The sequence below is a fragment of the Sulfitobacter sp. 1A12157 genome (assembly GCF_043557345.1).
Taxonomy (GTDB): Bacteria; Pseudomonadota; Alphaproteobacteria; order Rhodobacterales; family Rhodobacteraceae; genus Sulfitobacter.
In genome coordinates this window covers 1-57,671 of sequence record NZ_JBIFFV010000012.1, presented here as the reverse complement: position 1 = coordinate 57,671, position 57,671 = coordinate 1, and the positions used below count along the sequence as shown (strand labels likewise).

At 56.7% G+C, this 57,671-nt stretch carries 48 protein-coding genes, 1 tRNA gene and 6 pseudogenes; 27 read left to right on the top strand and 28 right to left on the bottom strand.

What is annotated here, in order from left to right; genetic code table 11:
- Positions 1-94: 94 nt before the first annotated feature.
- Together ACGYLC_RS17170 and ACGYLC_RS17165 are read right to left on the bottom strand one after the other, a co-directional pair.
- Positions 95-1,183 carry a ParB/RepB/Spo0J family partition protein gene (locus tag ACGYLC_RS17170; protein WP_394424143.1) on the bottom strand — a complete coding sequence of 363 codons (1,089 nt, stop codon included), beginning with the start codon at positions 1,181-1,183 and terminating at the stop codon, positions 95-97.
- The gene (locus ACGYLC_RS17165; protein ID WP_394424142.1) at positions 1,180-2,550 is read right to left on the bottom strand and encodes an AAA family ATPase; all 1,371 of its coding nucleotides are present in this window, start codon (positions 2,548-2,550) and stop codon (positions 1,180-1,182) included. The genes ACGYLC_RS17170 and ACGYLC_RS17165 overlap by 4 nt, the downstream gene beginning before the upstream one ends.
- Before the next feature lie 599 nt (positions 2,551-3,149).
- Here ACGYLC_RS17165 and ACGYLC_RS17160 point away from each other — a divergent pair.
- The 4 genes from ACGYLC_RS17160 to ACGYLC_RS17145 all read left to right on the top strand — a co-directional run bounded on the left by ACGYLC_RS17160 (position 3,150) and on the right by ACGYLC_RS17145 (position 7,577).
- Positions 3,150-4,397: a replication initiation protein gene (locus ACGYLC_RS17160; RefSeq protein ID WP_394424140.1), complete on the top strand. Its 1,248-nt coding sequence runs from the start codon at positions 3,150-3,152 to the stop codon at positions 4,395-4,397.
- A gap of 591 nt (positions 4,398-4,988) precedes the next feature.
- Positions 4,989-5,699 (top strand): IS6 family transposase, encoded by a 711-nt coding sequence (locus ACGYLC_RS17155; RefSeq protein ID WP_394424138.1) that lies wholly within the window; start codon positions 4,989-4,991, stop codon positions 5,697-5,699.
- Between the two features lie 922 nt (positions 5,700-6,621).
- The gene (locus tag ACGYLC_RS17150; protein WP_394424136.1) at positions 6,622-7,008 is read left to right on the top strand and encodes a transposase; all 387 of its coding nucleotides are present in this window, start codon (positions 6,622-6,624) and stop codon (positions 7,006-7,008) included.
- The gene (locus ACGYLC_RS17145) at positions 6,978-7,577 is read left to right on the top strand and encodes an IS630 family transposase (RefSeq protein WP_394424134.1); all 600 of its coding nucleotides are present in this window, start codon (positions 6,978-6,980) and stop codon (positions 7,575-7,577) included. Before ACGYLC_RS17150 ends, ACGYLC_RS17145 begins: the two co-directional genes overlap by 31 nt.
- Before the next feature lie 17 nt (positions 7,578-7,594).
- On the opposite strand, the gene dmdD is transcribed toward ACGYLC_RS17145, so the two are convergent.
- Complete coding sequence (dmdD, locus tag ACGYLC_RS17140) at positions 7,595-8,404, bottom strand: methylthioacryloyl-CoA hydratase (RefSeq protein ID WP_276155124.1); 810 nt, start codon at positions 8,402-8,404, stop codon at positions 7,595-7,597.
- 21 nt (positions 8,405-8,425) lie between these two features.
- Positions 8,426-10,189: an acyl-CoA dehydrogenase gene (locus ACGYLC_RS17135; RefSeq protein WP_394424133.1), complete on the bottom strand. Its 1,764-nt coding sequence runs from the start codon at positions 10,187-10,189 to the stop codon at positions 8,426-8,428.
- 113 nt (positions 10,190-10,302) lie between these two features.
- On the opposite strand from ACGYLC_RS17135, the gene ACGYLC_RS17130 reads away from it, so the two are divergent.
- Positions 10,303-11,358, top strand: coding sequence for an AraC family transcriptional regulator ligand-binding domain-containing protein (locus tag ACGYLC_RS17130; protein ID WP_394424131.1), 1,056 nt, complete (start codon positions 10,303-10,305; stop codon positions 11,356-11,358).
- A 609-nt stretch (positions 11,359-11,967) separates the two neighbouring features.
- Complete coding sequence (locus ACGYLC_RS17125; RefSeq protein ID WP_394424154.1) at positions 11,968-12,252, top strand: DDE-type integrase/transposase/recombinase; 285 nt, start codon at positions 11,968-11,970, stop codon at positions 12,250-12,252.
- Positions 12,253-12,623: 371 nt separating this feature from the next.
- On the opposite strand, the gene ACGYLC_RS17120 is transcribed toward ACGYLC_RS17125, so the two are convergent.
- Together ACGYLC_RS17120 and ACGYLC_RS17115 are read right to left on the bottom strand one after the other, a co-directional pair.
- On the bottom strand, positions 12,624-12,989 hold the full coding sequence (locus ACGYLC_RS17120) for a DUF983 domain-containing protein (RefSeq protein WP_394424130.1): 366 nt from the start codon (positions 12,987-12,989) through the stop codon (positions 12,624-12,626).
- A 614-nt stretch (positions 12,990-13,603) separates the two neighbouring features.
- Complete coding sequence (locus ACGYLC_RS17115; RefSeq protein WP_394424128.1) at positions 13,604-14,995, bottom strand: DNA methyltransferase; 1,392 nt, start codon at positions 14,993-14,995, stop codon at positions 13,604-13,606.
- A gap of 677 nt (positions 14,996-15,672) precedes the next feature.
- Here ACGYLC_RS17115 and ACGYLC_RS17110 point away from each other — a divergent pair.
- Both ACGYLC_RS17110 and ACGYLC_RS17105 read left to right on the top strand, forming a co-directional pair.
- Positions 15,673-16,008, top strand: a complete 336-nt coding sequence (locus ACGYLC_RS17110) for a hypothetical protein (RefSeq protein ID WP_394424127.1) — start codon at positions 15,673-15,675, stop codon at positions 16,006-16,008.
- A 470-nt stretch (positions 16,009-16,478) separates the two neighbouring features.
- Positions 16,479-17,704 (top strand): annotated as a pseudogene (locus ACGYLC_RS17105) (IS256 family transposase).
- 214 nt (positions 17,705-17,918) lie between these two features.
- Here the strand turns inward: ACGYLC_RS17105 and ACGYLC_RS17100 are convergent.
- The 6 genes from ACGYLC_RS17100 to ACGYLC_RS17075 form a co-directional block, all read right to left on the bottom strand.
- Positions 17,919-18,446 carry an alpha/beta fold hydrolase gene (locus ACGYLC_RS17100; RefSeq protein ID WP_394424125.1) on the bottom strand — a complete coding sequence of 176 codons (528 nt, stop codon included), beginning with the start codon at positions 18,444-18,446 and terminating at the stop codon, positions 17,919-17,921.
- A complete protein-coding gene (locus ACGYLC_RS17095) occupies positions 18,412-18,678 on the bottom strand; it encodes an alpha/beta fold hydrolase (RefSeq protein ID WP_394424124.1) in 267 nt (88 codons plus the stop codon). Before ACGYLC_RS17095 ends, ACGYLC_RS17100 begins: the two co-directional genes overlap by 35 nt.
- A gap of 94 nt (positions 18,679-18,772) precedes the next feature.
- Positions 18,773-19,153, bottom strand: coding sequence for a hypothetical protein (locus ACGYLC_RS17090; protein ID WP_394424122.1), 381 nt, complete (start codon positions 19,151-19,153; stop codon positions 18,773-18,775).
- Between the two features lie 291 nt (positions 19,154-19,444).
- Positions 19,445-20,071, bottom strand: a complete 627-nt coding sequence (locus ACGYLC_RS17085) for a hypothetical protein (RefSeq protein WP_394424120.1) — start codon at positions 20,069-20,071, stop codon at positions 19,445-19,447.
- Positions 20,072-20,219: 148 nt separating this feature from the next.
- A complete protein-coding gene (locus tag ACGYLC_RS17080) occupies positions 20,220-20,612 on the bottom strand; it encodes a hypothetical protein (protein WP_394424119.1) in 393 nt (130 codons plus the stop codon).
- A 332-nt stretch (positions 20,613-20,944) separates the two neighbouring features.
- A complete protein-coding gene (locus tag ACGYLC_RS17075; RefSeq protein ID WP_394424117.1) occupies positions 20,945-22,102 on the bottom strand; it encodes an AAA family ATPase in 1,158 nt (385 codons plus the stop codon).
- A gap of 638 nt (positions 22,103-22,740) precedes the next feature.
- On the opposite strand from ACGYLC_RS17075, the gene ACGYLC_RS17070 reads away from it, so the two are divergent.
- The gene (locus tag ACGYLC_RS17070) at positions 22,741-23,100 is read left to right on the top strand and encodes a hypothetical protein (RefSeq protein WP_394424116.1); all 360 of its coding nucleotides are present in this window, start codon (positions 22,741-22,743) and stop codon (positions 23,098-23,100) included.
- Positions 23,097-25,757 carry a DUF927 domain-containing protein gene (locus tag ACGYLC_RS17065; RefSeq protein WP_394424115.1) on the top strand — a complete coding sequence of 887 codons (2,661 nt, stop codon included), beginning with the start codon at positions 23,097-23,099 and terminating at the stop codon, positions 25,755-25,757. Before ACGYLC_RS17070 ends, ACGYLC_RS17065 begins: the two co-directional genes overlap by 4 nt.
- 107 nt (positions 25,758-25,864) lie before the next feature.
- On the opposite strand, the gene ACGYLC_RS17060 is transcribed toward ACGYLC_RS17065, so the two are convergent.
- A complete protein-coding gene (locus ACGYLC_RS17060; RefSeq protein WP_394424113.1) occupies positions 25,865-27,187 on the bottom strand; it encodes a Mob protein in 1,323 nt (440 codons plus the stop codon).
- Positions 27,188-27,668: 481 nt separating this feature from the next.
- Entirely contained in the window at positions 27,669-28,601 is a 933-nt protein-coding gene (locus ACGYLC_RS17055) for an IS5 family transposase (protein WP_394424112.1), read from the bottom strand.
- A 290-nt stretch (positions 28,602-28,891) separates the two neighbouring features.
- On the opposite strand from ACGYLC_RS17055, the pseudogene ACGYLC_RS17050 reads away from it, so the two are divergent.
- The 4 genes and pseudogenes from ACGYLC_RS17050 to ACGYLC_RS17035 form a co-directional block, all read left to right on the top strand.
- Positions 28,892-29,240 (top strand): annotated as a pseudogene (locus ACGYLC_RS17050) (transposase); the annotation flags it as partial.
- Positions 29,241-29,298: 58 nt separating this feature from the next.
- Positions 29,299-30,399, top strand: a complete 1,101-nt coding sequence (locus ACGYLC_RS17045; RefSeq protein WP_394424111.1) for a glutathione-independent formaldehyde dehydrogenase — start codon at positions 29,299-29,301, stop codon at positions 30,397-30,399.
- Positions 30,400-30,430: 31 nt separating this feature from the next.
- The gene (locus ACGYLC_RS17040) at positions 30,431-31,000 is read left to right on the top strand and encodes a type 1 glutamine amidotransferase domain-containing protein (RefSeq protein ID WP_394424110.1); all 570 of its coding nucleotides are present in this window, start codon (positions 30,431-30,433) and stop codon (positions 30,998-31,000) included.
- A 266-nt stretch (positions 31,001-31,266) separates the two neighbouring features.
- Positions 31,267-31,693, top strand: a pseudogene (locus tag ACGYLC_RS17035) (transposase); the annotation flags it as partial.
- Between the two features lie 284 nt (positions 31,694-31,977).
- Here ACGYLC_RS17035 and ACGYLC_RS17030 read toward each other — a convergent pair.
- A complete protein-coding gene (locus tag ACGYLC_RS17030) occupies positions 31,978-32,526 on the bottom strand; it encodes a DUF2478 domain-containing protein (protein WP_394424109.1) in 549 nt (182 codons plus the stop codon).
- 225 nt (positions 32,527-32,751) lie between these two features.
- The gene (locus ACGYLC_RS17025; protein WP_394424108.1) at positions 32,752-33,234 is read right to left on the bottom strand and encodes a hypothetical protein; all 483 of its coding nucleotides are present in this window, start codon (positions 33,232-33,234) and stop codon (positions 32,752-32,754) included.
- Between the two features lie 203 nt (positions 33,235-33,437).
- Between ACGYLC_RS17025 and ACGYLC_RS17020 the strand changes: the two genes are divergently transcribed.
- Complete coding sequence (locus ACGYLC_RS17020) at positions 33,438-36,125, top strand: molybdopterin-dependent oxidoreductase (protein ID WP_394424106.1); 2,688 nt, start codon at positions 33,438-33,440, stop codon at positions 36,123-36,125.
- Positions 36,126-36,344: 219 nt separating this feature from the next.
- Here the strand turns inward: ACGYLC_RS17020 and ACGYLC_RS17015 are convergent, their stop codons facing one another.
- Together ACGYLC_RS17015 and ACGYLC_RS17010 are read right to left on the bottom strand one after the other, a co-directional pair.
- A complete protein-coding gene (locus ACGYLC_RS17015) occupies positions 36,345-36,782 on the bottom strand; it encodes a pseudoazurin (RefSeq protein WP_379144439.1) in 438 nt (145 codons plus the stop codon).
- Between the two features lie 153 nt (positions 36,783-36,935).
- Positions 36,936-37,412: pseudogene (locus ACGYLC_RS17010) on the bottom strand (transposase); the annotation flags it as partial.
- Positions 37,413-37,778: 366 nt separating this feature from the next.
- Here ACGYLC_RS17010 and ACGYLC_RS17005 point away from each other — a divergent pair.
- Positions 37,779-38,042: a zf-TFIIB domain-containing protein gene (locus ACGYLC_RS17005; RefSeq protein ID WP_394424104.1), complete on the top strand. Its 264-nt coding sequence runs from the start codon at positions 37,779-37,781 to the stop codon at positions 38,040-38,042.
- Positions 38,043-38,199: 157 nt separating this feature from the next.
- Here ACGYLC_RS17005 and ACGYLC_RS17000 read toward each other — a convergent pair whose 3' ends face one another.
- From ACGYLC_RS17000 to ACGYLC_RS16975, 6 genes and pseudogenes are all read right to left on the bottom strand, one after another.
- Positions 38,200-38,688, bottom strand: coding sequence for an MgtC/SapB family protein (locus ACGYLC_RS17000; RefSeq protein ID WP_394424102.1), 489 nt, complete (start codon positions 38,686-38,688; stop codon positions 38,200-38,202).
- A 225-nt stretch (positions 38,689-38,913) separates the two neighbouring features.
- Positions 38,914-39,240 carry an NAD(P)H-dependent oxidoreductase gene (locus tag ACGYLC_RS16995; RefSeq protein ID WP_394424100.1) on the bottom strand — a complete coding sequence of 109 codons (327 nt, stop codon included), beginning with the start codon at positions 39,238-39,240 and terminating at the stop codon, positions 38,914-38,916.
- Positions 39,212-39,334 carry a hypothetical protein gene (locus tag ACGYLC_RS16990; protein WP_394424098.1) on the bottom strand — a complete coding sequence of 41 codons (123 nt, stop codon included), beginning with the start codon at positions 39,332-39,334 and terminating at the stop codon, positions 39,212-39,214. The genes ACGYLC_RS16995 and ACGYLC_RS16990 overlap by 29 nt, the downstream gene beginning before the upstream one ends.
- A 618-nt stretch (positions 39,335-39,952) precedes the next feature.
- A pseudogene (locus ACGYLC_RS16985) lies at positions 39,953-40,597 on the bottom strand (IS6 family transposase); the annotation flags it as partial.
- Positions 40,598-40,637: 40 nt separating this feature from the next.
- On the bottom strand, positions 40,638-41,330 hold the full coding sequence (locus tag ACGYLC_RS16980; protein ID WP_237273977.1) for an IS6 family transposase: 693 nt from the start codon (positions 41,328-41,330) through the stop codon (positions 40,638-40,640).
- Between the two features lie 503 nt (positions 41,331-41,833).
- A complete protein-coding gene (locus ACGYLC_RS16975; protein ID WP_394424096.1) occupies positions 41,834-42,751 on the bottom strand; it encodes a metallophosphoesterase in 918 nt (305 codons plus the stop codon).
- A 97-nt stretch (positions 42,752-42,848) separates the two neighbouring features.
- Here ACGYLC_RS16975 and ACGYLC_RS16970 point away from each other — a divergent pair, with 97 nt between their 5' ends.
- The 7 genes from ACGYLC_RS16970 to ACGYLC_RS16940 are packed head-to-tail and all read left to right on the top strand — an operon-like array spanning position 42,849 to position 49,650.
- Complete coding sequence (locus tag ACGYLC_RS16970; protein ID WP_394424094.1) at positions 42,849-44,366, top strand: MmgE/PrpD family protein; 1,518 nt, start codon at positions 42,849-42,851, stop codon at positions 44,364-44,366.
- A 3-nt stretch (positions 44,367-44,369) separates the two neighbouring features.
- A complete protein-coding gene (locus ACGYLC_RS16965; protein WP_394424093.1) occupies positions 44,370-44,873 on the top strand; it encodes a MaoC family dehydratase in 504 nt (167 codons plus the stop codon).
- Between the two features lie 2 nt (positions 44,874-44,875).
- Positions 44,876-46,147, top strand: coding sequence for an acyl-CoA dehydrogenase family protein (locus ACGYLC_RS16960; protein WP_394424091.1), 1,272 nt, complete (start codon positions 44,876-44,878; stop codon positions 46,145-46,147).
- Complete coding sequence (locus ACGYLC_RS16955) at positions 46,144-46,653, top strand: MaoC family dehydratase (protein ID WP_394424089.1); 510 nt, start codon at positions 46,144-46,146, stop codon at positions 46,651-46,653. Before ACGYLC_RS16960 ends, ACGYLC_RS16955 begins: the two co-directional genes overlap by 4 nt.
- Complete coding sequence (locus ACGYLC_RS16950) at positions 46,650-47,918, top strand: CaiB/BaiF CoA transferase family protein (RefSeq protein ID WP_394424088.1); 1,269 nt, start codon at positions 46,650-46,652, stop codon at positions 47,916-47,918. The genes ACGYLC_RS16955 and ACGYLC_RS16950 overlap by 4 nt, the downstream gene beginning before the upstream one ends.
- A gap of 15 nt (positions 47,919-47,933) precedes the next feature.
- Positions 47,934-48,848 (top strand): HpcH/HpaI aldolase/citrate lyase family protein, encoded by a 915-nt coding sequence (locus ACGYLC_RS16945; RefSeq protein ID WP_394424086.1) that lies wholly within the window; start codon positions 47,934-47,936, stop codon positions 48,846-48,848.
- 1 nt (position 48,849) lies between these two features.
- Positions 48,850-49,650, top strand: a complete 801-nt coding sequence (locus ACGYLC_RS16940) for an SDR family NAD(P)-dependent oxidoreductase (protein WP_394424085.1) — start codon at positions 48,850-48,852, stop codon at positions 49,648-49,650.
- Here the strand turns inward: ACGYLC_RS16940 and ACGYLC_RS16935 are convergent.
- Positions 49,640-50,452: an IclR family transcriptional regulator gene (locus tag ACGYLC_RS16935; protein WP_394424083.1), complete on the bottom strand. Its 813-nt coding sequence runs from the start codon at positions 50,450-50,452 to the stop codon at positions 49,640-49,642. The two genes, ACGYLC_RS16940 and ACGYLC_RS16935, sit on opposite strands and share 11 nt — an antisense overlap.
- Positions 50,453-50,593: 141 nt before the next feature.
- Here ACGYLC_RS16935 and dctP point away from each other — a divergent pair, with 141 nt between their 5' ends.
- The 3 genes from dctP (at position 50,594) to ACGYLC_RS16920 (ending at position 53,941) form a co-directional block, all read left to right on the top strand.
- Entirely contained in the window at positions 50,594-51,643 is a 1,050-nt protein-coding gene (dctP, locus tag ACGYLC_RS16930) for a TRAP transporter substrate-binding protein DctP (protein WP_394424082.1), read from the top strand.
- Positions 51,644-51,759: 116 nt separating this feature from the next.
- On the top strand, positions 51,760-52,563 hold the full coding sequence (locus tag ACGYLC_RS16925) for a TRAP transporter small permease (protein ID WP_394424080.1): 804 nt from the start codon (positions 51,760-51,762) through the stop codon (positions 52,561-52,563).
- Positions 52,553-53,941 (top strand): TRAP transporter large permease, encoded by a 1,389-nt coding sequence (locus ACGYLC_RS16920; protein WP_394424078.1) that lies wholly within the window; start codon positions 52,553-52,555, stop codon positions 53,939-53,941. The genes ACGYLC_RS16925 and ACGYLC_RS16920 overlap by 11 nt, the downstream gene beginning before the upstream one ends.
- 57 nt (positions 53,942-53,998) lie before the next feature.
- On the opposite strand, the gene ACGYLC_RS16915 is transcribed toward ACGYLC_RS16920, so the two are convergent.
- Both ACGYLC_RS16915 and ACGYLC_RS16910 read right to left on the bottom strand, forming a co-directional pair.
- Positions 53,999-55,504, bottom strand: a complete 1,506-nt coding sequence (locus ACGYLC_RS16915) for an exonuclease domain-containing protein (protein ID WP_394424076.1) — start codon at positions 55,502-55,504, stop codon at positions 53,999-54,001.
- The gene (locus tag ACGYLC_RS16910) at positions 55,501-56,457 is read right to left on the bottom strand and encodes a hypothetical protein (RefSeq protein ID WP_394424075.1); all 957 of its coding nucleotides are present in this window, start codon (positions 56,455-56,457) and stop codon (positions 55,501-55,503) included. Before ACGYLC_RS16910 ends, ACGYLC_RS16915 begins: the two co-directional genes overlap by 4 nt.
- A 508-nt stretch (positions 56,458-56,965) precedes the next feature.
- Here ACGYLC_RS16910 and ACGYLC_RS16905 point away from each other — a divergent pair.
- Positions 56,966-57,055 (top strand) — tRNA-OTHER (locus ACGYLC_RS16905).
- A gap of 182 nt (positions 57,056-57,237) precedes the next feature.
- Here the strand turns inward: ACGYLC_RS16905 and ACGYLC_RS16900 are convergent.
- Positions 57,238-57,597: pseudogene (locus ACGYLC_RS16900) on the bottom strand (transposase domain-containing protein); the annotation flags it as partial.
- Positions 57,598-57,671: the final 74 nt, after the last annotated feature.

Below are 57,671 nucleotides of genomic sequence, written 5' to 3'. Positions count from 1 at the left end.
CTGTGCGCGCAAAAAGAACGCTGGGTCGCGACCACCAACCACTTGGCGAATGGCTGCCAAAACGGCGTCTCGCGCGCGAGACGCCAGACTTTGCCTATGTCTCCGCCGCGGCACCAATCCGGATGAGAAGCTCTCCAAGCTCCGCTTCATCCCTGATCTCCAGCCCAGATAGCTCCAGAGTGACCCGCCCTCCGCGGGCTTTGGCTTTCAACAGGAGACCACTCTTCCCCTGCCAATCGACCGTCAGCGCTTCTGGTTTTTGCAACTGCCGATTCTCCGAAAACACGCCTTTGCGTTCAACAAATGCGTCCAGAAGCTCTGTCTCTTCAGATGCATCAGAGAATTTCTCGCCCCGGTCGACCAGTACCGCAGTCAGCTCGTCGCCCCTGCCCTCTTTAAGTGCCTGAGCCAGCCGCGCCCCCAACCGCTCACCAATGGCTTCCGGATAGTCGAGATAGGGAGCGAGGTGTTGATGAATGAGCGTGAAGTTGCGGATCTTGTACCGCCGGTTGCGGCTGGAATTGGCGAATAGCGTCTGAATGGCATCGTCGACGGTTTCCACCACGCCATGTTCGACCGCAAGACAGCAGATCCGCCCACGTTCATAGAAGCTTACATCCTTGCGGATTTCGTTTTCCTCGACCATGGCCACCATGGCATCGACCGTCTCGGGCCGCTCGGAGACCAGCGCCTTGATGGTGGCAAAGCGGTCTTCGCCGGTCTCTGCCCGCAACTCGCGCAAGGCACTCAATCGCCGAAATCCGCTTACCAGGCGATAGGTCTCAGGGTCCAGGTCCGACACCGTGACCTCAATTGGGGTCTGCTGCCCGCGGGCGCGCAGGCTGTCCATTAACTCCTGCCAGGCCTCGCCGTCGCGATCGAGATGCCGACGGTCACGTGCGTAGGCATGATCGTCGATCCGGTCGAGCTCGATCTGGACGATTACAAGCCCGGCCGAATGCGCCGTACGCCAGGCATCGGCATCACCCTTAAGTGTGTTGCGGTCCTTGCGCAGCCGCAGGATCTCATCTTCGAGCGAGCGCGCAGCGCCGCCTGCCACCTGCGCAATCGGCGGCGCCTTGCTGGCACTGCCGCTCCGCCGCTCGGACGCGGTTTTTTCAGCGACGGCGCGGAGCGTTGAAACCGCGTCCTTGTCGATGGCGCCCAGTCTCTTGCGTGTCACTCTGCTGCCTCCTTGCGCTCTGCCTCGATCCGATCGCGTTCCCAGCACCCGATCAGTAGTCTTTTGAATTCGTGATAACACCGGTCGAATGTCTCGCGGCCGCGACGATAGGTGTCGCGGTTGAAGTCTGTATGGCTGGCCTCGTAAATCCCGGATACCCGTTCGCCGGCCTGCCCGACAAGGGCGGTAAACTCCTGCCGGTAGTTGGCGACAAAATCGTCGAGGTAGACCTGGATGACATTGGCCAGCTCCGATTGCTGCACGTCGTCGTAGCGCGTCAACAGGACCTGCACCGCATCCCAAGAAAACTTCGGCGCATCTTCGTGAAGACGCGCCATGCTGTCCTCGATGCTGACGAAGGTGGTGTAGAGCATGTCGAAAAAGCGGCCGGTGGAGTCAAACTCGATGAAGCTCGCCCCGACCGGGATCAGCAGGATATCCGCCGCGGAAAGCGCATTGATCGTCAGGTAGCCAAGCGCCGGCGGGGTGTCGATGATGATGATGTCGTAATCCGACAGCAGGCTCTGCGCCTCTAGGAAGGCACGCAGCGCATCCCAGAACTGCCAGCTTCGATGGCTTTGCATCCAGACCGGCACCTGGAACTCTGCCCAGTAGAGATTGAGTTGCGCCGGAAGGATGTCGATCGTCGGCCAGTGCGTTCCAAAGATGACGTCATCCGCCGTCACCGCGGCGGCCTCGCGGATTTCCTCATCGAGTTCTTTGGAAGTCAGGTCGTCGATGCCCAGCGTCATGGCCGCGTGACGGGCGCGGTGCCAGGCGAGGATGGAGTAGGCGGTCTGACCTTCGTCCTCGGCCATCGACCCGAACATTGTGCTCATCGAGGCCTGACTGTCGAGGTCGATGACAAGCACGCGGTAGCCATCCAGCGCCGAGGCCATCGCCAAATGTGCGCCGGTGGTTGTCTTGGCGACCCCGCCCTTGAAGTTGCAGACCGAGACGACCTTGGCAGGCCGGTCCTTAGGTCGGTAGGGGCGATAACCCTTACCTTGTTGGCCCTCGGACTCCAAGAAGGCCCGGATTTGGTTGACCTCGTCCAGAGTGAAGGTTTTGGCGCCACCGGCCTTCTCGGCCTCCCCCTGTGGAAGCTCTGGATTAGCCTTGAGCACTCGCCGCAGATGCTGCGCGGACACTGGCAGCATGAATGTGGTAATTTCCCAAATGCCGAAGCGTCGGAGATTCTTCTCCCCATCGGGTTTGTAGCCGCGCCTGGCGAGGTCGTCCCTGGCCCGCATGCAGATCTCGGCGGCTACCGTGAACCTTTCCGTTGTGACTCGGGCTGGCACATCGTTTAGGGCATCGCTTGGATCGATGGGCTGCAGTGAGATAGAAGGGGGTGGGGTACTCATTAATTAATGCCTCGAATGTTCCTGCTTTCCCTGCTTACGCGTATTTTCGCGAACACCAGAGTTTACGGCTACCATAAGCTATGGATTCTCGGGTGTCACGCGCGCGAGACAGGCTTCGAAGATAAAGAATCCAAAGAAAGCCGACAGCAAAATCTTTGATTCCTTTAGGAGTCTTTAAGATTCTTTCTTGTCGGAACTGACCATGCTTTTCAAGCACTTGGCGCCGCCTGCCTCCCCATACCCGGTATGGTATCGACCCGTTTTCAGGGCGGGTTCGACCCGGACACAGGCCCAAACCGACCCATTTCCGTGCTGAAGCCGACCCGCCTGCGTGCAGGGTTTTTTCCGACGGGTCGTGTCGAATTTAGAGTCAGAAAGCGTCAAAAATCGCTCCTCTTAGGGAGATTTCTCCTGACTGAGCAGCGACCTGTCTCCCAAAAATACCCATTTACGTGAAGTGCATCTTGGGAAACCGACCCGTTCTGCGGACTTTATACCAACTGCCGCGCAAAGCCGGCAGAACAAAATCGACCCGTGGTGATTGACAGTCGGGTCGGTTTTCCGGTCGAATGACAAAAAACAAGAACGCGAGTCGAGTAGTGACCCAATTCCGCACCGTCACCGAGCGGGAAAGCCTTCGTAAGCACGTGGCCGCGATTCATGTCGGCGGCAAGCTTACCTTGTTGCAGCGCAAGCTCAGCAATTGCCTGCTGTTGCATGCCTATGATGATCTGTTGACCAAAAGCTCGCACCGGATAGACGCTGAAACGCTCTGCGCGCTTTCGGGTTATACGTCACGCGATCGTGACACGCTCAAGGCTGCGCTTCGGGCGCTGGCCGAGACCACGGCGGAATGGAACATGCTGGGCGACAATGGCGAGGAGGAATGGGGCATTTCCTCCTTGATCTCCTATGCGAAGTTGACGGGCGGTGTCTGCGAGTACGCCTATTCCGCGCCGCTCGCGGCCAAGCTCTATGATCCGTCCGTCTTTTCGATGATAAACATGCGTATTCAGCGTAACTTTACTTCTGGCCATGCGCTCACACTCTATGAGAACTGTTTCCGCTTCATACGGACGGGGAGCACCGGCTGGTGGGAACTCGACGTCTTTCGCCGCCTTATGGGGGTGCATGACATGGCGTATTACGACGATTACTCGAAGCTTAACGCCAAGATCATCAAGCCGTCGGTCAAGGAAGTGAACGCCGTCTCCGATATCTCGCTGGTGGCCGAGGTGCGCCGCGAGAACCGCCGGGCAAAATACATCCGGTTCCTCATTTCGCGCAATGGCCAAGAAACGCTTTTCGATCTCGGTGACGACGATGCGGTTCGCAAGTCGGACGCCTTTCGACGGCTCGTCCAGAACGGTATCGCAGAGCGGCTGGCGCAGCGCTGGATCTCCGAGCATGGCGAGGACTATGTGGTCGAGAAACTTGATTTTGTCGAATCAGAGCGACGGAAGGGCAGGGTGCGCAAGACCCCGGCAGGCTATCTTGCGGCTGCGATCAAGGGCGACTTCAAACAGGCGGCTCCGGCTCCGGTGAAATCCGTTCCGGCGCCCACGGCGTCGAGTGAGGAAGATATGGCCGAAGTCGAGCGCAGCGCCGAGAAGGAGCGCTTTGCCGCCTGGCGGCAGGCCTGTCTCGAGGTGATAGACGCCAATCTTGAGAAGCGGTCTCCGGCCAGCCGAAAAGCGGTGCGGGATCGCTTCGAGCGCCTGCTGGAGGACGACTTCGAGCGCGGCCAGTTCCGCCGCTACGGCTGGCAGGCGCGGGCGGTCTTTACGAAGGTGCGCGAGTTCTGGTCCGACCTGATTCCGGAAGGTTTGCCAGAACAATCAGATTGACGCGTCTCGCGCACGAGACGAAGCAGCAGAAATGCGGCATCTCGAGAGAGCGCTCCACAGCATCTTTGTCTGGCGAATTCGAGGGCTGGAGCGGGGGAGGGGACATTGCATCTGAATGGGAAGAAGAAGTGAGCGTACCGGCCAACATACCGGACGGTGCGGCACCTGGCTGAGTAGCCATGGCAGGGCCAGTGTGACATGGTGTCGGCTCTGAAAGCGACCATGGCTCAGGCCAATTCGCTTAAAGGCAATCCTAGCGGGCCGCGCATCTGGGATTGCCGCCTGCAGAACCGAGGTGAAGGCTGCGAAGGTCGCTTGCAAAAAGAAGATCAGGAAGTAGACTCGCATGGTATCCGTCACGAAGGGCGGCGGATGTGCCATTTTCGTCCGATAATGTAAACTTCAAAATCTGCTCTGCGAAGCATCATCTTTTCGGTCCTCTCGTAGCTTTGAAATATCGCGAACGCAGCGTCCCCGCTTTCCGGGGCCGATGCATTGTGCGTCTCACGCGAAAACGTTGATCAGGCGTGTTGATGCTTGAGAGGGCATTGCCAACTTGTCATCGGCTGCGGTGGGGTTTAGCCGGTTGTCATGAGAACACCAGCTGAAATGCCGCGCCTGAAAGGCTTCCGCTTCCCGCGCGAAATCATCGCCTACGCCGTTTGGGCCTACCATCGGTTTGCACTAAGCACGGCGGATGTGGAGGATCTACTCGCCGAGCGGGGCGTAATCGTTAGCCGGGAAACCGTTCGCAAATGGGTGAACCGGTTTGGTCCGCATTTCGCACGTTGCATCAAGCGCGACCGGCCCGCGGCTTCTGACAAATGGCATCTGGACGAAGTGGTTGTTCCGATCAACGGCGCGAAGCAGTGGTTGTGGCGAGCGGTTGATGCAAACGGGGACGTGCTCGATATCCTTGTGCAGCCGCGCCGAAATGCCAAAGCTGCCAAGCGCTTCTTTAAGCGACTGATCGCCCGCTTTGGCAAACCGCGTGTCGTCGTGACGGACAAATTGCGCAGTTACATCACACCGATCCGGGCTCTTGCGCATCAAGCTGATCATCGGGCGCACAAAGGACTCAACAACCGCATCGAAGGATCCCATCGACCGACCCGCAAACGAGAGAAGCTGATGGGGCGGTTCAAATCGCCCCGGCAGGCACAGCGATTTCTGGCCACCCATGATCAGATCAACGTCGTCTTTCGTGCCCGCCGCTATCGACTCTCTGCCATCTCATATCGCCACGCCAGGGCCGAAGCATTTGACCTCTGGAAAGGCTACGCTGCCGAAATGACCGCCTGACAGGCACTGCTCTCACGCGCCTCAATCAGACGAAAGCAAGTTGGCAATGCCCCTACACCACATCCCGGGACACTACCGCGTCATTTCTACAGTCAAAGTAGAATGCCTAGAGCACAAGGGCGCCTCCGTCAGGGGCGGATAATCTTATGGGGCACGTTCTGGAACTGGTCGGCTCAGGGGCTGCAATACCCCGCCGACTGCTCCTCTCACAAATTTTCAGGCTTTCCCAGACTACTGAATGTTTGCTTTCCACCGTGGCATACCTATCTATCAATAGTGGGCAAAAAAGCTGCCCAACCGTCCCGTGACCTCCTCCCCGTCACTAGACGCTACTGTGGCGGCCTGCATCATTTGCAGGTCGCCGTAAATTTTGTGCTATTTCCAGTTTATCCACTATAAGTGGGGATCAAACTGTTAGTAACCTTGGTCCAGCGTTGTTTTTAAAGCCAAATACGGGACGCCTGAAATTTAGGCATAAGTTGTAGCGCTAGCTGGTGCTTGCTTGAAAATCTGGGCCCTCAAACTCTTTATTAAGGGTATGCAAGCCGATGTCTTCACACGCGAGACCGACGTCGTTCTAATGCTAAACTTGCATGGAAGAATTCGACGCGCTTTGCGATAGGTTGTTCCGGGATCAGAGCAATGTTGCCAGTTTTTTCACGATGATGGTGATCCGCACTGCGAAAGAAGAAACCGCTGTTCGGATTTGACTGCGCCCGCCTATTGTTGTCACCGCGGCCTGACCATTCGGCACCGAGCAGGAAAGACGGCCGCCAAAAGGGAAGAGAGTTGGCCCTCGTCTTTTTCGGTCACCTGAGATGGTGGCGCAGCAGGGTCCGCCTAAAGCGGTTCGGTGAAAACCTGAATCGGGTAGTTCCCTTGGTCTTCGGTTTGTGTTTCATCCTGTTCAGGAGGATGGTTCATGTCAGCACCTTTGCCGAGGGCGCTTCGTGCGCGATTTCAGAAATACATCGAGGAAGGCTTGAGCGGACGGGCGGCGGCCTTGCAGCTGAAGCTTTCACCTGCCACAGGTGCGAGATGGGCGCGCAAGATCCGGACGCGCGGCCATGCTGATCCCGCCCCGCAAGGACGCCCCCGCGGAAGAGGCAAGCTGGCTCCTTACCGGGCGTTTTTTGAGGAACTTGTTGCTCAGGATTCGGATATCACGCTCTTTGAATTGCGCGATGCGCTGATGGCGGCAGAAGGCGTCGAAGTACACCATTCCTCGATTGCCGCCCTCCTGTCGCGCCTCGGCTTCACCTATAAAAAAAATCGCTGGTGGCCACCGAGCGCCGCCGCGCAAGGGTAAAGAGCGCGCGGCACGATTGGCTGGCACGCCGTATGCCCGCCATGCGGTTGCAGCCAGAACGCGTGTTCATTGACGAAACATCGGTCAAAACCAACCTGACCCGGATGCGGGGCCGCGCTCTGTGCGGACAGCGTCTCGAGATGGACGCGCCCTTCGGAAGTTGGGGAACACAGACGTTTATTGCCGGCCTTACCCGCGAGGCGCTGATCGCACCCTGGGTCATCAAGGGCGCAATGGACGGTCCGGCCTTCGCCGCGTATGTCCGAGAGGTGCTTGTGCCGGAACTGTCGCCCGGCACCGTCGTCATTCTCGACAATCTGGCCACGCACCGAAACGCCGAAGCGGCAGAGGCGCTCCGGCAAGCAGGATGCTGGTTTCTATACCTGCCGCCATACTCACCGGACTTGAATCCCATCGAGCAGGCCTTTTCCAAGCTGAAATCCCACCTGTGCAAGATCGGTGCCCGGACCTTTACCGATCTTTTTCACGCGCTTGGCGATATTTGCCGGATGTTCACCCCGGACGAGTGCTGGAACTTCTTTCAGGCTGCAGGATATGTATCAGGTTAAAACAGAACGGCTTTAGCTTAGCTGTTGGGCCGCACGCGGTCAGCGGTTTTGTTGGCGAAAGCCTCAAGCCGTTCACGCGCCGCGGGCTGGGTGTTAACGATGCCCCCTACAAAAGCCTCTGCATAGGCGGCGTCCATGCCGGACATATTGTTCATGTGGCTAACGGCTGAACAAATGGCAAAGTTCGTTAGCGGCAGATTCTGCGCAACCTTATCCGCCAGTTCCATCGCCTTGGCAAAGCTACAGCCCTCTTCGGTGATGTATTGTGCAAGGCCCAGATCGACGGCCTCTTGGCCCTGATAGACACGGCCCGTCAGGATCATGTCGATCATGCGATACTTGCCGATCATGTCAGACACCCGGATCGTCGCACCGCCGCCGGTAAAAATCCCGCGCTGGCCTTCGGGCAGCGCGAAATAGGTTCCGGGATCGATCACCCGGACATGCGCAGCACTCGCCAGTTCGAGACCGCCGCCGACAACCGCGCCCTTGAGCGCGGCAATGATCGGAACGCCACCATATTCCATTTTGTTGAAGGCCTCGTGCCAGCGTAGGCAGACGTGCATGAAGTCATCGGGGCTGCGGTCCGCCTTCCAATGTTCGACCAGATCCAAGCCTGCGCAGAAGTGATCGCCAGCGCCTTCCAACAACACCGCCCTGACGCCGGCCATGCGCGCGCCACTAAAGAAGCGGATCAGCTCTTCGATGGTAACAACGTCCAGCGCGTTGCGCTTCTCAGGGCGGTTCAACGTCACCACATAAAGGCCATTGTCACGCGCTGAAATCGCGAGTCTTTCGTAAGTGCCGGGGTTCACGACGTCATTCATGGGTCAGGTCCTTTCGAGGGATCAATCAGAGAAGGCCGCGTCCAGCGCGCATTGTGCGCCGTGCAGGATGCGGGTTTGTTCGGTGGTGCATTCGGGCAGGATGTGCCGGGCATAGAACTGCGCGGTGGCGATCTTCTGCGCCAGGAACACATTGTCCTGTCCTGCGTCGCGCGCGGTTTGCGCCGCCAGCGCGCCCTTGGCCAGCGCCCAGCCTGCCGCTAACGTGCCGGATAGCATCAAGAATGGGACAGAGCCCGCAAAAGTCGCGTCGATATCCTTGCGGCTATTTTCTAGCATCCAGTTCAGAGCGGTTTCGAAAGCATCGCGAGCCTGTGCAAGGCTTGCTCCGATGGCCTGTGCCGCAGCGTCGCCGCTTACAAGCTTTGCTTCGGTTTCCGCGATTTGAGTAGCAAACAAGCGGGCGGTTGCACCCCCGTCCCGCATTACCTTCCGCCCAAGTAGATCATTTGCCTGAATGGCTGTGGTGCCTTCGTAGATCGGCAGGATCCGGGCGTCGCGGTAGTGCTGTGCGGCGCCGGTTTCTTCAATAAAGCCCATTCCTCCATGGACTTGCACACCCAGAGAAGTAACCTCGACCGCGCGTTCGGTGCAGAAACCCTTAACCAAGGGGACCATGAATTCGGCCAGCGCGGCCAACTCCGGATTCTCCCGGTGGTGCGCGATATCCAGCAGCCCTGCGGTCGACGCCGCCATGGCCCGCCCGCCTTCTGTGAGACTGCGCATCCGCAAAAGCATACGGCGGATATCCGGGTGTTCGATGATCGGTACGGCACCCTTGCGTTGACCGTTCACCGGGCGGCTCTGAACGCGGTCGCGTGCATAGGCCAGAGCACGCTGATAGGCTCGTTCAGCGATCGCAACCCCTTGCACACCTACCGAGAAACGCGCCGCGTTCATCATGATGAACATGTTTTCCAGCCCGCTATTTTCTGCGCCGATCAGGAACCCGGTGGCGTCATCGTATTCCAGCACAGCCGTCGGGCTGGCGCGCACACCCAGTTTGTGTTCGATGCTTACGCAGTTGACCGCGTTCGCGGCCCCCGGCTTCCCGTCCGGCCCCACCAGTTTCTGTGGCACGATGAAGAGGCTCAAACCCTTTGGCCCGGCTGGCGCATCAGCTGTGCGCGCCAGCACGAGGTGAATGATATTCTCGGTCATATCATGGGCGCCATAGGTGATGAAAATCTTCGTACCCGAGATGCCATAGGTGCCGTCCGCGCGCTGAACCGCCTTTGTCGCGACCCGGCCCAGATCACTCCCCGCCTGCGGTTCGGTCAGGTTCATCGTGCCGGACCAGCGCCCTTCGATCAACGGCGCGAGGTAGGTGACCTTCTGTTCGTCCGAACCGGTCAGCAGCAGCGCCTCGATCGCCCCGTCTGTCAGCAGCGGACAAAGGCCGAAGCTCATGTCGGCTGCATTCAGCATCTCTACCGCCGCCGCGCCAACGGCACGCGGCAGTCCGATGCCGCCATATTGCACGGGATGAGGCAACGCCTGCCAGCCCATTTCGACAAACTGGTCATAGGCCTGCACATAACCTTCAGGCATGGTCACATGGCCATTATAGAACCGAGCGCTCTGTGTGTCCCCGACCTGAGACAATGGCGCGATTTGTTCGGCGCAAAACCGGGCATAGCTCTCCAGCGCTGCGCGCATGTCGGACAGCTGGCATTCGGAATGCACCTCCAGCGCGGACACCGTTTCCCAATGGGACAAGTGTTCGATGCAGAACATTAAATCCTGCACAGGCGGCTGATAGGACATACCTGACTCTCCGACGGAAACTATGACTCCCCGTCATTTAGCCGCTACATTGCTCGCCAATAAGCTCATTTCTTGCCAATTCATTATCCGATCACGCCACGAAAGGCCTTCTCATGACCAGTCATGACCCCATCACTCTGACGACGGTTTCAGCGGGCTTTATAGGTGACTGGCTTGATGCGCTCAAAACCCGATGCACGCCAGATGCACTTGCCTCGCTGTTGGAGCGTTCCGGTTTGCAAACCGGCCCAATGGCGCCCACGCAGCGCGTCACCCTCGAAGAGATCGCCCGGCTGTATCAGCTTGCCGCGCCCGAGATCGGCGATGAGATGATGGGGCTCTGGAGCCGCCCGATCCGGCCTCGCACGCTGCAACATCTCGTCACCGTGCAGCGTGAGGCGAAAAGCCTGGTCTCGGCGCTGTATCGGTTTTCGACGTTTTGGAACCTGCTCTTGGATGATTTCCATCTGGACCTGCGCAACGGCTCGGAGGAGGTGGAACTTTCCTTGGTGCCATATTCGCCGGAAACACCACCGCAGCGATTTGGCCACATGCTTATATTGAAGTTGGCGCATGGGCTACTGTCCTGGCTCGACGGGTCAGAAACGGCCGTGAAAGCGGTTCGCTTTGCTTTCGCCCGCCCTGATTTCGCCGCAGATTACGCGGTCGTTTTTCCTTGCTCGGTGGAATTCGACGCTCCGCACACCAGCATTCTTTTCGATCCAAGCCAATTCAACAGTCCGGTAGCCCGCAGCCGAGCGGAGGCATCCGAGTTTCTTGAGCGTGCGCCGATCGATTGGATCTTCACCGGCTCGCGCGCGCATACCTCCAGCCTGCGAGTCCGCGCTTTTCTTTACGGCGAAACCTGGCAGAACTGCCAACTTCCCGATGCCGCCCGCGCGCTGAAAATCACGCCCCGTACGCTAAACCGAAGGTTGCGAGCGGAGGGGACATCTTTTCAAGAAATAAAGAACGCTCTGCGCCGTGACATCGCCATCCGCGCGCTCCAGCAAAGTACGGACAGCATCGAACAGATCGCCTTTGACACCGGCTTTTCTGCACCGTCGAACTTCCACCGAGCCTTTTACAAATGGACCAACCGGACGCCCGGCTCATACCGATTGTGGGGTCAGGGGACGAACATCGAATTTTGTTCACCGCGTATCTGATCCAGTACCTTCGACGCGGCTTCAATATGCCGGAACAAGCGCTGGCCTTCGTGCCGCACAGTGCGTTTCCAAGTTGCCTTTCGTTTTCAGATGGTCGCGTTCGCTGAAATAGACAATCTCAATCGGTCGCTTCAGCGTAAGGCAGACATCTTTGCCGATTCTGCTCCCTTTTGGCACGTTGCGAAGTCATGCTCGGGGGAATCGAGCAGCACTGCTTCGATTGTGGCAATGTCGACCTTCTTGATCTCCATCATGACAGCCTGCGCACGTGCGGAGGCCGCTCGCTGTAATGTCAGGAGAGCGTTTGTCGCCCTGTGTCGATCGCAAAGGGGTGTCAAGGGTGCCCTTGGCCAATCCTAAACCCGATCCGTAGCAGTTTGGCCTCAACTGACAGTTTGTCAAATGACCTGTTATGCGGCTTCCGAGGTCCAAGATGTAGTCGAACTATTGGAAGAGCGCGGCGTAATAGTCGACCGATCGACCGTTTATCGATGGGCCCAGAAGTTTGGCCCCGAACTGACCAAGCGAACCGAGAAAAATCTGCGCCGGGCTAGCGTCGACTGGCATGTCGATGAGACCTACATCCGCGTCGGCGGCTAATGGCGCTATCTGTGGAGGGCTGTCGATGCAAACGGTCAGATGATCGACTTCCGCCTGACTGCGCGGCGAGATGCCAAGGCGGCTAGGGCCTTACTTAACAAAGTGATTGAGCGTGTAAGGCTCCATCGCCCGGTCACCATCATCACCGATAAAGCTCCGACCTATCGACGTGTCATCCGCGAGATCAATTGTCGCTTTGACCCACATTTTGACAGCATCCGGCATATCGACAAAAAGTGGCGCAACAACCTCATCGAAAGCGATCACGCGGCCATGAAACGGATCCTTGGATAACGTCAGAGCTTTCGATCCTTGTGATCGGCCAAGGCGACCCTAAGCGGGCTCGAGACGATACGAACGATCAAACGCGGTCACATCCATCACAAACAACCAGGGGTCACAGCAGAGATCGCATTCATCGACGGGCTGTTCGACACCAACGCTGTATAAACCCGCCTAAAACACTGTTATCCACATGGCCATCGTCAATTAATGCGACAGTCCCATACCAACGGATGGATGCGTTAGCCTCGCCATTAATTTGGGCCACGGTGAAGGCTTGCCACTCGCGAGGATAGAAGAAATCAGTCTTCAGGGGGTCGAGAAGCCTTCATATGCGGCATTGTCCTGCAACAGATACCCCAGCCTTGAATGCTCCGCCAGCTTTAGAAGCCATGAAGCTGCTTCGACCATTGGAGACCGATAAACATACCTTTGACGCGGGGAAGGAGAAGCAATGCCAAACCCGTAGCCAGCACCATCATAGAAAGTGCGACCGCAAGCGGTTCGGGATCGGAAAAGGAATAAATCACAGCGAACATTGGAAAGATGATCGCAACCACGACCATCAGGGTAAAATACGCGGGCCCATCATCGACGCTCGCGTGGTGAAGTTCCTGCCCGCAACAGCCGCATTGGTCTCTAACCTTAAGATACCCGAAGAGTAATTTTCCCTCACCACAGGATGGGCACCTTAGCCGAAGGCCTCTGAAAATTGCTTTCCGCGTGTCGCGTTCTTTGTCTATTTTCATGACACTATCCGGCCCATTTTTTATCTAGTGCAGGCTCGCAGAGTTCATAGTGACACACAAGCTGAACGCTATCAAAGCACCCGCAGAATGGATATTTGAGATCTCTATCATCGCGCAGCCGCAATGGAAGTCTGGTCTGGTGGAGTTGCCGAGCAGCGATTGACGTCATCTGCAAGCTCCGACTTGGTAAAGGTTTTCTGATGCGGGTCGCGGCCTACTCTCGGTAGCCGGAATGACAACCGCCGACATCGATTCTGATGGTGGCAAACTGCAGCCATTCAGCTGGTCGGAATCTTATGATGCGCCGAGCAATGGTCAGCTCGACGCGGTGATGTGACTGTCGCTCTGGTCGCACCCGACGGTGCTGCAGTACGAAACGGTTCGCCCGCTATGCGCCCTGTCGTTCGATGCGGTGGTGCTGGAGAAATTCGTGGCCGGTCACGCTACCCGCGGGGCTGTTCGGCGGCCAGGAAGAGCTCGCCCGGGCGCTGATCCTCGGGCGCACAAGTACATGAACAACTGGATCGAAGGGTCGCACAGACCGACGCGAAAGTGAGAGCCACCCCTCCGTGGAACTATGTTCAGGCGTTCACACGGAGGGCAGTTTTCCAAATTCACATCCGCTGCAAGAGGACAATCCTGTTGGTATTGGTGCCACGCTGACCATTGGTGACGTTATAAATGTGGGATGATTTGGTGAACTTGGCGTCATGGACGATGACCCCGAGCCTGCGACAGGGCAGGCCCTCCGCTGCGTGCCAAACCAGACGCTCGAGCTTGACGGCGCCGCGCCTGATTTCGCCAACCTCCATGGCGATGTATCCGCCGGGTTTGACGACCCGGATCTGCTCGATAAGCGTTTCACGGATCATTGCGGTCCAATCCGCGAGTGATGCGATATGTGAGAATGCAATGCTATCCCTTTCGATCCCGGCGAACTTCAACCGAAGCCAATGTTCGGCGCCGTAGTTGACGACCGTGCTGAAGGGCGGCGATGTCACGACCAGAGAGACGCTTTCGGCTTTGATCCAAGGGGTGTTAGAGGCGGGTGCCACTTCAATTTTATGCTCCCTGTTGAATGAAGGTGTCCCATTCCGAAGCAGAGAAGCGGTCTTGTTGAGGATGATGCTTTGCACGTCCTTTACCTGAGGTGTCTCTCCACGTTTTTCATTGATCCGGCGCTGCCCTGCGACAGTCGTTGCCTGGTTGGGCGGAAGGGTGTAGCCGCTCATGAACCCTGCAGAATGCCCGGTGAGGCGGGCCAGGACGACCATGAAGATCCATGCGGCGATGGGGTCCCTGGCCGATCCGCGGAGCGGGGCATGCACCTCCAACCAATGCCGCAGGATCCGCAACTGCCGAGCGGTTTGCTCATGGAAAAATTCGCAAGGCAGGTCCAGTGCCGCGAGCTCTCCGTTTTCCCAGTCGACGGTCTCAAGAGCCTCGGCGACAGCTTCCAGGGTTACGTCCGAGCCGATACGCGGCGCAGTGATCAGTTTACTCAACGGGTTGATATCGGAGCTGTATGCAATCCTATCCCTACGGGCGGCCTCGATGGCAACTGTTCCGCTCCCGCCAAAAGGATCGTGGATAATATCGCCTTCGTGGGACAAGGCATTGATGAAGAACGCGGGCAAAAACGGGTTGAACGACGCCCGATACGGGAACTCAAACAAACCATAAGGACGTGCGCCACCGCTTTTATAGAATGCGCCGCAGTAGTAAGGAGTATCATCCTCGATATAGGTATGCGTGAGCTTACCATGATCGCTGGCCTCGCGAATGTCCGTCAGGAACTGAAGCGCATCGGGACCATTTGACAAAGGCGGCTGAAAACTTTGCGAGGAATGCGTTGCTTCAACGGGAGGCAGGGGAAATTCCGCATCCTCAATATTCGCACTGGTATTGTGACGCTTTTTTTCGAGACTGAGGCGCGGCGTGGTGTCGGTTGCGGGTTTGGGCTTTTTCTCGAGTGAGAGAAAGGTTTCGGTTTTCTGCGAGCTCATATCGTTTCCTTAGATTTGACCGGCTGGTTGCCGATTGTGAGAGCCCGCCAACGGGCCTCTCAAGTTCATAAGAGGGAAAAGAGACCTCGCAAGGTTTAGATTGGAAAATATGACCTGCATATTTTATATGTAAATCAGTGAGATGGATCGATTTCGCGCAAGCAGATAGCATAGCGGAAGGCGCAGTTTTTTGTGCCCCCGTCGCAGAAAATACCTTTCCCGAAAGGGGAAAAATTTTGTTGAGCGGTGGCTCGAAGCCATCAATTGTCGAGGTTAAAAATTCAGGTGATCAAAACAAAATAAGATGAGAAATTAGAGAAAATAAATTTTCAACCCACCTCGAGATAAGCGCATTCTGTAACAATTATCACGCGTTTGAGAGTGCCGGGCTGCCGTTTTGGACCCGCGTGTGCGCACCGCGCGCAGCGCTCGGGATGGAATATTCTAGATGGTGGCTAGAAACCTTTGAAAGCGATTGAGGCTATTGCTCGGCGAAAGCTGCGTAGCTTTCGCCGCAGCGATAGCGCGGCGATTGTCCCTGGGGCATTGGGGCTGTGCGGCGAGGATCCCCATTTACCAGTTTCATATCGGGCTGCGTGTGTGGTAACTTTGTAAATGCGGGTTACTTCTATCCATTCAGGGGAACAATGTCTTACTCCGAGAGCAAGAAAGAGTCGATGCGAACAGCATCGGCCGAGCGGCGCAAAAATCTGAAAGAGGCAGGACTTGTGCAAAGATCCGTCTGGATTCGCGAGGAGGATAGTAAAGCTTTTGATGCCGCGACTGCCGCTTTAACCGATCACGCCCGCATTATCGCGTATCTTATCGGATATGATCTTGGGATGACCCCCAAGGAGATTTTCTCTGCTATCAAGAAGCACGGCCTGGCTTATGATCCAGAGGATATGCAGCTATTGCTTTCCCGCGGCTGGATCCACGATGATGACGATGCGACTGAAGCAGTGCTCCGGAAATACAATATGTCTATAACGCTTGATCGCTTGAGATCGTGACTATGGAATAAAAAAAGGGGCTGCGTTTCCACAGCCCCTTTCTGGTATTCCCCGCCTTTGCGGGGCCAGAACGCCAGTTACTGCCTGTAAGCACAGACAAGACGTTTCGATCAATCACGCCTGAGCGTGCTTTGTCTGATCTATCCCCGCCTTTGCGGGGGCACGCCCTCAGCTTTCGCTGAGGGCGATCATCAGGGGCAAGCAAACGTTGTAAAGCTAACGTCGAGTATTTTCTAAGCCGCCCATCCGGCGGAGGGCCGTCCCTGAGACAAATTAACCATACTTCTACCTACAAACTATTGCAAGCAATATTTCATGTAAACTTACAATTTTAGTTACTCGTAAAAGATCCGATGAGAGTGCGCCTCTAGGTCGTGTCGCGAAGGTGGTGGAAATTTGAAGGTGGCGTAATCTCCGGGTGAACTTGAACGCACCCAACCGGCGGCAGCAACCGCCAGGGAGATCACACCATGAAGAACAATACCGATATTGCCGCGCTTTCGCTACTGGCCAATGAAGCGGGCTACGATCCGATCGAGGATCGGCTACGAGAGAATATCCGTGCCACGATCGAAGCGGTCTTCGAAGAGGAGCTGGACGCGTTTCTGGGGCGCTGCCGTTATGATCGGGGCTCCAATAAACCTACGGGCTACCGACACGGTCATCGCGAGCGTCAGCTTGTCGGCACCTTCGGCGCGGAAACGGTGAGCGTTCCACGCGCCCGCGCCATCGATGAGACCGGCAAAATTACCGAATGGCGCTCGAAGGCGCTGCCGCGCTATCAGCGGCTCACCAAGAAGGCTGAGGCCCTGATTGCTTCGGTCTATCTGGCCGGGACCAACACGCGGCGTGTGAAACGGGCGCTGTATGGGCTGTTTGAAGGGGCGGTGAGCAAGGATGTGGTCAGCCGCGCCTGGCGCAAGGTGAAAGTCGACTGGGACGCCTGGGTTACGCGCAACCTGGCCGATGAAGACATCGTGCGGCTGATCCTCGACGGCACCGTGATCAAGACACGCATCGACAAGAAAGCCACGAACATATCGGTGCTGGCTGCCATAGGCGTGCGCCGGGACGGACAGAAAGTGCTGCTTTCCATCAAGAATATGGGCGGCGAGAGCAAAGCAGCCTGGGGTGAGTTTCTCGGCGATCTTGATGCGAGAGGCTTGAAGCGACCGGAATTTGTCATTGTCGATGGCGCCCCCGGGTTGGAGGCGGCACTCGTCGCGCTCTGGGGCGAGGAGCTACCGATCCAGCGCTGCACGGTTCACAAGCACCGTAATCTTCTCGGCCACGCCCGAAACGCATGCAGGACGAACTCACCGAGGATTACCGCGACATGATCTATGCCAACACTGCAGCCGAAGTTGAAAGCCGTCGCAAGGCCTTCCTACGCAAATGGCGGTTGAAATGCCGCGCGGTAGCGGACAGCCTCGAAGAGGCCGGGGACCGTCTGTTTGCCTTTACGCGGCTGGACCCATCACAGTGGAAGTCGGCGCGGACGACAAACGCCATCGAGCGCCTGAACGAGGAGTTCCGCCGCCGCATCAAGACCCAGACCGTCCTGCCCTGCGCTGAAACCGTGCCGATGCTTCTCTGGGCGCTGATGGCATCGGGCCAGATCCAGATGCGCAAAGTGGATGGTTGGGAAACCTTGGCTCAGCCCATCGCTCCGGTCAGCCTTGACCTCGCGGCTTGATCAGGCCCAAATCCACATGCTCGGAGAACGCCGCCGGAGAATTTCCACCAGATTCGAGACACAACCCGCCTCTATTCGCAAGACTTCAGTCTTCTTCAAGCGCCCTCACATCATATTCAGCAGCACCTTTGCAACAGCAGCGGGTTTTTCTCGATGAACCAGGTGCCCTATTTTCGCCAGGGTGATTTTCTGGCTGATTGATGTGAAGCACATTTCATCCTTGGCGGCATCTGCCGGGCACTCTAGTGGATCTTGGCCTCCCCGAAGGATTGTAGTGGGGCACGGTGATTTTGGGTCTTTCTGAAAGTGACGCCTGGATATCTGAAAGGCGCGGATCGCCTCCTTTTTCCATATAAGCGGACAGGACGATCTCGACGAAATCCGGGGTCACGAACGATTTTACAACGCCCGCAAACGCAATTTCACGTTCTGTCGCATCCCAGCCTGGTGACCAGATGGCCCAAAGATACCTTGCGGACCTTTCCATATCCTCTTCAAGGATCTTCTCGGCAGATGACGTATTCAAGAGGTGCTCAAACCAGTGCGCTTCCGAGGTTGAATAGGGGGGCAAAAGTTCTTTGTTTGGTGCCGTGAGCGCGTATCTCCCAAAGCTCAAAAGGCACTCCACATACTCAGGATAAAGTGCCGCAAGCCCCTGGGCGACCCGTGCTCCCCACCCGTGGCCCGCAAACATCGCATTATCGATGTCAAGCGCATCCATGATCTCGAGCACATCCACCATCAGAGATGCTGTATCTCCCGAACGCGACATTGCCTCGTCCCGAAACGTCGTAGGCCCCCCCCCTCATGTAGGGGGCGAAGGTGCGGATGCCTTGATCGGCGAGCATATTCATGATCGGAAGAAATCCGGTGGCGTCATCCGGGAAACCGTGGAGGAAGAAAACGACACGGCCATCCACCGGCCCGCGTTCGAGGATTGCGACCTCATGCGAAGACGTGAACAGTTTGTTCATGAGGGCTCCCTCCTCAGCGGAGGCAGTTCAAGCGCTGAGGAATGGGCCGGAAGCGGTGTATGCGAAGACAAGATCATTGTGAGCTACCTGGCAATCACGCGGCACTAAGCGCATATTTTACCGCATTCTCAGCGATGATTTTAGTCTGAGCATCGGTCAGTGCAATCTGCACACGCTGAGGCGTCTTGGGGTAGCGCTTTTCCCGCGTGATCTGATCCACGCGGATACCCGTGGTCGTCAACGTGGCGGCAACCTTGATGCCGTTCACCGGGAACCGGTATGCCCTGGTATCAGCACCTGCAGAGAGATAGGTGACGCTGGCGCCTGACCGCCATTTTTTCGGCAAATGGTTCAAGCGACTGGTGACAGCCGCCAGAATAGCGGCCTCTACTTCCGTGAGGCTAGGAGTATGCACACCTGCGATATTTGCGTGTACGGTCACCGGATCAAAACCGCGCTTATAGTAAACTTTCATGAGTTCATCCTTCTATTGCCAACAGATTTTCTGTGGCTCTAGAATGTTTCATATGTAGGATTTTTGATCGCGCTAGGTTTCATCTGCATAAAAATGTGGAAAGCTGAACTTTTTCTACCTTTTTCTGTGTATTAACCAGTCAAAATTCCGAAATTCGGCAAATATCTGAAATATTTTAAGAATTCTTGGCGGTTCTAACTTCTGCAATTTTCTCAGAATAATTCGGCACCATCATGCTGGGTGCGTTAAGGGCGGATAATATGACCCGCGCAATCAATGTGACTGGTGCGGTTATTTCTTTCGACAGGCGAATGTGTCCCCGCTCTGCGGAGAATGCCAGACAAAGAATGTTGCCGTTACGTCGAAAGCAGCAAACCGGGATCCGTCATCAAGTGAAATTAGAAAACTTCCGTTCGATTCCTCGATCTGTTCAATGCGCCTCGTCTGAACGGTCGTGTAGGTGGTGGCATCAATCACCGTAGTCGTCCCGCCACAGTTCCATGTGCCGAAAATTGGCAGATCGCCCTCTGTCACCGGCGCACAAAGGTGAAAGCCATTATCGCCTAGGCAGACACCATTCGCCGCCAGTCCTTCACGGGCTTCATCCCTCTTGGCACACCAGCCTTCGATGTTGGCCTGACCGACAGCGCCCCTACACTCTTCGCTGTAAATGTTGAAGCGGGTAAGCAGGCGTGAGGTTTCCTCGGTTGGTCCTTGATAGATGTGACCGTTCGGCGCGGGTCCAAAGGTATCGGCAGCGGCACATGGGCCGAAGCCGGACTGGTTTAGGCACTCTCCTGCGGCAATCGCCTCGTGCCACTCTGGCGTGATCGTCACGAGGCCATCTATCCGCTTTTCCGCCTGCGCAAAGGATGCGGCAAGCGCGCTTGCAATAAAAACAGTATTGAAAAGTTTCATCGAAATATCCTTGCTTTATGTAGTGCAGATTGGTCATGCCCTCGAAATCTCTGCGCTTGTGGTTCAGGCCTCCTGATGGAGGTTTTTGCGGCCATAGGTAACGAGTGTCGCCTCCTAAGATATAGATGGCGACATCAGCCGCATCCGCTTAGAGTCTGACGGCAAGCAGAAACAGAATGGCATAGTAGGATACCACTACATAGAGCGTCAGGCCGACGAAAGTGATGGCGAGGCTGGGGTGCCCATTGCTCCAAGCGATCACTGTCATCACCGGATACACGACTGTGGCCCATGCAGGGATCAGCACGAGGGCAAGCGCGATTGCTAGATAGCTTGCCAGCGCCAAAGCCACAAAACGGAACCCGCTTGGTGCGATTGCAGCTGCGGCACCTTGGCCAACGATCTGCAACTTTATTATTTCGAATATGCTCCAAGCATCTCTTAGAACGCCCGCTTCAAGCTGATCAAGGAGGGCATAGACTTGAGCTGCGACAATGCAGATGACCGCAATAGCTTGGGCAATCTGGGTGGGGATTTGCATCTTTTTTCTCCATAAAGATTCATGCAAATTTCCCTTTTCATAAATTATTTCAGTTATTTATATTACCATCCCGCTGCCATTCGCGTCAAACAAACTTCGGAAAAAATATTTCCCAAACCGCATTTTATTAGCGCAGTGAATGGCTTTGACCGGTGGTGACAGTTCACCGCTATCGCGCAGAAGATGGTCGAATGAGGCACAGATGGACCATTAAACCGTTTAATGTAACACCTGTGCTCCATTTTCATGTGGTCCAGGATACCCTTAATGTTAAACGCAGTTAACAATTCGACGGTATTTGCCAAAAATGTTAACTGCGTTTAACAATCTCTTTAATGCAGCATTGGGCGATCCGCGGCCTCTTCGGCTTTATCCAGCAGCCGCACTACGTGTCGCAACGATAGGCGATGTCCCTGCTTTAGACCTTTATCGACTTGTGCGACGATCACCCCCGCGATCTCTCCATCAAAGCGCTTTTCGGCTTCGCGTTCAGCAAACCTTAGGAGGTGTTGGTGGGTCAGATCTGGCACGTCCACTATGACCATTCGGTCCAAGAGCGCCTGCTCAATATGCGCAAAATTATTTGTAGTGGCGATCCAGGATGCGTGGCGCAAATCGATCGGAACTTGAAAGTAAGGACAGGTCCACGCCGCGGCCGTCGAAGGCTCAATCATACTCATTAAAATTTTCGACAATCCGGGGATCGATCCGCGGGTCGATCCCGCCGCGTTACTGCCAGCATCCAGCTCGTCTAGGATGACCAGCGGATTCCCGAGGCGTTCGGAGATCATCGTAGATATGACCCTCCCTTTGCTCGCCGATCCCCAGCCCTGCGCGACTCCCTGAATATCAAAGACACCGCCGGTTGCTCCAACATCAATCTCGACGGAGGGCACCTGCAGAGCCTGGGCGACCGCACGCGCCCAGGCACTTTTGCCCAGGCCGGGCGCGCCGTATAGCAGCATAGCTCCTACACCAACAGGCAAGCCTAGCTTTGCGCGGCGCAGAGCAATCCGCCATGCGTTTTCTGTGGCCTGTCCGAGCCAAGGAAATTCTTTATGCACAGAAGCAAAAGCTTCGTCGATCTGATGCTCTGTCAGATACACTGCACGCATGCCGCGCGCCGCCGCCGCTAGCGCGTCTCGCTCCTCGGAAGGTATTTTGGATGGGAGTTGAGTTCCGGGCGGCATCACAGATACGCGGGTTTGCACCCACGTCATGATCCGCGCCCGATCTGTTGAGGGCAGCCGGGTGGGGTAGTGTGGGTAATCGAACACCGTCGGTTTCGTGAGCGGGCCATTGATGCTTTCAACGTCACTCTGCCGCATTCGCCACATCGCGATCGCAACCTCGAGCCAATCGGCCACCGGCTGGCTTTGCTCCATCTGATGACGGGTCCGCGCAAGCCGCCTCTGAATCAGCTCCGCGCCGAGCTTTTCGGGATCCGGCTTTGGGGGGCGGATCTGAATAATCTTAATTTTCTTTTGCATTCCGCTTCTCCGGCCTGATCTGCGCCGAGTTTCGGTAGCCGCTTATATTGGGAGATCAGGCAAAATGCGCTTTGTAGCGCTTACCCCGGCCGGGGTTTTTGAGGAGTGCGAATAGAAACATCCTATCTACCAATGCCAGCGCGATCAAGCAGGCTGTGCCGATGATCGTCGCATGGAGACGTCCCTGTTCCCACGTTCCCACCCGTCAGCCTTAGGATGACGGCATAAGAAGGGGGTGATGGAGGAAACGGAGACCTTCATTGAAGGCTCTATATAGCAGGAGTGAGTGGGAACACTGGGAACAGGTTCGTTTGTTTTGAAAAATACGGATTTTTACCGGGAGGTAGGCCGCAGGTTTTCAGATTGGGGGCGGGACTTCTCCTTCGGGTTGCAAAAACCTGACGATATTCGCCCATAGGGACCCATATCCACAGAATAGGGACATCGCGCGTCTCAAGCCGTATTGCGAACGCCCAGAGTTCTCCTGACATTAATGGCACGAACCGAGCCGAAGCTGGAAGAAGCGACCAGGTGGCGTAACGCCAATCACATCCACCTGATCATCAGGTCTTCTTCCTGAACCGTCTCATATTTTTGACCCGCAAGCAATATTCGCCTGCGAACAATGGAGTGTGTTCATGAAACATTCTTTGAACGACGAGAACAGGACCAAGGTTCCCACCGGAAAACCGCATCGTCCTTTTAACCGCAACATTTTTCAGGAAGTCAACGCCGTGGCCTTGCCCCAGCTGGAGGGATTGTGCGCTTACTGGTTGGGGCAGGGGCGTAAAGAGGGGCATGAGTATGTGGCACTCAACCCGACCCGTGCCGACAACAATTTGGGGTCTTTCCGCATCAATCTGATTTCGGGAAAGTGGGCAGATTTTGCGACTGGTGATCGTGGCGGCGATGTGATCAGCTATTACGCCTACATCAACGATTTGTCGCAGATCGAAGCAGCGCGTGCCTTGGCAAAAGACCTGGGGGTGCCGTCATGAACGATATGTCTCCCTCCCGCTCTGCACCTGTTGTCCGGGAACTCGCGCCGGATGCGCAGATCGTAGTTGAGATCCCGCCGGAAACCGCCTGGCCGGATCTTTCTGGCCAGCCTTCGTTTGTGGCATGCTACCCGTATTATTGGGAGAACGGCACGAAGGCGATGATGATCGCCCGCTATGAACGGTCCGATCACGAGAAGCCGGGCCAGATCAAGAAGACGTTTTTTCCCCATACGTTTTGGCAGAATGCCGATGGGAGTGCTGTATGGGCCCGCAAGGGTATGGAGGTCCCGATGCCGGTATATAACCTGCTCGACCTCAATCAGCGCCCTAATGCCTTGGTCGTCATGAGCGAGGGGGAGAAATGCGCGGATGCGGTAAAGGCGGCTTTTTCCGACTGTGTCAGCATCACCTGGGCAGGGGGCGCAAACGCTGTGAAGAGGACCGACTTCTCGTCGCTTGAAGGCCGTGATGTTGTGGTTTTCCCGGACCATGATGACTCGGGCCAGGCGGCGGTGAAAGTTTTGACGGAGATCTTGATTGATAAAGGCGCAAAACGGGTGCGGGTGCTTGATATTGCAGCCCTTGGCGCATGCGTGTCGGAAGATGCGCCGAAAGGGTTTGATATCGCTGATGCCATCCGCGATGGTTTGTCTGTTGCGCGCTTCAAAGAGATTCTGGACGCGCATCCGAAGCTGATGAGCACTGCCTTTGAGGCTAACGTGGCCCCCCAGGAGCGCATCGCCCCCATTGAAGAGACGTTGTCAGGAGAGCCGGCCCTCAAAGCTGGGACGCCTGCGGACGCCTCTCGTGAGGAAGAAAACCCCTCGACCGGCGAAGCGGACACCGAAGGAAATCCTTTCCTGGCGTATCTCGAACAGGAGTGGGGCTATACGCCGAATTTCCCGGAAGGCTACGGGCTTACCAATGGAGGCTTGTATAAACACGGTCTCACGGGGCGGGGAGAACCTGTCAGGACGTTTGCCGGCTCACCCATTGCAGTGGTCGGGCAGGGGCGCATGGCTGACGGCGAGACGGGTTGGGGGTGTATGGTGGTGTTTCCGCGTCCTGACGGGACATATGCGACCGTCTTCTTGCCCAATAGCCTCTCGGTTGGTGATGGGAAGGAAGTGCGCGCGATGCTGGCCGAGCATGGGTTCCAGTGCCCCAACGACCGCGCCGGAAGGCTCGCATTGGCCGACTTCATCAGTCAGTCTGATGCGCCCGACATTATTGAGATCACGCACCGCCCTGGCTGGATTGGTGATAGCTTTGCCCTTCCGCAGGGGGTGATCTCGCCGCCGGATAAGCCGCGCCGGATCAAGATCGACATGGGCGATAAGAAGCATTTTTTTGCCAAGGCTGGTCAGGCAGAAGATTGGCGCGCCCTTGCCAGTTTGGTTGAGAGGTCCTCGCGGGCCGCTTTTGCTCTCTGCGTTGCCTTCGCCGCCGTGCTGCTGAAACCGATGGGGGAGAGCGGTGGCGGGTTCCATCTGTATGGTCGTTCGTCCCGCAGTAAAACGACATTCTTGGTGCTGGCGGGATCCGTCTTTGGCGGGGGCGGGATTGATGGATTTGTCCAGAGTTGGCTGCGGACGGGCAATAGTGCGGAAGCGACGGCGGCCGATCATAATGATAGTCTGGTTGCTTTGGATGAGTTGGGCGTGTCCAATCCCGACCTTGCCGCTGATCTCTATTATATGCTTGCAAACGGTCATGGAAAGGGACGCGCAACTGTTGTGGGATCGGCGCGCCAAAGCGTTCAGTGGCGGGTGATGACCCTGTCTTCGGGCGAGACCTCTTCCGTTGTGCATATGCGCTCAACTGCGCGTGGTGCGAACAAGCGCTATACCGGAGGTGTTGCCGTTCGGATGGTCGATATCCCGATTGAAGTGGCGGAAGATCAGAGTTTTGAAGACATCGGATGTTTTGAGAATGAGCGCGCGATGGCAGAACACATTGGTCGCGAGGCCCGCCGTGTCTATGGCCACGCCGCGCCTGAGTTCATCACACATCTTGTGTCGGACCTGGGTGCCCACATCAAAGCGGCTGAGGATATCAAAACACGTTTCATCGAGGCCGTGACGGAGCAAACCGATGATCCGCAGGTGAAACGCGTCGCGGGTCGTTTTGGTGTGGTCGCGGCAGCGGGTGAGCTTGCCGTGCGGTTTGGGGTCTTGCCCTGGCGCGCAGAGGCGGCCTTCAATGCTGCGGTGATCTGTTTCAGCGCTTGGAAAGATGCACGGGGGACATCCCAATCTGAAGAGGAGCGGGATGCGTTGCGCGCCCTTCGGACGTTTTTTGAGCTTTACGGGCGTTCCCGCTTTGAGGCAATCACGGTGCTTGATGATCCCAATTCGGACCAGGGCGTTCAGCGCGAGGGGGAAGGCCACGTCCGTGACCGCTGCGGCTATCGGACGGTAGGTGTTGATGGCAATGCGGTGCTCTACGTCACGCCCGAAGCCTTCCGCTCGGAAGTCTGCGCCGGGCATAGTCCCGAAATCATGCTCCGCGTTGCCCGGGAGCGCGGCGCGTTGATCGTAGGGGAGGGGGGGCATCTTCAGAAAAACGTCCGGCTTCCGGAACGCAGCGGCACCAGCCGCGTCTATGTCTTCTTGCCCCATGCGCTCTATTCCAAAGACGACAAACCCGACTGAGGGGTAGGGCCGGGCGCGACATCCTGAAGATCGCTCGGCATCGTGCTGTTGCCGGGCGGTCTTCGGCGAACCTGCGTCGCTGAGACGTTCATCTGTGCTGGGCGCCTCTACTCAGCTACGGGACCCTCTCCCACCCGCTCAATCCCCATGTCGCGTCCGCCGAGCCCTGCATGGTGCTTGACGATAAGGCGGATAAACCTGCGCACCAGCATCATTGCTGGTGCGTCCTTCTCGGAGGTAGAGGATGGCGCGTGATCAAAAAATGCGGGCCGCCGCGACAGATAGAGTTTGCCGTTTACCACTTTGCTCTCTCCTGTCTCCACCGCCTCCATCATCTGGCCCATGGCATCGATGGCTTCGGTCAAATCAGCTTCACGCCGCTGGAGGGATTGGGCGCGGAGCTTTAATTCTTCAGCTGTCTGTACCAGTATCTTGTTTTTTTGTTTCAACTGTTTGATCTCATCTGCCATGCGCTTGGCCTGCTTTTTGTCGGCTGCATGCGCTTTGGTTGACCGGCGCGCTTGGCGTGGGCCATCCCGCAATAGACCTGAAGGTTTGCCGACAGCCTCATAATACGCGTCCTGAAACGCCCGCATCGCCGCCGCGTAAACCTTGTGGACCTGCGGCTTGCCACGTGCGGTGCGGCCCTGTTTGACATGCAGCGCGTTGCGGCGTTTCCAATCCTGAATGAGTTCGGCATTCTTTGCCTTGATACGGACGCACTCCGTCTCCCATGCCGCGATCGCCTTCGCGTAAGCCAGTTCATTCTGCGCTCGCTTGATGGCGTTTTTTGCCGGCCGCGGTTTCTTGGGCTTTTTGGGCCGCGGGATCATACTGGGCCGTTGCAAGGGCACCACTGCATCCGATCCTTGAGCCTCGCGAAATTTGGCCGCGGCAACCTTCCCGACGTGCAGCCTATTTGCATCAAGTTTTGGATCAGCCGTGTTCATCGCCAGGATGTGGATGTGAACATGCGCCTCATCAAGATGCAGAACTGAGGTGTAGTCGATCCCGTCTGGCATGCGGCCTTTGAAGTGTTCTTTAACATGCAGCATCCAAGCGCTGATAGTCTCAACATGGGTATCAGGGTCAGCCAGGAACTCAGCAGATTGCAGCGGATGGGAATGAATCTCAGTATAGAGTGTCGCCGCATCCTGCCGCAGCTTGCGTTCGTAGGTGGAGCCGTCCTTGCGCTTCACAGTTTCCTTCATCTCAGCCCGAAGGCGGACGTATTCCTTTCTGAAGTCGCTCAGTGTGAGTGTGCCGAAGAACTGCCTGGCGGGCAAAGGCATATCGACATGTGTCGAATACTGCGGATCCCGAGCTGCCTCGCCCAGAACCTGATCTGCATTGTTGTAGTGATCTTTCGAGCCTTGGACGGGCGTCGATTGCGCGCTGTACGTCTCGATATGAGCGAACTGATAAGCCATGGGTCTGCTCCGTTTGATACCCTGGCTATTCAGCTATGATGATCTTGTGAAAATCTGAAAAGGTTTCTGTTCAGTATACCCATTTTTTACGATACTTAGGGTGCTATTCTCTTCTTCAGGAAAACTGTTTGCGAAATGATCGCAATATTTGAAGCACCCGGTTCTGGGCCAAAAATTCTATCTATATAGACAGACTGTAGGTAGCTTTTGATGGCACGGGGGGTTATCAAGAAACGGGTCGCTCTCGTCGATCAGGACCGCGCTAATGTGCCCTTGACCGTTTTTATCGGCGTCAGCACCTCACATCACGAGATCGATTAGCTCAATCGCTTTCACGAGCAGTGATCGGCGAGATAAACGGCCGACTCGGGCCTGAGAATGCAATCCGCCACATTGACCGCAAGCATCTAAACAATCGGATCGAGAGGGCTTTGTTGCGCAAAGAGTGTGAAGCCCGGACCTCCCCTTTCCCCGGACGGACTTATCCCATGGGCTCTGTGACAGGTATGCCGAGCGCGGTGTAGCCGTTTAGCACGGCAGCGCGGATCTGGAGTTCGGCGACCTGGCGATCGAAGTCGCGTGCCATGAGGCTCTGCCCCAGCAGCTTCACGCAGTGCATCTTCGTCTCGGCGCGACTTCGGCGGTGATAACCGGTCCATTTTCGCCAGATGGCGCGGCCGAGGTATTTCGAGGCGCGCAGCGCCTCGTTTCTGGCGATCGCACCGGCCGTCAATGGCTTCCAAGGCTTGGCGTTCTTGCGTGGCGGTATGACAGCATCGGCGCCCCGATCGGCGATGGCGTCGTGGCACTTGCGCGTGTCGTAGGCGCCATCCGCGGTGACCGAGCCGATCTCCACGTCGTCGGGGATCTGGTCAAGCAGCTCGGGCAGCATGGGCGCATCACCAATGTTGCTACCCGTGATCTCGATGGCTCGGATCTCCAGCGTCTGTTCGTCGACGCCGATGTGGATCTTGCGCCACAGACGGCGTTTCGCGCCACCATGCTTGCGGGCATGCCACTCGCCTTCGCCCTCTGCCTTGATGCCAGTGCTGTCGACCAGCAGGTTCAGGGGGCCCTGCGAGCCGCGGTAGGGGATGGTCACGGCCAGGGTTTTCTGGCGCCGGCTCAGCGTGCTGAAATCTGGCACCGACCAGTCGAGGCCGACCAGGCGGAGCAGGCTCTCCACGAACCCGGTCGTCTGCCGGAGGGCCATGCCGAAGATCACCTTCATCGTCCGGCACGTCTGGATCGCGGCATCGCTATACTGTGGCTGCCTGCCTCGCTTGCCCGTTGGCGGGGGCACCCACACCATGTCCGGGTCGAACCAGATCGTCAGGGAGCCACGTTGCCTCAGCGCTTCGTTATAGGCCGGCCAGTTCTTGGTCTTGTAGCTCGGCGGAATGGGTCTGCTCATGCAGACCAGCTACCACGCTGGATTCCCGAGATGAATCCCTCACTCGGCGTTTGCGCAACAAAGCCCTACGCCTTGCATTCTCTGCTTGGTGTTCCTTTCGAAGGAACTCGAACGGAGCTTCATAGTATGAGGCATCCACCTCGTTCATCTCACTGCCGAAATCGATTGACCTGCTCCCCAGAGAGTCCTCATTTATGAGTTAGCTCTGTTCGGGTTTTGGTCTTCGTTTGACCGGTTAGCATATTCGTGCGGTGTCAGGCCAGCGAGGCTTGAGTGCGGGCGGCGGTGACTGGCTTCAGGCGCAACGCCGCAAGATCTCCAGCAAGTCCCGATTGGGCGGAAAGCTTGCCTACATCCATAACCACTGGGACGGGCTGCAAACCTTCCTGTCCGACGGCCGCGTCGAGATCGACAACAACCGCGTCGAAAACCTGATCCGACCCATCGCCCTCAGTCGCAAGAACGCACTTTTTGCCGGTCACGACGAAGGCGGCATCGCCTCCTTGATCGAGACCTGCAAGATCAACGGCATCGAACCCTTCGCCTATCTGAAGGCTACCCTCACAGCCATCGCCAACGGCCATCCGCAAAGCCGCATCGACGATGCTGCTGCCGTGGAACTTCACGCCGTCAAGATAAGCCGACAGTGGGGTCCAGCGACCGCTTACGAGCAACCTGATGACGTCGACGTCAACGCGTGGAAACCGTCGACGATCCCAAGATCGAGAAACCGACCGATGTGATCATTCGGGTGACCACCACCAACATTTGCGGGTCTGACCTTCACATGTACGATGGCCGTACCAGCTTCGAGAAGGGCAGGGTTTTTGGTCACGAAAACCTTGGCGAAGTCATCGAGGTTGGCGCTGCCGTAGATCAGATCAAGACGGGCGATCGCGTCTGTATGCCGTTCAACGTGGGTTGCGGGTTCTGCGAAAATTGCGAACGCGGTCTGACGGCGTTTTGCCTCACGACCAACCCCGGAACCGCCGGCGCAGCGTATGGCTTTGCCGAGATGGGGCCGTGGCAAGGCGGTCAGGCCGAGTTGCTGCGCGTTCCTTATGCGGACTTCAATTGTCTGAAGCTGCCCGAGGACGCTGAGGAGAAGGAGGACGACTATGTCATGCTCTCCGACATCTTCCCGACGGGTTGGCATGGCGTCGAAATGTCCGGTTTCCTGCCCGGCGAAAGCATCGCGATCTACGGCGCTGGTCCGGTCGGCTTGATGGCCGCGCACTCAGCCCAAATCCGCGGTGCCTCTCAGATCTTTGTGGTCGATTCTCACGATGACCGCCTGACATTGGCCGAGGCGATGGGCGCGGTTCCGATCGACATGCGCAAGGGCGATCCCGCCCAGCAGATCCTTGACGCAACCGGCGGCCGCGGGACCGACCGGGGGGTCGAGGCGGTCGGGTATCAGTGTTGCGATCGCCACGGCAAGGAGCGCAGCAATTACACGATGAACTGCCTCGTCAAAAGCACGAAGGCCACCGGCGGAATCGGCGTCGTCGGCGTGTTCGTTCCGGAAGACCCGAACGCGCCCGACGATCTCCAGAAGGAAGGCAAGATTGCGTTCGACTTCGGCAACTTTTGGTTCAAGGGTCAGAAGATCGGCACCGGACAATGTAATGTGAAGCATTATAACCGGCGGCTGATGAGCCTTATCGAGCATGGCCGGGCCAATCCTGCCCAAATCATCTCGCACCGGCTGCCGCTTGATCAGGCACCAGACGCCTACAAGCATTTCGACGAGCGCGATGATGGTTGGACGAAGGTCTTGCTCAAGCCGGGCGCCTGACCTTAGTCTTCGACGGAATAGGAAATCAATTATGACTTTGGAAGGTAAAACAGTTGCTATTCTGATCGCGCCCCGCGGGACGGAAGAGCCAGAATTCTCGATGCCCAAGCAAGCTATCGAGGATGCTGGCGGCAAAGTGACCGTGGTCAGTTTTGAAACGGGCAAGGCTCGCACAGTCAATAGCGATCTTGACGAGGGCGGCAGCTATACTATCGACAAGACGTTTGCCGAGGTCAAAGCCGACGATTTCGATGGCCTTGTCGTGCCCGGGGGGACTGTCGGTGCCGACAAGCTGCGCGGCAGCGGCGAGGCAATCGGTTTCATCTGGGCCTTCTTCGATCAAAAAAAACCGGTTGCGGCTATATGCCATGCACCCTGGACATTGATTGAGGCTGACGTGCTTAAGGGGCGTTCCTTGACGTCCTACCCAACGCTGAAGGTCGATATCGAGAACGCTGGCGGTACATGGATAAATGAGGAAGTGGTAGTCGACAACGGCCTTGTCACAAGCCGCGACCCCAACGATTTACCCGCCTTCTGTGCCAAACTCGTAGAGCAAGTCGCGGCAGGTGTGGGCGCTAGAATCGCAGCCGGGAATTAGAGACGGGGCGGTCTCGACAAACCATTTGAGGTCCCGCTCACGGAAGAAGATCAACGCGAGACAGGCGTAGCGGATTGGCGGTGGTGATGGCCATCCGCTATGCCGCGTATCAGACGAACACTGCGCGCCGGACGAGTAGTTAAACGTTAAGTCGCTTCAACCGCGGTGAACTCCTCGGCGGCGCTGATAGGCTTCTAGGCGTGACGTGCTCCCCTGAAAAGTCCGGGGTTTGAGGTTCGCCTGTTCTCCAAACGAGGAGACAGACGATGCGGAAAAGCCGTTTCAGCGAAGAGCAGATCATTGGCATCCTGAAGGAGCACCAAGCCGGGATCGGCGCCAAGGAGCTCTGCCGGAAGCATGGCGTCAGCGATGGCACATTTTACAAGTGGCGCTCGAAGTATGGGGGCATGGAAGTGTCGGAGGCCAAACGGCTGAAGGCGCTTGAGGCCGAGAACGCGAAGCTCAAGAAGATGCTCGCCGAGCACATGCTGGATGTGGCCACGCTCAAGGAGATGCTGGGAAAAACTTCTGAAGCCCGGTGCAAGGCGGAAAGCCGTGGACTGGGCCATCACAGAGAAGAGCTATAACCAGCGGCGGGCCTGTGCCCTGGCCGGGATTGATCCGCGTGTGTATCGACGTAGATCAACCAGACCTGCGGACACCGAGCTGCGAGAGAGGCTGAAGGAGCTATCCGAAAGTGGATGGTTGAATGACACAAGCTATTCGGGACCAATCGGTTTATGAGCACATTACCCTTGATATGTGCCGCGAAGGGTTGGCCGTTTTAGGTCCTGTGCGTGCAAACTGAAGAATAACTCCGCGGCCCCGATGCTAACCAAACATGCGCGGACCGCCGAAGGATGTAGGGGGCGACACCGTCAGCCACGTCAAGGCTGCACGACCGCGAAGTCAGCGTGGAATTAATCTCAATTCAAGCAGCAGTTCGCTTTTCCCCAAGAATCAAGCTGAGAATGATTTCATCTGGCAGGTTCGTGGAGATGACATCCAGCATTCACACACCACTCGACAACCTGATCGATGTCAGCCGCGAGAGCGGTTTCAAGCCCGCCAGCAAAGGTCTGGAAGGCCGGTAGGTTCAAGCCATTGACCCCCAGAAGAACCGGAAGATTTCGTTCCAGAGCCTCGGCGATCAGCGGCGCCATGCCGCGCCCTTCGGCCTCTTGCTTGCCGAACTTGTTGACGATCAGCAGATCGGCGCCGGGCATTGCGCGCGAGACGCCGGCAACCGCCTGTTCCAGGACACCTGCATCCAGGCGGCAGCCACGAGCAAGGTTGCCGCGATCCTCACTGATGCGCAGGACCGGACCATCGGGCAGGACGACAATGTCCATGTCGCACTTTGTCCGATCCGCTCGCTCGATGTTGGTTTGCACGGTTCCCGCCAGCTTCAGGCCCCGGTTCTGCAATCGGGCGGCAACCTGAGCCAGGAACCGGTCGTTTGCGCCGCGTCCGGGCAGGCTAAAGTAACCGAGAGACATTTCTGTTTTTCCTATAACAAGCTGCATGAAGATCCGCTTGCTGCGGTCTAGATCCGGGCCAAATCGAGTGAAGCCTAGCCCGATCTCCCGGTGCCTGCCAGTGACGCCGCCTGCGCCAGAAAGTCACATAGACTGAGGCGATTGATGCTTTCCAGGGCAGATGCCTCAGGGTGTAAATCCCTCTCCCAAGACACTAGAGCATCCCGCAGTTCCATCGGATACAAAGCGCAGGGCACGAAAGGCGGCGGCAGGTCAGTTCCCCGATCCACTGTCCTCTTCAGGCACGGTCTGCCCTGTCTGAGGCTGAGCAACTGCATCAGCATCCGGAACGTCAGTTGTGACAGCCTGAGTTACGTCGGCCTCGGGCCGCTGCGGGCAGGTGTTCAGGCTGACCACCGGATCGCACTGGCCATCGATCCCAGTATCCTCGCGCTCGACCGGCTTGCCCTCGCGTGCGGGCAGCGGTGTGACAGTTGCCGGATTGGCTGTGGGGATCGAGGTCGAGGTGCCCGGCACCGGATTGCCGTGCAGGGCAGTCGGCGAGCCAAGGGGGCCTCCTGTCAACTCAGGCAGCATCGCGTGAGGATTGGCAGGCGCTGAACCCTCGGGTGCCGCACCCTCGGGCTGCGCAGCGTCAGGTGTGGCTGGAGCAGAGGGGGCTTCCTGGGCAAGCGCCGACGAAACAAGGATCAGCGCTACCGCTGCAGGTCCAAAGATACCAGACATCACACGCATCGCATCCATCTCCTTTGCACGCTCCTGGGTCATGAACGCATAAATGGCTCTTTGGTTCAACCGTCTGGAGGTTGAACTTCACCTTCCATTGTGTTTTGCTTGCAACAAGAAGGCCTGTTTGTGATTGTTGTCTTGTTCCAGATCAAGGACCGCGCGCATCGCGAGGTTCAAACACTGCAGACACAAGATAGAAGGATGAGCCCATGAGTGCATTTCAAATCTCCCGCCGTGGCTTCATGCAGGCTGGTGCGGCAGCGGTTGGAGTGACCAGCCTTGGCCACATGATGGGCAGCACTGCTCTTGCTGCCATCGACCCGAACTCGCATGGCCAGCGGGTCTTCCATGCCTCGCATTTCGGCCCCTTCGAGGCGGTCGTGCGGGATGGGCGCATCACTGCGGTTTCTCCGATCACGGAACTCGACCATCAGCCCACCGACATGCTGATGCTGGGCGTCATGGACCGCACCTATGACGACAGCCGCATCCTCCATCCCATGGTCCGCAAGTCCTACCTGGACGGCTGGCAGACGGGAGACACCAAGCCGGAACTGCGCGGCAAGGAGGAATTCGTTCAGGTCGACTGGGATACCGCCCTGGCCCTGACCGCCAATGCCATCGTCAAGACCATCGAGGAAAACGGCAACGAGGCGATCTTCAGCTCCTCCTACGGCGGCTGGTCAAATGCCGGCTCGTTCCGCCCGAACGTCATGCAGCAACGCTTCTTCAACCTGGTCGGCGGCTGCACCATCACCCAGGGCGACTTCTCGGCCGGCGCGTCGCAGGTGGCCCTGCCTCACATCATCGGTGACATGGAGGTCTATTCGCCCCAGACCGCATGGGAGGTCGTGCGCGACAACACCGAGGTCTTCGTCCTCGTCGGCTGCGACCCGGTCAAGAACAACCGGATCGAGTTCACCGTGGCCGACCACGGCATGTCCCGCCCCTGGGCCGAGATCCGCGACGCGGGCTGCCGCTTCATCTCGATCAACCCGCAGCGCACGGCGTCGGATTCCTACCTGAATGCGGACTGGGTGCAGATCGTGCCCAACACGGACATCGCGCTGTTCCTGGGCATGGCCCATCACGTGCTGGAACAAGGTCTGGAAGACCGCGCCTACATGGACAAGTACACGACCGGCGCCGACCGCTGGATCGCCTATGTCAAGGGCGAGGATGACGGCACCGCCAAGACGCCCGACTGGGCCGCGGGCATCACCGGCATCCCGGCCGACAAGATCCGCGAGATGGCCGAGCTTTTCGCCAAATCGCGCACCCAGTTCGGCGGCGCCTGGTCGCTGCAGCGGGCCCATCACGGCGAACTGACCCACCACGCGATCATCAACTTCGCCGCGCTCATCGGCAAGATCGGCAAGCCCGGCGAAGGCGCCGGCTTCAGCTGGCACTATGGCAGCGGCGGGATGCCGCAGTCGGGCCAGCCCACGCCCACGGGGCTGTCGGCGGGCAAGAACCTCGTGGACAAGCTCTGCCCCGCCAGCCGCATCGTCGAGATGCTGGAAAATCCCGGCAAGGAGTTCTTCTACAACGGCCAGACCCGCACCTATCCCGACATCCGGATGATCTACAACGCAGGCAACAACTTCGTCTCGCACCAGCAGGACCTGAACCGGCTGCTGAAAGCCTTCGGCAAGCTGCACACCATCGTCAGCCAGGACGTCTGGTGGACCGCCGCCGTCCGGTGGGCCGACATCGTGCTGCCCGCGTCAAGCACGCTGGAACGCGACGACATCTCGGTCGGCGGCACCTATTCCAACGACAAGATCTACGCGATGAAGAAGGTCATCGAACCGCAGGGCGAAGCGATGAGCGATTACGAGATCTTCGAGGAGCTTGCCGACAAGATGGGTCTCTGGGCGCAGTTCACCGACAGCGTGGATTATATGGACCACATCCGCGCGGCCTATGAACGCACCGGCGCGTCGAAGACCACGCCCTTCGAGGAGTTCTGGGAAAAGGGCTATGCCCTGCAACCAGCCCCCCCCGAGGCCCGCAAATGGGTGCGCCACGGCGCCTTCTACGAAGACCCCGAGGCAAACCCGCTGCACACGCTGTCGGGCAAGATCGAAATGTTCTGTTCGTCCATCGCCGACATGAACGTGCCCGACAACCCCGGCATGCCCGTCTGGCAGGAACCGCTGGAATATCTGGGCAACGCCAAGGAAGGCCAGCTGCACATCGTCAGCCCGCATCCCTGGTATCGCCTGCACAGCCAGATGGACAACTCAGCCAAGCTGCGCGAGCTTTATAAGATCGACGGGCGCGAACCCGTGCGGATGAACCGCCAGGACGCCGAGGCGCGCGGCATCGCCGATGGCGATCTGGTGGAAATCCGCAACGAACGCGGCGCGGTGATCGCCGGGGCGGTGCTGTCGGACGACATCATGCCAGGCGTCATGTCGCTATATGAAGGGGCCTGGCCGGATCTGGACAGCAAGGGGCGCTGCAATTCCGGGCAGATCAACTGGATCACCTCGGAACGTCCGGCCTCGGGGCTGACGCAGGCAACCATCGCCAATACCTGCGTGGCCTCGGTCGCCAAATGCGAGGACGCCGAGCGTCCGAACCAGGCCCACCAGAATCCGGCCATCCTGACCGACTACCAGTTCGCCGCCATCGACGAATCCGAACTGGGCTTGGACCGCGTGGCGGATATCGTGGAGTCGCTTTATGCGGAAATGGAGGAAGGCGAGCGCATCTTCTATCAGCGCTGCACGGTCTGCCACGGCCCCCGCGATCCGGGCGGCTTCACCCAGCTGCAATGGCGCGGCATCACGCCCTCGATGTTCCCGCGCGCGGGTCTGGATGATGACGAAGCGGCGCTGGTCACCGACTTCCTGATGCGCAACGCATCCGACGCCGCCGTGGCGAACTGATCCCCACAGTGCGGGGTCGGCCGGATGGCTGGCCCCGCACTCGCAGGAATGCCCCGGACCTTTGCCGAACCTTTCATGGGGACAGCATCGGACACGGCCGGCAGGCACCATGACCGAAGGCGCCCCCTGCCGTTCCGGGATCGTCGGTCAAGCCACCGCGAAACGCAAAGGGGCGGCAATCTGCCGCCCCTTTCCCGTCATTGCATGGTTTGTGCCCGGTTATTCCACCTTGGCAATTTCCGCGTCCAGCCGCTCGCGCGCCTTCTTGGGCATCTTCGCGGTCTGGGCATCTTCCAGGTTCGCGGGCGCATCGCCCACCTGGACCAGGGCGACCATGCCCATGGCAAAGTGCGGCGTGCATTTCACGCCGTAAAGGCCCGGCTCGGTCACGGTCAAAGAGAATTCGTCGTTGATCTTGCTCTTGAAGGTCTCGACACCCTCGGGAAGAATTTCCTTGATGGATTCGACGTTGTGGCTCTTGTCGGTGGGCACGAAGTGAATCACGTCGCCCGGCTCGGCTTTCACGAAAGCAGGCTCGAAGACCATCGTCCCTGCCTCACCCTTGTTCAGCATCTCGACCTCATGCTCGGCGGCAAAGCCAGTGCCGGCCAAGGCAAGGAGCAGAACGGGGGCGGCAAGGAAGGACAGGCGTTTCATCAGTAATCTCCTAGTTGAACGGACCAATCGGGGTCCGTTGAGAGGTGGTATAGGCAGTCTCGGGCGCCTCTGCCTTGATCCAGCGCAAAGGACGGGCCGATAGTGTCCCAAGGAATGGTGTAACTTTGTTCTTCGGCCATGGCTTGGCCACAGTTACAGGGCGGCGATTGTCGCCGGGTCCATAGGGGTAGTATCGCAAATGGCGGCGACGGTTTCCAGTGTCATGTAGCGCCGCGTGATTGCCCACTCATCATTTTGCTCCAGCATCAGGGCTCCGACCAGTCGTGTGACTGCGGCCTCGTTTGGAAAGATGCCGACAACGTTGGTCCGCCGCTTGATCTCCTTGTTGAGGCGTTCAAGCGGGTTGGTGCTGTGGATTTTGACCCAGTGCTCGCGAGGGAAGCTCTTGTAGGCCAGCACGTCATCCTCCGCACGGCGCATTAAATCCGCGAGCTTAGGATGGCGCGGATCAAACGCGTCGATCAGCTTGGCCCAGTGCTCCTTTGATGCGGCCAGCGTGTTTTGGTCGAAGGCGGTTCTGAGCGCCGCCGTGACGATTGGCTTGTCCTTCTTGCCGACGCAAGCAAGTGCGTTGCGCATGAAGTGGACGCGGCAGCGCTGGACGGTCGCACCGGCGGACCTCATGGCGAAGATCGACCGGTGAGGTCAGTCGCGGACTGTTTCGCCTGCATGGTCCGAGCAGCGAAGCGCAGACATACTCTAGTCGTTTTCCAAAACGGGCCGCTAAGGAACGCCTTCCCGCCGCGCGAACATATTCGGCACCCCACCAATCTGGGCATGCTGAGGCAACCTGCCGGGGGGACTAACGGCGGGTTCGCAAGATCTCGGCGATACCTCGACTTTAGAAGGCATCCACGAGCGCTTTATCGCCGACTAACCGGCCCTAATCACCCAAATTGAATAATAGCTGCGGGTGAGGTTGCCCTTCGCCACCGCCGCACCCAAGTCGTTTTCAAACCGAAGGAGATCATACAGATGCAATGTCCGATTGATGGAAGTTCCCTGATCATGACTGATCGTTCAGGTGTTGAGATCGATTACTGCCCTCAATGCCGCGGCGTGTGGTTGGACCGGGGCGAGCTTGACAAGATCATTGAAAGAAATATCCCCGATCCTTCAAAGCTGCCGGAGGCTTATCCCGACGATAAGCTTCGCTCCCTTGAGCGCGAAGAATACCACAGGAAACCTCACAAAAAGAAGCGGCGAGATAGCTTTCTCAGCGAACTGTTCGACTTCTGATCTCAATTGGCGAGATGCTTCGCTGGCACCACTTTTATAGTATCATTGATAGGACCGGTGGGACTTTCTTTGCGGCCGTTCCTTTCGCTACCACTCTTAGTGCGACGGCGCGATATTCATCGCACGATGCGCCAGAATCGGATCGAGCCAGTAAAGTTTAGTCCCTAGGATCAGCTTGCCGAGTGATTGGCAAGATACGAGGGACCGCGGCCAGAATGATCAGCAAAATTAGCGTCGATAGGACAGCTGTCGCCTCCAGCCCCAGGCCAACAACGATGCCAATCCCGGCAGTTGCCCAGATGTTTGCGGCGGTGGTCAGGCCTTGGATTGTCTGTTCGGTGGTCCGGACGATGATCGCTCCTGCACCCAGAAAACCGATGCCCTGCACGATCCCTTGCAAGATGCGCGACATATCTGGCATCGGCATTCCACTTTGCAACGGGCCGATTACAAACAACGCCGCACCTACAGCCACCAGCATGTGTGTCCGCACCCCTGCGCTTCTGGCTCTAAGTTCTCGTTCATATCCAAGAATGCCGCCCAATAGGGCCGCAAGTGCCAATCTCAAGGTGATACGCGTTATCGTAGCTATGTCAGGTATGTCGGAGAACTCATTAACGACGGTCGCCCAGATTTCTTGGCCCATATTAGTAATCCAATGCTGAAAAAAATTTCTCTACCGCTCGTTGCCGGACCGGGCTCTTGCTTGAGTGGCGGTCGTTCTTAACAATCAGTGGCTAAAACAGCACATAGAAGTGCGTTCGATAGTTAGCTCGTTTGGCAATCACGCCAATCCCGAATGAGTTATTATTTTTTCGGGACCCGCGAGATGCACAGGGACAAATGTGGAACTGTCTATTTCCTCTCTTGATCAGCAGGCATTTGATCCAAGGTTGGCCACTTGTTTGGACCATTCCTCGACTTTATCGGGTAAAGGCTCGCTCGCTTCAGAAAAGTGTGTGACGTGCAGGGGTGTGATGCCTGTGAACCCAAAGATTTGCGCGCGGAGCTGGCGTATCATTGCATTTCTATAGACGAGCCTGAAAAACCAGTTCGGGGTGTCAGAGGTCATAATCACGCGCCCGGTTCGCCCGTTCAAAAGTGGCTTCGGCATACCCAGCCACGTCTTCTCTCGTGTATTGAACGCAGTGCCGGGTAGAAGGACCCTGTCAAACAGGCCTTTCAACTTCGCTGGCATACCTCCCCACCACATCGGCGGTCTTGTCGCCACGAAGCGCTTCCAACGCCACCTTGACCTTAAACTGATCTGTAAAGTTCCGGCGCTTTGCCATTCTCGTATCCCTTCAAAGGTTTGGGATACACCTTAGCCGACTGTCCAGTTTTCTGGGACCACTTCAACCCTATACTCGCTTTGTCTACGATCGGCGCTCTGAATTTGTAGCTTAGCTATGTATTACAGTTGAGAGCTAAGGCTGTAAGAACCCCCGGTCTCAGCAATTCCGATGAGAACAGCTTTCTGACAAACTCGCTCCATGCAACGCCGAACGGCAGCTTTGTCCGCATCGCGGCGCGGCGAACAGCGGGTTCGTGCCCACTCTACCCAATTTCTGCAATGCCGCTAATGTCTGAGATTACGGTAAGGCAAAACGTTCAACAACCCCTTGGGTTTTGAGCAGATCTCATGGCAGCATCAAACAAAGGTTTTGCGACCGTGCCAAATGGAGTTTGGTGAAACGCTTTTTCTCGTGTATTGTTAGAGTATAATCATAAAGGAATGGATACTATGACGTCTTTAAAATCCACATCAATTGCATTGTTCGTTGGGATTTCGGCTTTGGCCTTCGCTCCAGTTGCGCAGGCCGACAATTCAAACAAAGTAAAATTTAGAAGCAATATTGGCGTTGTCAACTTAACTCGCTGGCGCCGAGGAAATGGCCTGTTTTGGAGCGTCAGATGCTCGCGGCGCCCTTCCAAGCGTCGAAGGCTTCGATTCGATGATAGCGTGTTGCGTTTGCGGAACGGCGGCTGGCGGGAACTGAGAAACGGTTTCGGACGGCAGTGTGGCAGGCTACAAACCGTTGCAACCCGCCCGGAGAGCGAAATCCTTGCATGCAACGCTCTCGTTTTCGAAACGGTAGATGGCTGTTTTCCGCCCTGTTGTTCAAGCCCTTGTGGGAACGATGTTCGAGACCGGATGCGACTTCACGTTTGGCCGCTCCGTAGGATCGCAGCTTGTCTGTGACGATCCGTTTGGGCAAGCCAAACCGCTTGATCAGCGCCTTCAAAAGACGCTTTGCGGCACGCTTGTCGCGTCTGGATTGCAGGATTTCCTCCAGAACAAGCCCGTTCTGATCGACCGCGCGCCAGAGCCAGAACTTCCGCCCCGATATCGTTACCACAACCTCATCGAGATGCCAGATATCGCCGGGACGGGCCTGGCGTCGACGCAAATTCCGGGCAATTTGAGGGGCAAATTTCGCCGCCCAACGCCGGATCGTCTCATAGGAAACGTCGACGCCACGGTTCAGGAGTATTTCCTCGACCTCGCGTAGGGAGAGGTTGAAACGCACATAAAGCCAAACGGCGTTGTCAACTTAACTCGCTGGCGCCGAGGAAATGGCCTGTTTTGGAGCGTCAGATGCTCGCGGCGCCCTTCCAAGCGTCGAAGGCTTCGATTCGATGATAGCGTGTTGCGTTTGCGGAACGGCGGCTGGCGGGAACTGAGAAACGGTTTCGGACGGCAGTGTGGCAGGCTACAAACCGTTGCAACCCGCCCGGAGAGCGAAATCCTTGCATGCAACGCTCTCGTTTTCGAAACGGTAGATGGCTGTTTTCCGCCCTGTTGTTCAAGCCCTTGTGGGAACGATGTTCGAGACCGGATGCGACTTCACGTTTGGCCGCTCCGTAGGATCGCAGCTTGTCTGTGACGATCCGTTTGGGCAAGCCAAACCGCTTGATCAGCGCCTTCAAAAGACGCTTTGCGGCACGCTTGTCGCGTCTGGATTGCAGGATTTCCTCCAGAACAAGCCCGTTCTGATCGACCGCGCGCCAGAGCCAGAACTTCCGCCCCGATATCGTTACCACAACCTCATCGAGATGCCAGATATCGCCGGGACGGGCCTGGCGTCGACGCAAATTCCGGGCAATTTGAGGGGCAAATTTCGCCGCCCAACGCCGGATCGTCTCATAGGAAACGTCGACGCCACGGTTCAGGAGTATTTCCTCGACCTCGCGTAGGGAGAGGTTGAAACGCACATAAAGCCAAACCGCGTGCGTGATGATCTCTGGCGGAAAACGGTGGCGCTTGTAGCTGACAGTCGTACTCATGCGTAGCAACTACGAAAAATATCCAACGCTGCCAACGGACCCGTGTTAACGTGACAATTCCGTATTTTGCAAAAAAAAGTTCGGTTTTTATATACTTATCAATGCCTTATGATCCTATTAACGGACATCCCATAAACATTCACCTATGCTCCCATATCCTTTCACCTTTCAGCCCATAAACGTTCACCTATCTGGGCCCCATCTCCCATATCCTTTCACCTTTCACCCCATAAACGTTCACCTAAAGGCGTATAAGCCTTTGTTTTAAAAAACTTTATCGGTGCCTAAACGTATTAAACGTTGTTCTTTTAAACAAATTAAACAACAACAGGAGCCTTTACGCTCTTCTATCAATGCTGGTTGTTGCTCTCTTGAGATTTTGAGAGAGTTAAAGAAAGTTGACTGAAGTCAGTACTCTCCCCTTCCAGGGAACATGGCTCTAAGGAAGGCATATGCCTCACAGATGATTAACGCTGCAGGTTACCGCATGGCTAGCATGGCCGTTATACGGCCACGCTGCGACGGTTCTCATTGACATCGATCAAAATCAGATTGTCTGCTAATAGTGCCTCCCCTAGGCGCCAGCGGTAAGCGCATGGACTTGCTGGGTAGTCCAAGCAGGCTGCGTTGGGTGCTTCAATGCAGGGAGTACCGTTCATCTTATAGTGCCCCACGAAAACCGGAGGCGCGTCGGCGCTATAGAGCAAGGCTGCAGTATCGGGTGGGAGCGCCCCGGACGGCAATTCGTCCGGTTTAGGCACTGAAAGGCAGGCTTCCCGCCACGTGGTTGCTTCTGGACGCCACCAAGCTAGACGCACTTCACAGCGCTCATGGTTGTTCATGTCGTGGAACATGTAGCCTTCAGGCAGGGAAACTTCGGGACCGGAGAGCAGCCTTTCGACAGCCTTGCCAAATGATGAGGTAGCGGCAGCCACTTCAGGTAGATCGTCAGCGTGCAACCGGCCATCAGGACGCCTGGCTTTAATAAGCTCGATTGCGGCATCGTCCCAACAAGCGTGAACTAGCCGCAAGCCATCTAACTCGTACCAGAGGGGGAGGGTCAGGAACCAATCCGTCCATGCCTTGGCTTCTTTCGTGCCTACACCAAAGGCTTCGATGAAGCTTTGATGTTGCTTGGTTTTCGCAGCTGTATGCGCGCGCAGCCAAGCACCGTCAGCGTCCTTGCGATGGTAAAGGATCGCGTTTAGCTCGTGGTTGCCCATGACCGCAACGGCGCGACCACTGTCGACCAAGCGCCGCACCCGTGAGAGCACAGCTCCCTCGTCTACCTGCTTCGTTAGTTTTCCGGCATCGATAAAGTCGCCCAGGAACGCGGCCGGAGTATCTTCGGCCACTTCTAATGAACGCTCAAGGCGATCTATATCGGCGTGGATGTCGGGGATAATTATATATTCTTTCATGTCCGCTACCTAGCGTTGCGAAGCTCATCCCGCCACCCGCGCTACGGCGCTCGGGCGAACGACACAGCCGAAAGCTTTAGGCCTCTACATCTCATATGTGATTTCTTTTATCCAAATATCGATTTTGACTTGGTTGGTGAGAAAGGTGGGCGATATAAGAAAAGCGTCTTTAAAAGATGGAAAGTTTGCCTTGTCCCATTTGAACGCCGTATCCTCCCCCACACAATCAGCAGATTTTACAAGCTCTGCGGCCATGTGGGTCGCACGATCTCAGGAAATTGACATACCAGCTCCGGTGATGCGACTGGCGGGACAATGTCTTCTTGACTGGTTTGCCGTGACTATTGCTGGCACCGCCGAGGAGCTGTCGCCAATCATAACTGCCGTTACGACCGAGGGTAAAATCGACCCTCAGGGTGTGGCTCTCGTCGGGCAACAGGGACGTGCATCAGAACAACAGGCAGCAAGGATCAATGGGACAATCAGTCATGCCCTAGATTTTGACGATGTAAACTTGCGCATGCACGGGCACCCAACCGTAACTCTAGCGCCAGCTTTGCTGGCGGTTGCCGAACAAGAAAATCTCTCGGGCGTAGCGCTTTTACGCGCATTTGCGGTGGGCTATCAAGTGGCTGGACGCCTAGGACACGCCATGGGCGACACACATTATGCCCGCGGCTTCCATGCCACGGGCACGATCGGAGCGGTGGCCGCAGCCGCAGGCTGTGCATCATTGCTAAAACTGGATGAAAATCAAACTGAAGCAGCATTGGGACTGGCCGCGACGCAGGCGTCTGGCCTTAAGGCGATGTTTGGCACCATGGCGAAACCGATGCATGCCGGAAATGCCGCGGCCAATGGGATCATAGCGGCGCGGTTGGCACAGCGTGGCTTCACAGCGCGCGCGGGGGGGCTTGAGCACCCGCAGGGCTTTGGCGCGGCCATGTCCGATGACAGTCAGTTCTCGGGGGGCGATTTCCAATCGACACCTCCTGGCGCCCCGGAATGGGAGATCACGCGCAACCTCTTCAAGTATCACGCTGCCTGCTATCTCACTCATTCTACAATTGAGGCTCTGGCCCGGCTCCGGAAAGAGCACGGAGCAATCGATCCTGCCGAAATAGCTGCGATTACATTGCACGTGCCCGAAGGTCACCGCACAGTGTGCGATGTCCTCGAGCCACGCACTGGTCTTGATATCAAGTTTTCGATCCGCCACCTTGCGGCTTTGGCGCTTGCCGGCGCTGATACTGCGGACCTTTCACTTTATTCTCAGGCCACGGCCCTTAAACCTGAGTTGGCGGCCCTTCGCAAAAAGGTCCAGCTGTCGCATCAGAGCGACCGCGCCGATCGCTACGGTGCTGAAGTCGTTGTTAATCTTGTCGATGGTACAGAGCTTAACACCTTCTGGGACGTATCTACACCGGTGGAGAACTTGGACGCGCAAGAGGATGCGTTAAAGGTCAAAGCCGCAACTTTGATTGACCCAATCTTAGGGAACGATGCGTCGAAGGCGCTCTTTGCTGCCGTGGCCGAACTGCCCACCGCGGCCGATTTGACTGGCTTGCTGGCATCAACATTACCGAGCTCAAAAGATATAACTAAAACTGGATAACTCATGGATATGGTCACAGACCTGAAGTCCCGGGCTAGGCTTTGGACGCGCGGGAATACATTTGAAGACTTCACTATCGGCCGAACTTTTACCCATCACTGGGGGCGGACGTTAGGCGAGATAGACAATACACTCTTCACCACGCTGACACTGCATTACAACCCGCAATACCTCAATGCGGAGGTCGCTGGGGCGAACGGCCACGACCGGGGACGCCCAATCAACCCGCTTTTGGTGTTCAACACGGTTTTCGGTCTCAGCGTCGAAGACCTATCTGAGGGCGGCGGCCCGTTCTTAGGTGTGGACGAATGCGTCTATGGCATGCCGGTCTATGTCGGTGACACCCTTACGGCCACAAGTGAAGTGATCTCAGCGCGCGAAAGCGACAAACGCCCCAATTTTGGCATCGTGACCTGGGCCACACGTGGCCTGAACCAAGATGGTGAAGAAGCCATCCGGTTCCGGCGCTCGAACCTGGTGCGCCGCCGTGACATGCAAGGAGAGTAAAAATGGAGATGAATGACGCCCCTTATTCGGACGACGGACGCGGTTATTTTACCGAAGAGCGCAAGATGATCCGCGACAGTGCAAGGCAGTTCACCATGAACGAGGTGTTGCCAATTGCCAATCAGTTGGACGGCCCAGATGCAGAGATCCCCGATGCCCTGAAACAAAAGATGGCCGACATGGGATACTTTGGCATTATGATCCCTGAAGAATATGGCGGTCTCGGCCTAGGCGCCTTTGAATATTGTCTTGTGGCCGAGCAGCTTGCGCGCGGCTGGATGTCGGTCGCTTCGCTGATGGCCCGCGGTCAGGGAGGTTGGATTCGCAAGGCAATGTCGCCTGAGATGCAAGCCGAATACCTACCGCGCGTGATGCGAGGTGAGTTCCTCAACGCGACTTCGTTGTCCGAGCCTGGTACCGGTTCTGACTTGGCCTCCATTTCTTGTCGCGCAGAGCGTGATGGCGAGGATTGGATTCTCACCGGCTCAAAATACTGGTGTACCTTTGCCGATGGGGCCGATTACCTGACAATCTTCGCGCGCACCGCGCCGCCACCTTCATCGGACAAGCGGTGGATGGGGATTTCCTGCTTCATGATAGAGAAAGAGCGCGGCTCCTTGCCCAAAGGAATTGCCGGATCGCCCATTCCAAAGATCGGCTATTTCGGCTGGAAGACCTTTGAACTTTCCTTTGACGGGTTCCGGGTGCCCGCCAGTCACTTGATTGGCGAAGAGGGTAGGGGGTTTCTGCTGATGGCCAAGGGGTTGGAAACTGCTCGTGCCCATACAGCCGCGCGCTCAATTGGCTTGGCGCAGGGCGCATTGGAAGATGCGATTGCCTATGCCCAAGAACGCGAACAATTTGGGATGCCAATCGCGGAGTTCCAAGCGATCCGCTTCAAGATTGCTACCATGGCAACCGAGGTAGAGGCGGCGCGACAGCTTCTCTATTCGGTTTGCAATAGTATTGATACCGGCGCGCGCTGCGACATGGAGGCATCGATGGTTAAGTATTTCGCTTCCGAGATGGCCGAACGCGTAACCTCGGAAGCCATGCAAATCTTTGGTGGGGCGGGATATACCAAGTTGCACGCCGTCGAACGCCATTGGCGCGACGCGCGGCTGACAAAGATCTTCGAGGGCACTTCGGAAATCCAGCAGCGCATCATTTCAGATAAAATTTTGGGCAAATCGCTTCTCGACAAAATCGTCGCTGACCGGGCCTTTGACAAAAAATGGGGCACAGACCCAAAGCTTGGAGCGGCGGCCGAATGACGGTGGAAACGATCAACACAGCGGCGCTGACCTCTGCTAGCAACTATTACGAGGATTTTGTGGCGGGCGATGTCTGGCGCCATGCCCGCGGCAAGACAATGACCGAGATGGACAATGTCTTGCTGACCAATCTGGTACTGAACACCGCCGAAGGTCATTTTAACGAGGACCGGATGCAGAAGGCGGGCGGGGGGATATTCTCGCAGCGTGTGGTGTTTGGCGGCATCAACCTGTCCTTTGTCATTGGACTTGCAGCGCAAGATACAGGCGAGCAGGTGCTTGCCGAGCTGGAAATGGACAAAGTGCGCCTGCGTCACCCTGTATTTCATGGAGACACCCTCTATGCCTTTACCGAAGTAATGGAAAAATCCGAGAGCGACCGTCCAGATGCAGGTCGCGTGCGGTTTCGCCATTACGGCATCAATCAAGACGACAAGCTCTGCGTCGAGGCCGAGCGTCTGGTGCTGATTAAGAAGCGGGCCGTCTGGGCTGGTGGACGCGCGTGAGCGAACCGCTAGATCATAGCGCCAACCCCCTTGTGCCCGGCGGCGCGCTTGAAGGACTGCGTGTCATCGACCTGACTATGATGTTGGCGGGCCCCTATGCGTCGATGATGCTGGCGGATCAGGGCGCGGATGTAATTAAGGTCGAACCTCCTGGCGGTGACAGCACCCGACGCATCGGCCCCTTTTTGCCGGGCGGGTTGACCCAAGATCAAGGTGGATATGGTGGCTATTTCGCCTCGATAAACCGCAATAAGAGGTCGGTCGTACTAGATCTCAAATCTGCTTCGGGCCTTGCCGCGCTCAAGAGGATGGTAGCCGGGGCCGATATTCTGATCGATAATTACCGTCATGGTGTAATGGAACGGCTGGGTCTGAACGACGCGGCGCTCTGGGCTGCTAATCCGAAACTTGTCCATGTGTCTATACGCGGTTTCGGAGATGCTGTCGGCGGTGCCAGCCCCTATGCTGACTGGCCTGCCTATGATCCGGTCAGCCAAGCTATGGGCGGCGTGATGAGTATCACGGGGGCACGGGGCGGCCCACCCACTAAGGTGGGTCCTGGAGTGGGCGATATCGCTCCTGCTATGTTCGCCGCATTTGGGGCGCTGGCGGCGACTTTCCGGGCCCACCGCACTGGTCGGGGAGAGCGGGTAGATATCAGCATGGTCGACAGCGTACTGGCCATGTGCGAGCGCATTATCTTCCAACATTCTGCAACCGGCGCCTCACCCGTCCCGGAGGGTAACGGTCATCCGCTACTGTGCCCCTTCGGCTTGTTCGAGGCCTCAGATGGGTTCGTTACCATCGCCATCCCCAAGGATGATTTCTGGGCGCGTTTCGTGAGCCTGATCGGGCGGCCCGAACTGGCCCATGATCCCGATTTTGCCACCAACGCCGCGCGGTTGAAAAACGCCTCCCGCACTGAGGCCCTAGTTACCGAGTGGACGCGTCCGCTCACTCGCGCCGAGATCAGCAGCGTGATTGGTGGTCAGGTCCCTTTTGGCCCTGTGATGACGGCTAGCGATATTTTTGCTGACCCGCACTTCCAGGCGCGTGGGATGTTAGCTGAGGTCGCCATGGCCGGGGCGGATCGGCCGTTGCATGTGGCCAATACTCCGGTCCGCATGGCGCATGCTGCTCATGGCGTACGTCAGCCAGCACCGCTGACCGGCGAACATGGTGCCGCAATCCTGGCGGAGTTCGGTTTTGCAGCCGAAGAGATCGCGCAAATTTGCTCTGATCCGTTGCAGAAGATCACAAGTTAACGAGGAAAATTCGATATGAGCCAACCTAAAAGACTTCGCCGCTGTCAGTTGTCCGTTCCAGGATCCAGCGAAAAAATGATGCAAAAGGCCGCGAGCCTAGACTTGGATTATGTTTTTCTGGACCTTGAAGACGCTGTCGCTCCATCGGCCAAACGTGAAGCTCGAGGCAAGATCGTTGGAGCGCTGAATGATCTCGACTGGGGCCGTACCACCCGGTGCGTGCGGATCAACGATCTAACGACCGAATACGCCTATGAAGACATTATTGAGGTGGTTGAGGGCGCAGGCGAGAATATCGATGTCATTATGCTCACCAAATGCTTGGGCCCCGATGACATCACCTTCTGTGACAAGCTGCTAAGCATGATGGAAAAGAAGCTGAAGCTGAACAAACGGATTGGCCTTGAAACCTTGATCGAAGAGGTTGAGGCAATGCAAAAGGTTGACGAAATTGCCGCCGCGTCGGACCGTTTAGAGGCGTTGATTTTCGGGATGGGTGACTATTCGGCCAGCCAAGGCGTGTCGATCAACGATATCGGCGGCGACACCGGCTATCCCGGCGATATTTGGCATTATCAGCGTCAAAAATTGACGATCGCGGCTCGGGCCAACCGGATCGACGCGGTGGACGGGCCGTTCGCCGACTTCCGCAGCCCCGATACCTATCGCGAGGAATGCCGACGGGCGATGATCCTAGGTATGGTAGGCAAATGGGCAATCCATCCTTCACAAATTGAAATCGCACAAGATGTGTTCTCACCCAAAGCCGAAGACGTGGCGCGCGCCCGCAAGATGAAGGCTGCCTATGAAGACGCTTGGTCTCAAGGGCTGGGTTCAGTCCAATTTGAGGGCCGGATGATTGACATCGCTTCTATCCGCATTGTCGATAACACGCTGCAAAAAGCCGACATGATTGGAGGGTACTCTTGATATGAGCAACGCAAATACACGAGCCATTCCTGACGCGACCGGCCTGCATCCGCAGCGTCTGGACGGGAAGGTAGCATTGGTCACCGGTTCGGGCCAAAATATCGGACGTGCCATTGCTCTTCGTCTTGCAGAGGCTGGCGCTACGGTGATCGTCAACGGCGCGCGCAATCGCGACAAGGTTGATGAGACCGTTCGTCTGGTCGAAAAGGCGGGAGGTCGGGCGCACGCAATCATGTGTGATGTCTCCGACCCGGACGCAGTAGGCGGAATGGTAGCCGAGGCAGTTAAGGCCTTTGGCTCGATTGATATCTCGGTCTCAAATGTGGGACGCCGCCTGCACAAGCCGTTTGATGAGATCACGATAGATGACTGGGACGACTCGATCCGTATCAACCTCTCTGCTTCCTTTTACCTCGCGCATCATGTCGTACCGCTGATGAAGAAACAGGGCTGGGGCCGAATTATCCATGTTTCGGGTTATGATGGGTTCACCGGTCATCTAATCAACCGCGCCTACAACATAGCGGCAAAATCCGGAATGCACGGTTTATCCAAAGCCATAGGCAAGGAACTAGGGCTATATGGTATCACCGCTAACACCTTAGTTCCTGGAGCAATCGATACCGACCGCGACTGGAGCCAGTACCCGAACACCACGATTGATACGGTCCGGGAGCGCATTCCCGTAAAACGATGGGGTCATATCGACGACCTCGCCTATGGGGCTGTATATCTATGCACCACAGGCAGTTTTATGAACGGCCAAGCACTACATCTCAATGGCGGCGAATTTATGTTCTGATTATGCTGCCGCCGCTTTCTGACACACGGTTGGCGGCGGCACGTTGTTGATCTTCAACAAAGGCTCGGGCTTGGTCCAGAAGAATCTCGCGGAGCCATTCGCGCTTCGGGTCGAGCCGTGCTAGGGGACCACCCAAACCTATCGCCAACGCACGGCCTTCGCGTGGAAGTTCGAGCAGGGTGGAAATGGTCCCGACATCTTCAGTGACCATGCCAAAGGTCTCAAAGTATCCCTGCCTGCGGGCGACCGCTACGTTTTCCAGCACCTGCGCCTCGGTCATATTCGTAGGCTTAGTGGTGAACTCGACATTGTAGTTACGCACCATAGCGCCGATTTCTGTATCATTGAACCGCGTCAGAAGCATAACACCCATACCGCACCCATGGATCGGCCGTGTCTGGTTCGGCCGCAGGGAAAACCGCAAAGAGTGCGGGGAGTCCAGCATCGAGACATAACGCATCTGCAAACCGCTTTGCGCACCTAAAAGTACCGCCTCGCCAGTGCGTTCGGAGAGGTGTGTCATCAACCGGTTGATGCCAGCCATACCACCGGGGGCGCCAAGCGCCCAGTGCCCAACGAAAGCTAGCCTTTCCGATGGTAGATAGCAGCGCGTATCTCGCTGGCGTGTCAAATATCCTTCGTTCACTAAAGTCTTCAGCAAAGAAGAAATGCTTGATTGCGGCATACCCAAGGCGTCGACAATATCTTGTACGCTCAAAGCGCGGCGCTCGGCTTCGAATAATTCAAATACGCGCACCACCCGGACCGCAGACTTTACGGCTCCGTCATAGTCCTTATTCATAGGCCCTCCAAATATCACATACAGGATACAATTCATCAAGATTGAGATGGACTATGATTTATCCCTCTGAAATCATCAACAGACAATAGATCGGGCGCCGCCGGGGGGGCGATTTGCCTGACTTCGTTCGGGAGGACCACAATGACCTATTTCAACAGTATTTTCTTAGGCGCTGCATCTATAATGCTAGCTACCACCTCGCTCGATGCGAAAACCCTAAGCTTCTCCAGCTCGTCTCCGCCCAGCTCGGCTACTTCACAGGTTTTGAAAAACTGGGCTGACTCGCTCGAAGAGGCTACTGGAGGCGAGCTAGAAATTGAATTTTATTGGCAGCAATCTCTGTCGAAATTGGGTGATAATTTGGATGCGGTGGCCAGCGGCCTAGCTGATATGGCCGTTGTCGTGCCAGCCTACTCACGCCAAAAACTGCCGCTAAATTACCTGTCATCGACCTCAACAGGTACGGGTGACCCGTGGGTAATCTCGAAAGCTTGGCGCGAAACCCGCGAAGCGTTTCCTTCCATTGCCGAGGAAGAGGCCCGCGAAAACGTCAAGTTTCTAGCTATTGAATCTATCGGGCCTGTAATTTTTGTTGGTGATCGGATTTACAAGTCCCCAGAGGATTTGAACAATGCCACCATGCGTCTGTCGAGCCATTATGCTTATGCGGCGCAGAACTCTGGATGGAATGTAAACCCGGCGCGAATTCAGTCACCGGAGACCTATACGTCGCTTGAAAAAGGTACCATTTCAGGCGCCACCACCTATGCGAACCAGCTACTTCCGTTCCGCCTGAATGAGGTAGCGGACTTCGTTACCCGCCCGGACCTTGGTCAGCATTCCAACATCTACTATATCAATCTTGAAGTCTGGGAAGGCCTTTCGGACGATCACCGGGCTGCAATCGAAGCTTCGTTGGACGATCTCAACTTAGCCTTCGCCAAGGCTGAAGTGAACGAAGCCGTAACCGTGTTTGACGAAGTCCAGAAAGACGCGACATATCCGATGCAGGTTTACGAATTATCTGAGGAAGAACGGACTGCTTGGGCCGAGGCGCTGGAGCCGTCTTATGACAACAACGTGTCAAAAGCCGCTGAGGTGAACCCGGCAGCGACCGAGATTGGGCAAGCCTATAAGGCCAATCGTGAAGCAGCTTCGCAAGAGTTGGAGCAGGGTGGCTATCCCTGGTAAGATCCGCCGGCGCGCTTATTGCGGCGCGCCGGTCTTTAGATGCCAATCCTGTCCAAATTTGAAATCTCACCGATCTTGCGCCTGTCGTCGGAACGGCAGAGACTTAAGGGGCGCCCGTGTTCACTTTAATCATATATCAACAGCTAATCTCATCAGCTGACAGCTTCTGGACTGAACAACATCTGATGTCGTTGTGGCTGTTGGGTGTGTTTTTTGACCTGATGGGCATCTTGCTACTGTATGTCATCTTTTTGTCCCTCCAGGCAGTTGGAGCCGGTCCACGTGCCGAACGTGCCCAGGGTTCTCTTGTTCTTCTTGCTGCGCGGGTCCGACGCTTGGATCAGGGGGTGCTTTGGATTGCGGGTGGCGTGCTCGCAGTAATGGTGCTGATCACCTTCGTTTCAGTCGTCGGACGCGCCGTCTACAAGCCACTGCCTGACGACATAACCTTTGCGGAATGGGCATTGGTACTGCTGGTATCACTGATGTTGGGCACTCTTCAGGGCCGCGAGGATCATATCGAGGTCACTGCGTTATCAGATTCTCTTTCTTTTCGTTGGAACCTGTATTTGCGGGTCTTTGGTTGCATCATTGGTTTGGCGGCAGTCGCTCGTCTGTGCATGGTGTCCTTCGAGGAGGTGCCTGACAGTTTTCTCGAGATCACCTACGGGTCGATCTACGAGCTGCCGGCATGGCCACCACGTCTGTTCTTTATGATTGGGGTAGCATGGTGGCTGACCCGAATTGCGATTCAATTCGTGATGCTACCTATCTTGATCAGCCTGAATGCACGTGATGCCTTAGGAGCATTCGGTCCGACGCCCCTGCTATCGCAGACCGGCACCGGCGAAGGTGAAGTAGACCTTTCGGACTCAGGGGATCAACAATCAGAAAAATTCGGAGGCGCGCGTGGAACGTGAACTGATTGGTGGGATCGGGGTCATCCTGATGATCCTACTGCTATTCTTGCGAGTGCCGGTGGCTTTCGCCCTGCTTGGGGTGGGTTGGGGCGGCGTCGCTGTTTTGCGCTCTACCGGGGCTGCCGACGCGGTGCTGTCCGCAGATACGTTTGGCAGCCTCCTGAACTTCGACTTGACTACGATCCCCAGTTTTATGCTCATGGGCTACATCGCCTATGTTGCCGGCTTCACACGCGAGGTCTATGACGCCGCGCGTATGTTGTTCGGGCGCCTGCCAGGGGGGCTCGCGGCCGCGTCCACAATGGGTTGCGCAGCTTTCGCGGCAGTTTCAGGGTCGAGCCTAGCAACGGCAGCGGCAATGGGTAAGATTGCCGTGCCCGAGATGTTGCGGCGCGGCTATGACAAGGGGCTTGCGACTGGCGTTGTGGCCGCGTCGGGAACCTTGGGCTCGCTGATCCCGCCGAGCGTGCTGATGATCCTTTATGCTGTGTTCACTCAGCAATCCATCGCACTTCTGTTCATCGCGGGGATCTTGCCGGGCATTTTGTCTGCAGGCATTTATATCGCGATGATCCTGATCCGCGCACGTCTTAACCCATCGCTCGCGCCAGGAATGACCGAACGGATCACCTTCCTCGACAAGTTGCGTTCCCTCAAGAGCACTTGGGCAATCACGTTGCTGTTCGCAGTGGTAATGGGCGGTATCATGATCGGGTTCTTCACTCCGATGGAGGCCGGTGCCATCGGCGCATCCGGGGCGTTTTTGATTGCTCTGGCAGCAGGACGCCTAACGAGAGCCAAGCTTGGCCGCGCCTTTCTGGACACGCTGCGTCAAAGCGGGTCAATTTTCGCGATCATTTTTGGCGCGCATGTCTTCACCAGATTCATGGCACTGTCGGGGCTGGGGCAATGGTTGGCGGATATCGCCACGAGCTATAGCGATCAGGCCGTTCCGGTCGTCATCGCGTTGTCGGTGATTTATATCATCTTAGGCACTTTTATCGGCCCCATAGAAATTATGCTGATTACTCTGCCAATCGTCGTTCCGGTGGTTCAGAGTTACGATATTTCGCTGCTGTGGTTCGGGATTATCATGATCAAATATCTCGAAATCGGGCTGATTACGCCGCCATTAGGCTTCAACGTTTTTATGATCAGCTCCGTGGTCGGGCGATCCGTTCCGATCACTAAAATCTTCCGAGGAGTTATGTGGTTTTTGGCGATGGACGTAGTGACCCTCGCGCTATTGATCTCGGTCCCTGCGATCACTTTGTTCTTGCCGGACCTCTATACGGACTGGATGTCCTACCTCCGCAATGCCGATCTTGATGCGGGAACGGCCATTTGGCTTTGGATAACTGGCAACGGTTCAGGCTAACTAAGTCACCTTAGCTGCGCCGCCATGAAAGCCGGCGCAGCTAAGCTTGACACAAAATCAAACTCGTATCAGTGCCACCTGATAGCAATAAGGGGCACTTTCGATGACCTCCACTGCATCACCCGGGCGTGCGGCGTTTCGCTCGAAGAAACTCTTCACCCACGATCGTTCGCGAAAAATCTTCTTCTTGCCATCGATGTCAGTCGAAACAGGTGCTGAGCCTCCCCAAGTAATGCTGACAGTACGAGAAGCGCGGCTTGTGCGGTTGCCGCCACCAATAATCTCAGCCGGAAAAGCTGATATCAAATCGCGTAGATAGAAATGGCTGTTGTTGATATTGCCCTGGGTGAGCACACTACGTCCCACAACGCTTCCCGTGGCGGTGGCACCTAATAAATGTGAGTGGGCTGGAGGAGCAGGGGCGGTATCTGCGTCATCTAATACGTCATCAGAGGTCTTTGCCATGCTACCGCCCCACCGTTCGGCCAGAAGGACAACCTGCGCCGCGGCGCGCGCATCTTCACCGGCGTCGTGGTGTTCGAATTCCAAGCCCAGAAATGCCTTCAGTGACGCGAGGCCGTGCCCGCCATTCCCTTTCAGTTCAGGCCAGGCCGCACGTGCAACACTGACACTGTTCTGCCAATCCCAATCAGGCTCTGCACGACCGAGTTCATTGCAGGCGGCACGAATAGAACTCCGGTCAAAACCCGAGTGCTGATAGACGGTTCGACCGGTAAGATGCATATCAATTGCTTCTATCACCTCACCGATAGTAGGTGCGCCCTGGACCATGCCAGGCGTAATACCGTGCAGTTCACTGAACACCCAGCGGTCAGTGCGAGGATCAACCAAGGTTACCCACGTTGCGATACTGTTGTCCGGGCGAACACAAGCCACACCGACCTGACAGATGCTGGCGCGATCATTGTTGGCGGTCTCGACATCGAGCGCAAAAAAACGGAACGGGCCATTGGGCAGTTCAGCCATGGTGCCGGCACTCTTCTTCTGAAGCGCACTGCCTAAAAAACGCTCCCTCTGGCGGCCAATCGCGGCACGTTCATAAGGACTGAGAGCAAGGCTTTCGATCAATGTATCGACTAAAGTGGTGGGCTCTTCGTAAGCCTCCATACCCCGCTGGTTCCAAGCAACCATTTCGGCAGGTGCCCTCGCTATGACCTGCGCCTCTAAATCAGCAATTGGAGCGTGATCCGGAAGAGGCACCCAGACTGCCCGACAGTGCTGCATGATGAAGGCATTACGTAGTCGTTTCGCGATGTCCCCATCAGCCTTGGTGACTGGGTCATTGCGCAAGCGCCACATCCGCCCGGTGTTATACATGCGAGAGAAATAGTGGCTCGAGGTTTCGGATCCGGTACGGTGACGCTGATGTATGCGCTTGTAAAAGGTCTCGTTTTCAGCAGACGTGGAGCCAATATAGCGGAAGTTTCCGGAATGATCGAAGAGCCCATAGATACCGCGGCAATCGCGCGGAGCTTCGGACGTCGGGCGGGGCAGGGCGGCCTTTAAGGCTTCGAGGACTTCTGCTGCTGTAGGAATATTCATGCCAGGTCTCCTGCCTTCTCAATACGCTGCCATGCGATACCACTAACGATCCCCCACAGGCCCTTTTCGTTCGGCCGACGCCAGCGCGGAACGGCCATGCTGTTCAGCCGTGTTAATGCGTCGAAGAAGTTGGAGACATTCTCTTCTTCACCCTTCGCGCCGATCTGGTAGGTGCCGTTGCGCATGAGGTCAGGGGTGAACAGTGATCCGTCCCGAGCAACGGGAACAAAGATCATCCTTTCAGGTGCAATGGCAGGCCCCTCATCGATCGTTTCGATAGTGGCATCTTCTTCCTGCCAGATAGAGGCAAGGAAGCCCTTCTTCTTCTGCAGCCATGATGCGGCGCTCATGGCCACTATGCCTCCCTGGGGGCCACGCTCCAGTACGCTGTTCGCCCCTGAAAGCAGGTTGCGCACACTCCCTTCGGCAATGCCGCCAAGAACTGCCATGGAATGAAGATCCACTTCTCCCCGACCAAGGTCGATCGCGTACCGCGATGCGGCGAGACGAGAAATTCGCAGCAAAGTATTGTTTCCGCTGCCAAGCTTCTGAACATCGCTACGCGCTGCAAATTCAGTGATCTCGTTTACAAGCGTGCCCAACCAATCCGCGCGATCGCCGACGGGCACCTTCTCTGGGGTAACGCCGTACAAGCCATATAGTACTGCTTCGTAGAACCGGGAGGAGATGGGCAATACGTCGAAAAACGCCGACACATCCTCCATCGCATCGCGCCAAGTATCAGCATCGATACAGTTGATGTCAGCAACAGGCTGGACCAACTGACGCAACGGGGCAGAAGCAACGTCAGATCCCAAGAGACCTTCGACGTGTTCCAAGGATTCCATAGTCAATACGTGAAGCCACTGGGCATAGTCCCATTCGTGATCCGCTAGATAAACAGTGTCCTGGCATGCGTCACGGCGTTCGGCAGCGGTCATTATCTCGGTCATCGTAGTTTCCTTTTAGCGGTGCAGACGACGAACATCACTGCGGACATTCAGCATATTGCGGTGGTTGGAGGGCGTCGACGCTGCGACAACAAAACCGGCTTCGAACACGAGGCGGCAATGCTTGTGACTCTTTTCAATACAAAGAAGGTCTACTCCTTCTTGCAAACACATCTTCCGATAGTCCCTAAATTGGCGAATAGGTCCTAACCTTGATAAATTTTTAACGACATCATCTTTTCGCCTATCCCACCTTTCGTCGAAAATTAGAAATCTGTCAATAGGTAAAAGTTTGATTACGTGATAATGTATAACATAAATTTACCTATACTCGACGACGAGTAAGGCAATTGAGAGGCTCTCGTACGATCAAAGGTATCTGATACCGGATACCAGCAAAGGGGCTTGCCTGCGGAGATCGGTTTAGGCACTCTGAGAGCATGACCTACGATCTGCGTACCAACCACATTTCCTACCCCCGAATATCTAGCTGATCGCCAGATATAATCGGGGGAGTGCCTTGGTGGGCAACGGGCCTTATACACCCTACGGACAGTAGATGACTGTCGGCGCGAGAGTTCAAATCTCTCCACTCCTACCATCCCATCCCATCCAATTCTCTCGCGAGGTACCCGTGACACAAGCGATCGCATTAGCTGCAGTCCAAGATGCGATTGCCGGTATGCGGCGGCCACGCCCCATTGATTTATCGGTTGCACGTTGTTGTGGCTGTTTAATGCGGAGGGCGATCGGTAGCTCGTCAGGGACTACGAGACGAGGTCCTTATGAGCCCTCGGCTTGCTGTGCATAGGCCCATGGCATCAGGGCGTCGATGTCTCGGGCGAGGTGGCCATTTGCCAGCTTGGTGAAGAGATCTCGCATGTAGGCATAGGGTTCGACGCCGTTCATCTTGCATGTGCCGATCAGGCTGGCGAAGCGGGCCCAATTTCGGCCACCCTCATCATGGCCGGCGAAGAGCGCATTGCGGCGGTTCATGGCCGGGCTTCGGATGGCGTTTTCAACAAGATTGGAGTCGATGTCGATGCACCCATCGTCGAGGAACAGCCGGAAGCCGTCCTGACGTTTCAGCATGTAGGCCATGGCCACGCCGAGGCCGGATTTGCGCGATACCCGCGCGGCCTGGGGTCGTTTGCGGGAGGGGGCGGAATCCTACGCTAAGGCTTTGGCCAACGATATTCACCGGTGAGATTGATGTG

Bases quoted from the DNA above. Each gene is read 5' to 3' on its own strand.
- ACGYLC_RS16940 (WP_394424085.1), top strand. From the start codon at position 48,850: ATGAGCAACGCAAATACACGAGCCATTCCTGACGCGACCGGCCTGCAT.
- ACGYLC_RS17080 (WP_394424119.1), bottom strand. From the start codon at position 20,612: ATGCAAATCCCCACCCAGATTGCCCAAGCTATTGCGGTCATCTGCATT.
- ACGYLC_RS17155 (WP_394424138.1), top strand. From the start codon at position 4,989: ATGAGAACACCAGCTGAAATGCCGCGCCTGAAAGGCTTCCGCTTCCCG.
- ACGYLC_RS17165 (WP_394424142.1), bottom strand. From the start codon at position 2,550: ATGAGTACCCCACCCCCTTCTATCTCACTGCAGCCCATCGATCCAAGC.
- ACGYLC_RS17135 (WP_394424133.1), bottom strand. From the start codon at position 10,189: ATGTCCTATCAGCCGCCTGTGCAGGATTTAATGTTCTGCATCGAACAC.
- ACGYLC_RS17015 (WP_379144439.1), bottom strand. From the start codon at position 36,782: ATGAAACGCCTGTCCTTCCTTGCCGCCCCCGTTCTGCTCCTTGCCTTG.
- dctP (WP_394424082.1), top strand. From the start codon at position 50,594: ATGACCTATTTCAACAGTATTTTCTTAGGCGCTGCATCTATAATGCTA.
- ACGYLC_RS17085 (WP_394424120.1), bottom strand. From the start codon at position 20,071: ATGAAACTTTTCAATACTGTTTTTATTGCAAGCGCGCTTGCCGCATCC.
- ACGYLC_RS17065 (WP_394424115.1), top strand. From the start codon at position 23,097: ATGAACGATATGTCTCCCTCCCGCTCTGCACCTGTTGTCCGGGAACTC.
- ACGYLC_RS16935 (WP_394424083.1), bottom strand. From the start codon at position 50,452: ATGAATAAGGACTATGACGGAGCCGTAAAGTCTGCGGTCCGGGTGGTG.
- ACGYLC_RS17150 (WP_394424136.1), top strand. From the start codon at position 6,622: ATGTCAGCACCTTTGCCGAGGGCGCTTCGTGCGCGATTTCAGAAATAC.
- ACGYLC_RS17100 (WP_394424125.1), bottom strand. From the start codon at position 18,446: ATGGTGGATGTGCTCGAGATCATGGATGCGCTTGACATCGATAATGCG.
- ACGYLC_RS17025 (WP_394424108.1), bottom strand. From the start codon at position 33,234: ATGCGTGTGATGTCTGGTATCTTTGGACCTGCAGCGGTAGCGCTGATC.
- ACGYLC_RS17090 (WP_394424122.1), bottom strand. From the start codon at position 19,153: ATGAAAGTTTACTATAAGCGCGGTTTTGATCCGGTGACCGTACACGCA.
- ACGYLC_RS17055 (WP_394424112.1), bottom strand. From the start codon at position 28,601: ATGAGCAGACCCATTCCGCCGAGCTACAAGACCAAGAACTGGCCGGCC.
- ACGYLC_RS16915 (WP_394424076.1), bottom strand. From the start codon at position 55,504: ATGAATATTCCTACAGCAGCAGAAGTCCTCGAAGCCTTAAAGGCCGCC.
- ACGYLC_RS17115 (WP_394424128.1), bottom strand. From the start codon at position 14,995: ATGAGCTCGCAGAAAACCGAAACCTTTCTCTCACTCGAGAAAAAGCCC.
- ACGYLC_RS17040 (WP_394424110.1), top strand. From the start codon at position 30,431: ATGACTTTGGAAGGTAAAACAGTTGCTATTCTGATCGCGCCCCGCGGG.
- ACGYLC_RS16980 (WP_237273977.1), bottom strand. From the start codon at position 41,330: ATGAGTACGACTGTCAGCTACAAGCGCCACCGTTTTCCGCCAGAGATC.
- ACGYLC_RS16910 (WP_394424075.1), bottom strand. From the start codon at position 56,457: ATGACCGAGATAATGACCGCTGCCGAACGCCGTGACGCATGCCAGGAC.
- ACGYLC_RS16955 (WP_394424089.1), top strand. From the start codon at position 46,144: ATGACGGTGGAAACGATCAACACAGCGGCGCTGACCTCTGCTAGCAAC.
- ACGYLC_RS17020 (WP_394424106.1), top strand. From the start codon at position 33,438: ATGAGTGCATTTCAAATCTCCCGCCGTGGCTTCATGCAGGCTGGTGCG.
- ACGYLC_RS17095 (WP_394424124.1), bottom strand. From the start codon at position 18,678: ATGAACAAACTGTTCACGTCTTCGCATGAGGTCGCAATCCTCGAACGC.
- ACGYLC_RS16960 (WP_394424091.1), top strand. From the start codon at position 44,876: ATGGAGATGAATGACGCCCCTTATTCGGACGACGGACGCGGTTATTTT.
- ACGYLC_RS17005 (WP_394424104.1), top strand. From the start codon at position 37,779: ATGCAATGTCCGATTGATGGAAGTTCCCTGATCATGACTGATCGTTCA.
- ACGYLC_RS17130 (WP_394424131.1), top strand. From the start codon at position 10,303: ATGACCAGTCATGACCCCATCACTCTGACGACGGTTTCAGCGGGCTTT.
- ACGYLC_RS17000 (WP_394424102.1), bottom strand. From the start codon at position 38,688: ATGGGCCAAGAAATCTGGGCGACCGTCGTTAATGAGTTCTCCGACATA.
- ACGYLC_RS17075 (WP_394424117.1), bottom strand. From the start codon at position 22,102: ATGCAAAAGAAAATTAAGATTATTCAGATCCGCCCCCCAAAGCCGGAT.
- ACGYLC_RS16990 (WP_394424098.1), bottom strand. From the start codon at position 39,334: ATGGCAAAGCGCCGGAACTTTACAGATCAGTTTAAGGTCAAGGTGGCG.
- ACGYLC_RS16995 (WP_394424100.1), bottom strand. From the start codon at position 39,240: ATGCCAGCGAAGTTGAAAGGCCTGTTTGACAGGGTCCTTCTACCCGGC.
- ACGYLC_RS17060 (WP_394424113.1), bottom strand. From the start codon at position 27,187: ATGGCTTATCAGTTCGCTCATATCGAGACGTACAGCGCGCAATCGACG.
- ACGYLC_RS16945 (WP_394424086.1), top strand. From the start codon at position 47,934: ATGAGCCAACCTAAAAGACTTCGCCGCTGTCAGTTGTCCGTTCCAGGA.
- ACGYLC_RS17110 (WP_394424127.1), top strand. From the start codon at position 15,673: ATGCGAACAGCATCGGCCGAGCGGCGCAAAAATCTGAAAGAGGCAGGA.
- ACGYLC_RS17030 (WP_394424109.1), bottom strand. From the start codon at position 32,526: ATGCAGCTTGTTATAGGAAAAACAGAAATGTCTCTCGGTTACTTTAGC.
- ACGYLC_RS16975 (WP_394424096.1), bottom strand. From the start codon at position 42,751: ATGAAAGAATATATAATTATCCCCGACATCCACGCCGATATAGATCGC.
- ACGYLC_RS17070 (WP_394424116.1), top strand. From the start codon at position 22,741: ATGAAACATTCTTTGAACGACGAGAACAGGACCAAGGTTCCCACCGGA.
- dmdD (WP_276155124.1), bottom strand. From the start codon at position 8,404: ATGAATGACGTCGTGAACCCCGGCACTTACGAAAGACTCGCGATTTCA.
- ACGYLC_RS17120 (WP_394424130.1), bottom strand. From the start codon at position 12,989: ATGAAAATAGACAAAGAACGCGACACGCGGAAAGCAATTTTCAGAGGC.
- ACGYLC_RS16965 (WP_394424093.1), top strand. From the start codon at position 44,370: ATGGATATGGTCACAGACCTGAAGTCCCGGGCTAGGCTTTGGACGCGC.